Annotated in this window: 54 protein-coding genes and 2 pseudogenes (2 of these 56 running past the window's edge); 36 read left to right on the top strand and 20 right to left on the bottom strand. The window is 54.2% G+C overall.

The window, feature by feature from the left end:
* The 19 genes from argC to mgtE all read left to right on the top strand — a co-directional run.
* Positions 1-12, top strand: the final stretch of a protein-coding gene (argC, locus tag ACT3RQ_RS05375) for an N-acetyl-gamma-glutamyl-phosphate reductase (RefSeq protein ID WP_172118732.1). It extends 1023 nt beyond the left edge of the window; only the last 12 of its 1035 coding nucleotides appear in the window; its start codon lies beyond the left edge, outside the window; its stop codon occupies positions 10-12.
* A gap of 103 nt (positions 13-115) precedes the next feature.
* The gene (gene erpA / locus ACT3RQ_RS05380; RefSeq protein ID WP_172118731.1) at positions 116-469 is read left to right on the top strand and encodes an iron-sulfur cluster insertion protein ErpA; all 354 of its coding nucleotides are present in this window, start codon (positions 116-118) and stop codon (positions 467-469) included.
* A 154-nt stretch (positions 470-623) separates the two neighbouring features.
* Positions 624-1391, top strand: a complete 768-nt coding sequence (locus tag ACT3RQ_RS05385) for a transporter substrate-binding domain-containing protein (RefSeq protein ID WP_172118730.1) — start codon at positions 624-626, stop codon at positions 1389-1391.
* Between the two features lie 103 nt (positions 1392-1494).
* Positions 1495-2163 (top strand): amino acid ABC transporter permease, encoded by a 669-nt coding sequence (locus tag ACT3RQ_RS05390; protein WP_172118729.1) that lies wholly within the window; start codon positions 1495-1497, stop codon positions 2161-2163.
* Between the two features lie 14 nt (positions 2164-2177).
* Positions 2178-2948: an amino acid ABC transporter ATP-binding protein gene (locus tag ACT3RQ_RS05395; RefSeq protein ID WP_172118728.1), complete on the top strand. Its 771-nt coding sequence runs from the start codon at positions 2178-2180 to the stop codon at positions 2946-2948.
* A 595-nt stretch (positions 2949-3543) separates the two neighbouring features.
* Positions 3544-5448, top strand: a complete 1905-nt coding sequence (mnmG, locus tag ACT3RQ_RS05400; protein WP_444640218.1) for a tRNA uridine-5-carboxymethylaminomethyl(34) synthesis enzyme MnmG — start codon at positions 3544-3546, stop codon at positions 5446-5448.
* Entirely contained in the window at positions 5445-6125 is a 681-nt protein-coding gene (gene rsmG / locus ACT3RQ_RS05405) for a 16S rRNA (guanine(527)-N(7))-methyltransferase RsmG (protein ID WP_172118726.1), read from the top strand. The genes mnmG and rsmG overlap by 4 nt, the downstream gene beginning before the upstream one ends.
* On the top strand, positions 6126-6893 hold the full coding sequence (locus ACT3RQ_RS05410) for a ParA family protein (RefSeq protein ID WP_172118725.1): 768 nt from the start codon (positions 6126-6128) through the stop codon (positions 6891-6893). It abuts the gene before it with no gap.
* Positions 6894-6920: 27 nt separating this feature from the next.
* The gene (locus ACT3RQ_RS05415; RefSeq protein ID WP_444622523.1) at positions 6921-7850 is read left to right on the top strand and encodes a ParB/RepB/Spo0J family partition protein; all 930 of its coding nucleotides are present in this window, start codon (positions 6921-6923) and stop codon (positions 7848-7850) included.
* A gap of 207 nt (positions 7851-8057) precedes the next feature.
* A complete protein-coding gene (locus ACT3RQ_RS05420) occupies positions 8058-8456 on the top strand; it encodes an ATP synthase subunit I (RefSeq protein ID WP_444622524.1) in 399 nt (132 codons plus the stop codon).
* Positions 8457-8468: 12 nt separating this feature from the next.
* The gene (gene atpB / locus ACT3RQ_RS05425; protein WP_444622525.1) at positions 8469-9296 is read left to right on the top strand and encodes a F0F1 ATP synthase subunit A; all 828 of its coding nucleotides are present in this window, start codon (positions 8469-8471) and stop codon (positions 9294-9296) included.
* Between the two features lie 82 nt (positions 9297-9378).
* Entirely contained in the window at positions 9379-9606 is a 228-nt protein-coding gene (atpE, locus tag ACT3RQ_RS05430; RefSeq protein WP_444622526.1) for a F0F1 ATP synthase subunit C, read from the top strand.
* Positions 9607-9682: 76 nt separating this feature from the next.
* Positions 9683-10153 carry a F0F1 ATP synthase subunit B gene (locus ACT3RQ_RS05435; protein WP_444622527.1) on the top strand — a complete coding sequence of 157 codons (471 nt, stop codon included), beginning with the start codon at positions 9683-9685 and terminating at the stop codon, positions 10151-10153.
* A gap of 11 nt (positions 10154-10164) precedes the next feature.
* Entirely contained in the window at positions 10165-10701 is a 537-nt protein-coding gene (locus ACT3RQ_RS05440) for a F0F1 ATP synthase subunit delta (RefSeq protein WP_444622528.1), read from the top strand.
* A gap of 16 nt (positions 10702-10717) precedes the next feature.
* Positions 10718-12262, top strand: coding sequence for a F0F1 ATP synthase subunit alpha (gene atpA, locus ACT3RQ_RS05445; RefSeq protein ID WP_087107042.1), 1545 nt, complete (start codon positions 10718-10720; stop codon positions 12260-12262).
* A 65-nt stretch (positions 12263-12327) separates the two neighbouring features.
* Positions 12328-13215, top strand: coding sequence for a F0F1 ATP synthase subunit gamma (gene atpG / locus ACT3RQ_RS05450; protein WP_444622529.1), 888 nt, complete (start codon positions 12328-12330; stop codon positions 13213-13215).
* Positions 13216-13288: 73 nt separating this feature from the next.
* A complete protein-coding gene (gene atpD, locus ACT3RQ_RS05455; protein WP_444622530.1) occupies positions 13289-14668 on the top strand; it encodes a F0F1 ATP synthase subunit beta in 1380 nt (459 codons plus the stop codon).
* Positions 14669-14692: 24 nt separating this feature from the next.
* The gene (locus tag ACT3RQ_RS05460) at positions 14693-15121 is read left to right on the top strand and encodes a F0F1 ATP synthase subunit epsilon (RefSeq protein WP_444622531.1); all 429 of its coding nucleotides are present in this window, start codon (positions 14693-14695) and stop codon (positions 15119-15121) included.
* Between the two features lie 142 nt (positions 15122-15263).
* A complete protein-coding gene (mgtE, locus tag ACT3RQ_RS05465; RefSeq protein ID WP_444622532.1) occupies positions 15264-16646 on the top strand; it encodes a magnesium transporter in 1383 nt (460 codons plus the stop codon).
* A gap of 11 nt (positions 16647-16657) precedes the next feature.
* Here mgtE and ACT3RQ_RS05470 read toward each other — a convergent pair whose 3' ends face one another.
* Both ACT3RQ_RS05470 and ACT3RQ_RS05475 read right to left on the bottom strand, forming a co-directional pair.
* Positions 16658-17257, bottom strand: a complete 600-nt coding sequence (locus tag ACT3RQ_RS05470; RefSeq protein ID WP_444622533.1) for an undecaprenyl-diphosphatase — start codon at positions 17255-17257, stop codon at positions 16658-16660.
* Positions 17258-17315: 58 nt separating this feature from the next.
* Positions 17316-18509: a cation diffusion facilitator family transporter gene (locus tag ACT3RQ_RS05475; protein ID WP_444680095.1), complete on the bottom strand. Its 1194-nt coding sequence runs from the start codon at positions 18507-18509 to the stop codon at positions 17316-17318.
* 195 nt (positions 18510-18704) lie between these two features.
* On the opposite strand from ACT3RQ_RS05475, the gene ACT3RQ_RS05480 reads away from it, so the two are divergent.
* Genes ACT3RQ_RS05480 through glmS form a run of 4 tightly spaced genes read left to right on the top strand, consistent with a single transcriptional unit; the run spans position 18705 to position 23883 of the window.
* Positions 18705-19505: an undecaprenyl-diphosphate phosphatase gene (locus ACT3RQ_RS05480; protein WP_172118713.1), complete on the top strand. Its 801-nt coding sequence runs from the start codon at positions 18705-18707 to the stop codon at positions 19503-19505.
* Positions 19506-19514: 9 nt separating this feature from the next.
* Positions 19515-20633 (top strand): FAD:protein FMN transferase, encoded by a 1119-nt coding sequence (locus ACT3RQ_RS05485; RefSeq protein WP_444640221.1) that lies wholly within the window; start codon positions 19515-19517, stop codon positions 20631-20633.
* A gap of 5 nt (positions 20634-20638) precedes the next feature.
* Entirely contained in the window at positions 20639-22009 is a 1371-nt protein-coding gene (gene glmU / locus ACT3RQ_RS05490; protein WP_444640222.1) for a bifunctional UDP-N-acetylglucosamine diphosphorylase/glucosamine-1-phosphate N-acetyltransferase GlmU, read from the top strand.
* Between the two features lie 44 nt (positions 22010-22053).
* Positions 22054-23883, top strand: coding sequence for a glutamine--fructose-6-phosphate transaminase (isomerizing) (glmS, locus tag ACT3RQ_RS05495; RefSeq protein WP_444640223.1), 1830 nt, complete (start codon positions 22054-22056; stop codon positions 23881-23883).
* 155 nt (positions 23884-24038) lie between these two features.
* Here the strand turns inward: glmS and ACT3RQ_RS05500 are convergent, their stop codons facing one another.
* Positions 24039-25676 carry a CapA family protein gene (locus tag ACT3RQ_RS05500; RefSeq protein WP_444680096.1) on the bottom strand — a complete coding sequence of 546 codons (1638 nt, stop codon included), beginning with the start codon at positions 25674-25676 and terminating at the stop codon, positions 24039-24041.
* Between the two features lie 427 nt (positions 25677-26103).
* Between ACT3RQ_RS05500 and nhaD the strand changes: the two genes are divergently transcribed.
* On the top strand, positions 26104-27570 hold the full coding sequence (nhaD, locus tag ACT3RQ_RS05505; RefSeq protein ID WP_172118710.1) for a sodium:proton antiporter NhaD: 1467 nt from the start codon (positions 26104-26106) through the stop codon (positions 27568-27570).
* Positions 27571-27701: 131 nt separating this feature from the next.
* On the opposite strand, the gene ACT3RQ_RS05510 is transcribed toward nhaD, so the two are convergent.
* From ACT3RQ_RS05510 to ACT3RQ_RS05525, 4 genes and pseudogenes are all read right to left on the bottom strand, one after another.
* Positions 27702-28304 carry a CBS domain-containing protein gene (locus ACT3RQ_RS05510; protein WP_444622503.1) on the bottom strand — a complete coding sequence of 201 codons (603 nt, stop codon included), beginning with the start codon at positions 28302-28304 and terminating at the stop codon, positions 27702-27704.
* Between the two features lie 99 nt (positions 28305-28403).
* Complete coding sequence (locus tag ACT3RQ_RS05515) at positions 28404-28835, bottom strand: ATP-binding protein (protein ID WP_444622514.1); 432 nt, start codon at positions 28833-28835, stop codon at positions 28404-28406.
* 108 nt (positions 28836-28943) lie between these two features.
* Positions 28944-29699, bottom strand: a pseudogene (locus ACT3RQ_RS05520) (sensor histidine kinase N-terminal domain-containing protein); the annotation flags it as partial.
* Positions 29700-29755: 56 nt separating this feature from the next.
* On the bottom strand, positions 29756-30436 hold the full coding sequence (locus ACT3RQ_RS05525) for a response regulator (RefSeq protein ID WP_444627715.1): 681 nt from the start codon (positions 30434-30436) through the stop codon (positions 29756-29758).
* Positions 30437-30553: 117 nt separating this feature from the next.
* Here ACT3RQ_RS05525 and ACT3RQ_RS05530 point away from each other — a divergent pair, with 117 nt between their 5' ends.
* Positions 30554-31453 carry a GNAT family N-acetyltransferase gene (locus ACT3RQ_RS05530; protein WP_444680097.1) on the top strand — a complete coding sequence of 300 codons (900 nt, stop codon included), beginning with the start codon at positions 30554-30556 and terminating at the stop codon, positions 31451-31453.
* Between the two features lie 406 nt (positions 31454-31859).
* Positions 31860-32321: a c-type cytochrome gene (locus ACT3RQ_RS05535; RefSeq protein ID WP_444680098.1), complete on the top strand. Its 462-nt coding sequence runs from the start codon at positions 31860-31862 to the stop codon at positions 32319-32321.
* 52 nt (positions 32322-32373) lie between these two features.
* Here ACT3RQ_RS05535 and rep read toward each other — a convergent pair whose 3' ends face one another.
* Positions 32374-34443, bottom strand: a complete 2070-nt coding sequence (rep, locus tag ACT3RQ_RS05540; protein WP_444680099.1) for a DNA helicase Rep — start codon at positions 34441-34443, stop codon at positions 32374-32376.
* Between the two features lie 76 nt (positions 34444-34519).
* On the opposite strand from rep, the gene ACT3RQ_RS05545 reads away from it, so the two are divergent.
* On the top strand, positions 34520-34990 hold the full coding sequence (locus tag ACT3RQ_RS05545) for a tRNA (cytidine(34)-2'-O)-methyltransferase (RefSeq protein WP_444680159.1): 471 nt from the start codon (positions 34520-34522) through the stop codon (positions 34988-34990).
* Here the strand turns inward: ACT3RQ_RS05545 and pyrE are convergent, their stop codons facing one another.
* Positions 34991-35656: an orotate phosphoribosyltransferase gene (pyrE, locus tag ACT3RQ_RS05550; protein ID WP_444680100.1), complete on the bottom strand. Its 666-nt coding sequence runs from the start codon at positions 35654-35656 to the stop codon at positions 34991-34993.
* 141 nt (positions 35657-35797) lie between these two features.
* On the opposite strand from pyrE, the gene ACT3RQ_RS05555 reads away from it, so the two are divergent.
* Positions 35798-36565, top strand: a complete 768-nt coding sequence (locus ACT3RQ_RS05555; RefSeq protein WP_172118705.1) for an exodeoxyribonuclease III — start codon at positions 35798-35800, stop codon at positions 36563-36565.
* 71 nt (positions 36566-36636) lie between these two features.
* Here the strand turns inward: ACT3RQ_RS05555 and rph are convergent, their stop codons facing one another.
* Complete coding sequence (rph, locus tag ACT3RQ_RS05560; RefSeq protein ID WP_193056926.1) at positions 36637-37374, bottom strand: ribonuclease PH; 738 nt, start codon at positions 37372-37374, stop codon at positions 36637-36639.
* A gap of 129 nt (positions 37375-37503) precedes the next feature.
* Here rph and ACT3RQ_RS05565 point away from each other — a divergent pair, with 129 nt between their 5' ends.
* On the top strand, positions 37504-38382 hold the full coding sequence (locus ACT3RQ_RS05565; RefSeq protein WP_444680101.1) for a YicC/YloC family endoribonuclease: 879 nt from the start codon (positions 37504-37506) through the stop codon (positions 38380-38382).
* A gap of 133 nt (positions 38383-38515) precedes the next feature.
* Positions 38516-38785, top strand: a complete 270-nt coding sequence (locus ACT3RQ_RS05570; protein WP_444627706.1) for a JAB domain-containing protein — start codon at positions 38516-38518, stop codon at positions 38783-38785.
* Between the two features lie 22 nt (positions 38786-38807).
* On the opposite strand, the gene ACT3RQ_RS05575 is transcribed toward ACT3RQ_RS05570, so the two are convergent.
* A complete protein-coding gene (locus ACT3RQ_RS05575; protein WP_444627704.1) occupies positions 38808-39296 on the bottom strand; it encodes a hypothetical protein in 489 nt (162 codons plus the stop codon).
* A complete protein-coding gene (locus ACT3RQ_RS05580; protein WP_444627702.1) occupies positions 39271-40362 on the bottom strand; it encodes a helix-turn-helix domain-containing protein in 1092 nt (363 codons plus the stop codon). The genes ACT3RQ_RS05575 and ACT3RQ_RS05580 overlap by 26 nt, the downstream gene beginning before the upstream one ends.
* A gap of 359 nt (positions 40363-40721) precedes the next feature.
* Here ACT3RQ_RS05580 and ACT3RQ_RS05585 point away from each other — a divergent pair.
* Together ACT3RQ_RS05585 and ACT3RQ_RS05590 are read left to right on the top strand one after the other, a co-directional pair.
* Positions 40722-41222 (top strand): annotated as a pseudogene (locus ACT3RQ_RS05585) (DUF932 domain-containing protein).
* Positions 41223-41395: 173 nt separating this feature from the next.
* A complete protein-coding gene (locus ACT3RQ_RS05590; protein ID WP_444680102.1) occupies positions 41396-41767 on the top strand; it encodes a hypothetical protein in 372 nt (123 codons plus the stop codon).
* A 1084-nt stretch (positions 41768-42851) separates the two neighbouring features.
* Here ACT3RQ_RS05590 and ACT3RQ_RS05595 read toward each other — a convergent pair.
* From ACT3RQ_RS05595 to ACT3RQ_RS05610, 4 genes are all read right to left on the bottom strand, one after another.
* Positions 42852-43310: a very short patch repair endonuclease gene (locus ACT3RQ_RS05595; RefSeq protein ID WP_444627313.1), complete on the bottom strand. Its 459-nt coding sequence runs from the start codon at positions 43308-43310 to the stop codon at positions 42852-42854.
* Positions 43294-44517 (bottom strand): type II restriction endonuclease, encoded by a 1224-nt coding sequence (locus tag ACT3RQ_RS05600; RefSeq protein WP_444680103.1) that lies wholly within the window; start codon positions 44515-44517, stop codon positions 43294-43296. The genes ACT3RQ_RS05595 and ACT3RQ_RS05600 overlap by 17 nt, the downstream gene beginning before the upstream one ends.
* Positions 44518-44565: 48 nt before the next feature.
* The gene (gene dcm / locus ACT3RQ_RS05605; RefSeq protein WP_444680104.1) at positions 44566-46026 is read right to left on the bottom strand and encodes a DNA (cytosine-5-)-methyltransferase; all 1461 of its coding nucleotides are present in this window, start codon (positions 46024-46026) and stop codon (positions 44566-44568) included.
* 70 nt (positions 46027-46096) lie between these two features.
* Complete coding sequence (locus ACT3RQ_RS05610) at positions 46097-47218, bottom strand: hypothetical protein (protein WP_444680105.1); 1122 nt, start codon at positions 47216-47218, stop codon at positions 46097-46099.
* A 406-nt stretch (positions 47219-47624) separates the two neighbouring features.
* Here ACT3RQ_RS05610 and ACT3RQ_RS05615 point away from each other — a divergent pair, with 406 nt between their 5' ends.
* From ACT3RQ_RS05615 to ACT3RQ_RS05625, 3 genes are all read left to right on the top strand, one after another.
* Complete coding sequence (locus tag ACT3RQ_RS05615; protein WP_441677627.1) at positions 47625-48764, top strand: tyramine oxidase subunit B; 1140 nt, start codon at positions 47625-47627, stop codon at positions 48762-48764.
* Positions 48765-48841: 77 nt separating this feature from the next.
* Positions 48842-49267 carry a Rid family hydrolase gene (locus ACT3RQ_RS05620; protein WP_444680106.1) on the top strand — a complete coding sequence of 142 codons (426 nt, stop codon included), beginning with the start codon at positions 48842-48844 and terminating at the stop codon, positions 49265-49267.
* A gap of 92 nt (positions 49268-49359) precedes the next feature.
* Positions 49360-50649, top strand: a complete 1290-nt coding sequence (locus tag ACT3RQ_RS05625) for an NAD(P)/FAD-dependent oxidoreductase (RefSeq protein WP_444680107.1) — start codon at positions 49360-49362, stop codon at positions 50647-50649.
* 7 nt (positions 50650-50656) lie between these two features.
* Here the strand turns inward: ACT3RQ_RS05625 and ACT3RQ_RS05630 are convergent, their stop codons facing one another.
* Positions 50657-51586, bottom strand: coding sequence for a helix-turn-helix domain-containing protein (locus ACT3RQ_RS05630; RefSeq protein ID WP_441677633.1), 930 nt, complete (start codon positions 51584-51586; stop codon positions 50657-50659).
* 185 nt (positions 51587-51771) lie between these two features.
* Here ACT3RQ_RS05630 and feaR point away from each other — a divergent pair, with 185 nt between their 5' ends.
* A complete protein-coding gene (feaR, locus tag ACT3RQ_RS05635) occupies positions 51772-52716 on the top strand; it encodes a transcriptional regulator FeaR (protein WP_444680108.1) in 945 nt (314 codons plus the stop codon).
* 89 nt (positions 52717-52805) lie between these two features.
* Here the strand turns inward: feaR and ACT3RQ_RS05640 are convergent, their stop codons facing one another.
* The 3 genes from ACT3RQ_RS05640 to ACT3RQ_RS05650 all read right to left on the bottom strand — a co-directional run.
* A complete protein-coding gene (locus ACT3RQ_RS05640) occupies positions 52806-54290 on the bottom strand; it encodes an aldehyde dehydrogenase family protein (RefSeq protein WP_444680109.1) in 1485 nt (494 codons plus the stop codon).
* 147 nt (positions 54291-54437) lie between these two features.
* Complete coding sequence (locus ACT3RQ_RS05645) at positions 54438-55781, bottom strand: hypothetical protein (RefSeq protein WP_444680110.1); 1344 nt, start codon at positions 55779-55781, stop codon at positions 54438-54440.
* Between the two features lie 235 nt (positions 55782-56016).
* A protein-coding gene (locus tag ACT3RQ_RS05650; RefSeq protein WP_444680111.1) for a TRAP transporter large permease crosses the window boundary here: on the bottom strand, positions 56017-56919 show its 3' portion. The gene runs 414 nt beyond the window's last position; 903 of the gene's 1317 nt are visible here — the last part of the coding sequence; its start codon lies off the right edge, out of view; it ends in the stop codon at positions 56017-56019.

Raw genomic sequence — 56919 nt, forward strand, 5'->3', positions numbered from 1 at the left:
TTGATGCCATAAGCCACGTACAAAATCCCGGCAATAGTTGACCCTTTTGCTGGGAATTATCCATAATCATCTTCCAATGCTGATTATTCGTTCTTAAAGCTCGCGGGAGGTACCCATGAGCGGTGCAGAAGCTTTTGTTCCAACCCCTTTAATGCTGTCCGATAGCGCACGTAAACGTATCCGTGCCCTAATGGATGAAGAAAATAACCCTGCGCTAAAACTGCGCGTCTATGTCACCGGCGGTGGCTGTTCAGGTTTTCAGTACGGCTTCGATTTTGCCGATACGGTCGCCGAAGACGATACGCTCATTGAATTTGGCACGGCGACCCTGGTGGTCGACCCTCTCTCCTACCAGTATCTGGTTGGCTCGACGGTGGATTACGAAGAAGGCCTCGCTGGCGCACGCTTTCGCATTCAAAACCCCAATGCCACCACCACCTGCGGCTGCGGCGCCTCTTTTATGGTGTAGGCGCTTATACGCTAGCAAAGCGTTGGTACCCATGACTTGACGCCTTGGTGGTTTCTCGCCAAGGTTAAAAGGTCAACAATTGCTCTAACGCGGTGTGAAGAGAACGTCGTCTCTTCTTTTCACCGCTTCAGCGCTATAAAACATGGGGAAACCAATGAAAACCATACTAACGACAACTGCTATCGCTTCCTCCATCGCTCTGGGTTTAAGCGGCGCCTCTGTCGCCATGGCCCAAACGCCTTCTGTTAATGTCGCAACCGACCCAAGCTTTGTTCCTTTTGAAATGATGGATTCAGAAACCGGCGAGATGATCGGTTTCGATATGGATATTATCAATGCCGTTGCCGAGCGTGCCGGTTTTGAGGTCAATCTCACCACCATGGAATTTTCGGGCATTATTCCCGCCGTGCAAACCGGCAGTCAGGAAATTGCCATCGCAGGCACGACCATCACCGAAGAGCGTGCGCAGGTCGTTGACTTCTCTGACCCCTACTACGATTCCGGTCTACAGATTATCGTTCGTGCCAACAACGAAGACATCTCTTCATTGGAAGACCTCCAGGGCTTGACCATCGGTACCAAGATCGGCTCGACAAGCTACGACTTCCTCCAGCAAGAGCTGGGGGAAGGCGCTGACATCACGCCCTATCCAGGCACCGCCGACATGTACATGGCTCTGCTGGGCCGCAACGTAGACGCCGTGCTGTATGACGCTCCTAACGTTGCTTACTTCTCCCAAACCCGTGGCGAAGGACGTACCAAAGTGGTGGGGCCGCTTTATGAAGGTCAGCAGTATGGCATCGTGTTCCATAAGGGCAGCGAATGGGTAGAACCCACCAATGAAGCCCTGGCCGCCATGCGTGAAGACGGCACTTACGACGAAATCTACAAAAAATGGTTCGGTGAAGCCACCAGCGAGTAACCCAGCGGCGCTATAGAGTTAACAGCTAATTTATCACAGGGCCGGGCGGCTACCCTCCCGGCCCTGTGACGTTATACGTCGCGTGTTTTTTTGGAGATAAGACGTGGATTTCGACTTTCATTTCGACTGGGCAGCCGCGTTTGCGTCGATCCCTTACCTGCTACCGGGTATTCCCTGGACGCTGCTGATTTCATTTGGCGGTCTGGCGATCGGCTTTTTTATTGGTATTTTCTTTGGCCTGTTGCGCATTAGTCCGATCCGCTGGCTACGCTGGGTGGCCCTTTGCTACATAGAAGTGTTTCGTGGTACGCCTATCCTCGTGCAGGTATTGTTTATTTTCTACGGCCTGCCCCAGCTACTGGGCAGTCCTATCAATGCGCTGGTCGCAGGCATTGCCGCTATTGCGGTTAACTCGGGTGCGTATATTTCTGAAATCGTGCGAGGCGGTGTGCAGTCCATTGAGCGCGGCCAGCGTGAAGCATCCCTCTCGTTAGGGCTTTCGCGCGCTCAGGCCTTTCGCTATGTGATTTGGCCCCAGGCGCTGCGTCGTATGATTCCTCCGCTTGGCAATCAGGCCATTATCAGCATTAAAGATACCTCACTATTTTCAGTCATTGGGGTCAGCGAGCTGGTACGCCAGGGGCAAATCTATATCGCGACAACCTTCACCGCCCTGGAGGTCTACTTTATGGTTGCGGTGATGTATTTAGCGATTACCTGGACCCTCTCTATTCTTCTGCGCCTGCTGGAGCGTAGAGGCATCGCAGGCTGATAAGGAAACGTACAATGACCGATACCGTGTCACCCACAACGCCCTCCATTGTGCGTATGCAAAAGCTGAATAAACATTTTGGCAACCTGCACGTACTCAATGAGATCGACCTTGAAATTATCCCCGGTGAAGTCGTCGTCATTATTGGCGCAAGCGGGTCAGGTAAATCCACGCTGATTCGCTGCATCAATGGGCTGGAAGAGTTTCAGTCGGGCATGCTGGAAGTAGATGGCAATACGCTAACGCCTAACGGCAAGAGCAGCAAGGCACTACAAACCATCCGTACGGAAGTCGGTATGGTGTTTCAGCAGTTCAATCTATTTCCCCACCTTAGCGTGATCGATAACATCACCCTGGCACCCATGAAGGTGCGTGGCTGGAACCGCGACGATGCAGTGGCAACCGCAAAACGCCTGCTGGATAGGGTCGGAATTGCCGACCAGGCCGATAAGTACCCCAGTCAGCTCTCAGGTGGTCAACAGCAGCGTGTTGCCCTCGCCCGTGCCTTGGCCATGGAGCCTCGGCTTATGCTGTTTGATGAGCCTACCTCAGCGCTTGATCCCGAAATGATTGGTGAAGTGCTGGACGCCATGCGTGAGCTGGCGAAAGAGGGCATGACCATGGTGATTGTCACGCATGAAATGGGCTTTGCCCGTGAAGTAGCCGATCGCGTGATTTTTATCCATAAAGGGGTTATTGCTGAGCAAGGAGCGCCACAACAGCTCTTCGATTCGCCTCAGCATGAACGCACTCAATCGTTTCTTGCCCGGGTGCTTAAACACTAATCTTTAGCACTCACCTTAAGCACGAATACCGGCAAAAAATACCCGCTTTAACGCATTTTTTATGGCCTGTCCTTGCGACAGGCCATTTTTTTTCCCTGTGGATAGTTTTTTTATTTTAAAACGCTACAACATGCCACAGCGCCCATGAGGAGCGCCTTTAAGGTGGACATGCAATGCTTTTTAGATGTGTTCACAGCTGCGGTAACAACGTCGGTATGAGTAGGTGGATAAGCCGTGTTTTTATGGCGCTGTGGGTAAGTAGCGGTTCCATCCACAGGGCCTACACCGTTTCTACGCAGCTAATACGCTGCTTAACCACGTAAAGGTCAACATTTTAAGCATTTGAATTTTATAAACTTAATAGAGTTATACACAGAAACTGTCCACACTAATAATTACAGCATTAACAGAACTTCTCTTATTTTATTTATATATTGTTATTAATAGAGAGTAACTGAGCAGACGAGGTGTGGAAAAACCTGACGGTTACCCACAGGAGGTTTATACTGGCGGGCTTGTTTAACTACGCCGACACGTCTGAAACTGACGAAACGGCCACATCATTCGTGCCAATTGGCGCAAGACGAGGTGTCTCTTGAATTACCCCGACCGCTTTGACGTGATTGTCATCGGCGGTGGCCATGCGGGAACTGAAGCCGCACTGGCCTCTGCTCGTATGGGCTGTCAGACCCTACTGCTCACGCATAACATCGAGACCTTGGGTCAGATGTCGTGCAACCCCGCTATTGGCGGCATTGGCAAAAGCCATCTGGTGAAAGAGATCGATGCGCTAGGCGGGGCGATGGGGCTTGCCACGGATTTAGGCGGCATTCAGTTCCGGGTGTTAAACGCTCGAAAAGGGCCGGCAGTACGTGCCACACGTGCTCAAGCAGACCGCGTTCGCTACAAAGCAGCGATCCGCGGCATGTTGGAAAACCAGCCAAATTTAACGATTTTCCAGCAGGCAGCTGGTGATCTGATTGTGGATAACGAGACGGTTCGTGGCGTTGTAACGGAGACTGGTATTCGTTTTTATGCCGAGTCCGTTGTGCTGTCGACGGGTACGTTTTTAGGTGGTGTGATTCACATCGGCCTGGATCAAAGTCGCGGCGGTCGAGCAGGTGATCCACCCTCGAATGCCTTGGCTGAGCGTCTGCGTGCCCTGCCATTTCGGGTTGACCGGCTCAAAACCGGCACGCCACCGCGCATTGATGCTAAAAGCGTGGATTTCTCACAGCTTGAAGAACAGCCTGGCGATACGCCAACACCGGTCATGTCCTACCTTGGTTCGCGGGATATGCACCCTCAGCAAGTCAGCTGTCATATTGCGCACACCAATGAGCGCACGCATGAGCTGATTCTGGCGAATCTTGATCGCTCACCGATGTACTCCGGCGTGATCGAAGGCGTGGGTCCGCGGTACTGCCCATCAATTGAAGACAAGGTTCATCGCTTTGCCGATAAATCGAGCCATCAGGTCTTTATTGAACCTGAAGGCCTGGATACTCACGAACTGTATCCCAACGGTATCTCTACCTCGCTGCCCTTTGATGTGCAACTGCAGGTAGTGCGCTCGATTAAAGGGCTGGAGAACGCGCATATCACGCGGCCAGGCTATGCCATTGAGTATGATTTCTTCGATCCGCGGGATTTAAAACACTCACTGGAAACCAAATTTATCCACAACTTGTTTTTTGCCGGGCAGATCAATGGCACAACAGGTTACGAGGAAGCCGGGGCGCAAGGCCTGCTGGCCGGGCTCAACGCCGCGCGGCGTGCCATGCAGCAGGATGCCTGGTACCCACGTCGTGATGAGGCCTATCTTGGCGTGCTGGTGGACGACCTGATCACGATGGGCACCAAAGAGCCTTACCGTATGTTTACCTCCAGGGCGGAATACCGGTTATTGCTGCGTGAAGATAACGCCGACTTGCGACTGACTGAAAAAGGCCGTGAGTTATGCTTGGTGAATGACCAGCGCTGGGAAGCATTTAGTAAAAAGCGCGAAGCCATTGCGCTGGAGACCGCGCGTTTAGCCAGTGTTTGGATTCAGCCAAGCAGCCCGGCTGCGGCAAAAATTGCTGAAAAAACCGGCAAACCGCTCTCCCGCGAGTATCGGTTGAGCGATCTGCTCAAGCGCCCGGAGCTAAATTATGCGGACCTTACTGAACTGCCGGGGCTGGAAAGCGGCGTTATCAATGATGAAGCCGTTGCCGAACAGGTACAGATTCAGTCGAAGTACGAAGGCTATATCGAACGTCAACAGTATGAAATTGATAAGCTTAAGCGCCATGAAGCGATGCCACTTCCCGCCGACCTGGATTACCAGCGGGTGGAAGGGCTCTCCAATGAGATTCGCCAGAAGCTGACCAACGTACGGCCTGAAACACTGGCCCAAGCGGCGCGTATTTCAGGCGTAACACCGGCCGCAGTGTCTATTTTGCTGGTGCATCTTAAAAAGCGTCGTCTGATCGCCTCGCCCGAGGTGGCTAACGGATGAGCGGTTTAACTGTATTGGTGAGTAGCTTGCCTGTGAGTGTCGCTGCACGACTGGATAATGGATTAGCGCAGCTCGGTTTAACGGTAACGGTAAGCCAGCGTGAACAGTTGCTTGGGTTTGTCGCCCTATTGCACAAGTGGAACAAGGCTTATAACCTCACGGCAGTTCGCGATATTGATGATATGGTGGCACGTCACATACTGGATAGTGCGGCTGTCGCGCCTTATGTGCATGGCCCTAGATTGCTGGATGTGGGTGCGGGGCCAGGTCTGCCGGGTATCGTGCTGGCCATCCTTGATCCGGCGCTGTCCGTTACGCTTTTGGATAGTAATGGTAAAAAAGTCCGTTTTCAGCGCCAGGCTATCATGGAGCTTGGGCTAAAAAACGTGACTGCAAGCCAGGCGCGGGTGGAGACGTTTAGTGACCAGCCGTTTGATCAGGTAATTTCACGCGCGTTCGCAAGCCTGGTGGACTTTGTCACCCTAACGCGTGAACTACCCACGGCGAACGGACAGTGGTTGGCCATGAAAGGTCCTGGCGCTGACGATGAGTTGCGTGAACTGCCCAGCGGTATTCGACTGCAAACACGTCACCTGCTAAACGTGCCCTTCGATACGGCCAAGCGACAGCTATTGATTCTGAACGTTGATTCTGAACCCCAGGAAGGAGTTGAGTAAGTGAGCCAGATCATTGCCCTGACCAATCAAAAAGGCGGCGTGGGCAAGACCACCTCAGCCGTTAACCTGGCGGCTAGCCTTGCTGCTCTTGATCGTCGAGTGCTGCTGGTGGACCTTGATCCTCAAGGGCACGCCAGCATGGGCAGTGGTATTGATAAACACGAACTCGATAAAAGCGTCCTGGATGTACTGCTCGGCGATGCCACCGCCGCCGATACCATCGTGCGCGACCTGCCGGTCAACTATGATGTTCTCCCCGGTAACGGTGACTTGACCGCTGCGGAAGTCGAATTGCTGGATCTTGATAAGCGCGAAAGCTGCCTGACCACGGCGCTTGGCTCGGTTGCTGAGAAGTACGATGTGGTGCTGATTGACTGCCCACCGTCGCTCAATATGCTGACCGTTAATGCGCTGACGGCAGCGGATAGCGTGCTTATTCCGCTGCAGTGCGAGTTTTACGCGCTGGAAGGACTGTCGGCGCTGTTGGATACTGTTGAACAGATTAAGCAAAGCGTTAATCCTGATTTGGCGATTGCGGGTATTCTGCGCACCATGTACGACAAGCGCACCAGCCTAACGCGGGAAGTGGACAAGCAGCTGCGAGACTTCTTTGGCGATGCGCTGATCAAGACGACGATCCCGCGCAACGTCAAAGTGGCTGAAGCGCCAAGCCACGGAATACCCGTGACGCAATATGCCCGCTTCTCACGCGGCAGCCAGGCGTACCGCGTACTGGCAAAAGAGATGATTCGTCGGTTATCGCTATAACGTATTGATTAGTACGAGGGAAAGCGAATGACGCGTAAACGCGCGCTAGGACGTGGCCTGGATGCCCTAATTGGTGCGGGCGCTCGTCGCCGTGACAGCCTGGAACTTACTGGTAGCTCTCCATTGGAAGCTCATGATGAGGCGTCATCCGTGATGGTGGCCTCGGATGCGGCTTCTGAGCGTTTGGAGCGCCTTCCGCTTGGTCAGTTAACCCGTGGCAAGTATCAGCCGCGGCGTGATATTCAGCCAGAAGCGCTTGAAGAACTTGCCGATTCTATTCGTACCCAGGGCGTAATGCAGCCTATTGTGGTACGCCCTATTGGCGAAGATCGCTATGAAATTATTGCTGGTGAGCGGCGCTGGCGTGCAGCGCAGCTGGCCGAGCTTGACGTTATCCCCGCGGTTATTCGTGAGGTAAGTGACGAAGTTGCCTTGGCACTGGCGCTGATTGAAAATATTCAGCGTGAAAACCTCAATGCCATCGAAGAAGCGATGGCGCTTAAACGGCTGGGTGATGAGTTTGAATTAACCCAGCAGCAGATTGCTGACGCGGTCGGTAAATCCCGCACTCAGGTCGCCAACTTACTGCGCTTGCTGGCACTGGATCCTGAAGTCCAAACGCTGCTAGAGCGAGGAGACCTGGATATGGGCCATGCGCGTGCGTTGCTATCACTTAACAGCGTTCAGCAGCGCCAAGTGGCTCATGAAGTGGTGAATAACGATCTCACCGTGCGGTCCACCGAAGCGTTGGTCAAAAAGGTACAGGCCAGCCAAAGCGTTGAAAAAACGCCAAGCCGGCCAAATAAAACGGCGGATGTCTCGCGTCTGGAGACGCAGTTAGGCGAACTGCTTGGCGCCCCCGTCTCAATTGACCATGGTAATCGAGGGAAAGGCAAAGTGACCATCCGCTATACAAGCCTTGATGAACTCGACGGAATACTGGCGCATATTAAATAGGCTGCTTATTAATTAAATAGCAGGCTTATTAAGAAAACGTTAAAAAGTAGCTAATTTTCACCCTTTGGTCGCAAGTTGTCTCCTAAACACGTTAAATACGAGCAACTTTGGTTGAAGGTGTGATAGCGCTTCCCTATAATCGCGCAAGATTTGTGCAGGTTGCTTATCAACAGCCTAAGCAACCATTCGATGGCAGGGTGCTGGGCAATGGTAGAACGTGTTGAAACCCAGCGCAGGAAGGCGTATGTCATCCGGCTTTTTACCGCACAGCTAATCGTGACGGCAGTCGGTATGTTGATGGTCTACCCTGTAGCGCGCATGCCGGGCGTTTCCTCCGTGGTAACAGGTGCGCTGGTGGCCTTGCTACCCCATGCTTTTTTTATACAGCGAATGGGTATATTGCACAGTAAGCGAACATCGCGTAGCGCTGTTCATTTGTTTCGTGCCGAAGCAGGCAAGTTTGGTTTGACGGTGGCACTGTTTAGCGCAGTGTTCGTAGTAGTGCCCCCCTCAAACCCCGCTTTCTTTTTTAGTGCTTATGTGGTGATTGTTCTGATGCATGGGCTAACGCCGTTGTTTATGCGCAGACATCGCACACTTTATTGAGGTGATATCTCTATGGCCGCAGGAAACGAAGTCTCGACGACTTATTATATCCAGCACCACTTGCAGAACCTGACCTTTGGGCATCACCCGGTGAATGGTTGGTCGCTGGCGCATTCCGCTCAAGAAGCGAGCGAAATGGGCTTCTGGGCGATCCATTTGGATACCATGGGTTGGTCAATCGCTATGGGGGTACTGTTCATCTGGCTGTTTCGCAAAGCTGGAAAAATGGCTACAACCGGTGTGCCAGGCGGCCTGCAAAATGCCGTTGAGATGGTGTTCGAGTTTATAGAAAGCATGGTTCGAGGCGCATTCAAAGGGCATAACCCGTTGATTGCTCCACTGGCGTTGACGCTGTTCGTGTGGATTTTATTCATGAACACGCTAAAAATTATTCCGGTCGACTACTTTCCCGTGCTGTTTAGCAAGCTCGGTGTGGATTACATGAAAATTGTACCGACAACCGATGTAAACGCTACGCTGGGTTTGGCATTGGGTGTTTTCGGTCTGATTCTTTATTACAGCATCAAAGTAAAAGGTATCGGTGGCTTCGCTAAAGAGCTTTCACTGACACCGTTTAATCATTGGGCGCTGATTCCTTTTAACCTGTTACTGGAAATCGTTGCGTTGCTGGTTAAGCCGTTTAGCCTGGCGATGCGTCTGTTTGGAAACATGTTTGCGGGTGAAGTTATTTTTATCCTCATCGCGATGCTACCATTCTGGGCAATCTGGGTGCTGGATGTACCGTGGGCGATTTTCCATATTCTGATTGTTACGCTGCAAGCGTTCATTTTTACCGTACTGACGATCGTGTACCTGAGTTCAGCACACGAACATCACTAAGCGGCTTACTGATAGCAAGAAATAAACCTTTAACATCAACCCTTAACCTTAACCTTAACCTTGAAAAACCAGGAGCACTACCATGGAACTTATCTACATTGCTGCCTCTATCATGATCGGTATGGGCGCCTTGGGTACTGGCATCGGCTTTGCCATTTTGGGCGGCAAACTGATTGAATCCACCGCGCGTCAGCCGGAACTGGGCGACCAGCTGCAAACCAAAACCTTCCTGATGGCAGGTCTGTTGGATGCTGTGCCGATGATCGGTGTTGGTATTGCGATGTACCTGATCTTCGTTGTTGCCGGTTAATGCAGCTTAACCGGGCGATCAAACGCTCGGTTTTGTTTCACTCCGGTCGCCACGAACTTGTCAGAGGTACATCCCTGTGAATATCAACATGACGCTTATCGGGCAGACGATCGCCTTCGCGATCTTTGTCTGGTTTTGCATAAAGTACGTGTGGCCTCCGATCAGCAACGCGCTTAACGAGCGTCAGAAAAAAATTGCTGATGGCTTGGATGCAGCCAGCCGTGCTACCCGTGATCTTGATCTAGCACAAGAGCGGGCAGAACAGACGCTGCGTGAGAGCAAGGAACAAGCTTCTCAAATCATTGAGCAGGCCAACAAGCGCTCTGCTCAGATGATCGAAGAAGCCCGCGAGCAGGCCCGCGCGGAAGGTGAACGTCTCATAGCGGGCGCACGTTCTGAAATCGAACTTGAAGTAAATCGCGCGAAAGAAGAGTTACGTGCCCAGGTGTCTCATCTGGCCATCATCGGCGCTGAGCGTGTTTTGGAAGCTTCTGTCGATGAAAATGCGCATCGTGAGCTGCTTGATAAGCTGGCTGCCGAACTGTAAGGAGGTGAATTATGGCGGAACTACTTACCGTCGCTCGTCCTTACGCTAAGGCGGCGTTTGAACACGCGCGTGATAATGATGTGCTTGATAGCTGGTCACAGGCGCTGGGTTTTTTAGGCACTGTTGTGACCGATAGCGACGCTCGACGTCTGCTGGGTAGCCCCAAAATCGAGAATGCAAAGAAAGTTGCCCTTCTGGTTGAAATGCTTCCAGAACCGCAGGGTGATGCACTGTCTCGCTTTTTGGAGGCTGTGGCTGACCAGGACCGTTTAATGGTTCTGCCTTTTATCGCTGAACAGTTTGAGCGCCTGCGCGCTGAACACGAGCAGCGTGTAGAGGTAATGGTAACGTCAGCGTATAAACTGACAGCCGCACAAAAGACCAAGCTATCTAACGCGCTCAAGAAACGTCTGAATCGCGAAATCTCCATTACTACTCAGGTAGATAAGTCGCTCATCGGTGGTGTCATCCTGCGTGCTGGCGATACCGTCATTGACGGGTCGGTACGTGGTCGACTGAACCGCCTTTCCGAAGCGCTAACCGCTTGAGTCTGAGGGACATGGCATGCAGCAATTGAATCCTTCCGAGATCAGCGACATCATCAAGCAGCGAATTGAGAAGCTTGACGTCGCATCTGAAGCTCGTAATCAGGGCACCATCGTAGGTGTTTCCGACGGTATCGTGAAAATTCACGGCCTCGAAGACGCCATGTTTGGTGAAATGATTGAATTTCCTAACAGCGTTTTTGGCATGGTACTTAACCTGGAGCGTGACTCCGTAGGTGCTGTTGTCCTGGGCGACTACCTGCTGCTTGAAGAAGGCATGACCGCGAAATGCACCGGTCGTATTCTTGAAGTACCGGTTGGTCCTGAGCTGATTGGCCGTGTTGTTGATGCGTTGGGTAACCCCATCGACGGCAAAGGCGATATCAACGCTAAAATGACCGACGCGGTAGAAAAAGTAGCGCCTGGCGTTATTACCCGTCAGTCGGTTGATGAGCCGATTCAAACCGGCTTGAAATCCATCGACGCCATGGTGCCGATCGGTCGTGGCCAGCGTGAGCTGATTATCGGCGACCGTCAGATCGGTAAAACTGCCATTGCCATTGATGCGATCATCAACCAGAAAGGCAAAGGCGTTACCTGTGTCTACGTTGCCATTGGTCAGAAACAGTCGACCATTGCCAACGTTGTGCGCAAGCTCGAAGAGCATGGCGCGATGGAACACACCATCGTCGTTGCTGCGGGCGCTGCCGATCCGGCTCCGATGCAGTTTCTCTCCGCGTATTCCGGTTGCACCATGGGTGAGTACTTCCGTGACCGTGGCGAAGACGCGATGATCGTGTATGACGATCTTTCCAAGCAGGCAGTGGCATACCGTCAAGTATCCCTGCTGCTGCGTCGTCCGCCAGGCCGTGAAGCCTATCCCGGTGACGTGTTCTATCTCCACTCGCGTCTGCTTGAGCGTGCGGCACGTGTCAACGTCGACTACGTTGAGAAGTTCACCAACGGTGAAGTGAAGGGCAAAACCGGTTCCTTGACCGCGCTGCCGATCATCGAAACCCAGGGTGGCGACGTTTCTGCGTTCGTTCCGACCAACGTGATCTCGATCACCGACGGTCAGATATTCCTGGAAACCAGCCTGTTTAACTCCGGTATTCGTCCGTCGATTAACGCAGGTTTGTCCGTATCGCGCGTGGGCGGTGCTGCCCAGACCAAGATCATCAAAAAGTTAGGTGGTGGTGTTCGTCTGGCCTTGGCTCAGTACCGTGAACTGGCTGCGTTCTCGCAGTTTGCTTCTGACCTTGACGAAGCGACCCGTAAACAGCTTGAGCACGGTCAGCGCGTCACCGAACTGATGAAGCAGAAACAGTATTCGCCGATGTCGGTTGCAGAAATGGCGCTGTCTCTCTACGCCGCTAACGAAGGTCACATGGATGATGTGAGCGTCGATAAAGTGTTGGACTTCGAACGTGCCCTGCACGATTACATGAAGTCTGAGCACGGCGACCTGCTCGACAAAATCAACCAGACCGGCGACTACAACGGCGAGATTCAAGATGGCTTGAAGTCGGGTCTCGAGAAGTTCAAGGCGACTCAGAGCTGGTAATGTCCGGCCCGCCTGTGGGCGGGCTTGCCTACTTTCTGAGAGTCACGAACGAAAGGTAGATCGCTATGGCAGCTGCAAAAGAGATACGCACCCAGATCGGGAGCATCAAAAATACGCAGAAGATCACCAGTGCCATGGAAATGGTGGCTGCATCGAAAATGCGTAAAGCACAAGATCTGATGAAGGCTGGCCAGCCGTATGCCAAGCAGATTCGCAACGTCGTAGGCCACATTGCTGACGCTAACCCCGAATATCGCCACGATTACATGATCGAGCGTAACGAGGTGAATCGCGTAGGCTACATTGTGGTGTCTACCGACCGCGGTTTGTGCGGCGGCTTAAACGTCAACCTGTTCAAGGCCGTGGTGAAAGATGCCCGTGTCTGGAGCCAGGAAGGCGCTGAGCTGGACTTCTGTGCCCTTGGCGCGAAAGGCAGTGCTTTCTTCCGTAACTATGGCGGCAACCTGATTGCGGCCAAGAGCGGATTAGGTGAAGCACCTACGGTCGAGGGTCTGATCGGTAGTATCAAGGTCATGCTCGAAGCGTACGATGAAGGACGTCTTGACCGCTTGTACGTGGTGTATAACGAATTTGTTAATACCATGACGCAACGCCCGGTTGTACGTCAGCTTCTTCCGCTGTCGCCTGATATGGGCGCAGACGCTAAACATGACGAAGAAAACGCCCGTCCCGGAAGCTGGGACTACCTGTATGAACCGGATGCCAAGGCGTTGCTAGACAGCCTGTTGGTTCGATTCATCGAATCGCAGGTGTATCAGGCGGTAGTCGAAAACGGTGCGTGCGAACAGGCCGCCCGAATGATCGCTATGAAGAGTGCCACTGATAACGCGGGCAACCTGATCGACGATCTGGAGATGGTTTACAACAAGGCCCGTCAGGCTGCCATCACCCAGGAAATTTCTGAGATCGTCGGCGGCGCTTCAGCCGTATAACGCCTAGGGAGCTGCCCAATAAAGCGGCTCCCGGCAGACAGGTTTCATTTGCAGGTTTTTGAGAGGAACCAAGATGAGCGGACGTATCGTACAAATCATCGGCGCGGTGATTGACGTAGAGTTTCCGCGGGACTCTGTGCCCAAGGTCTACGACGCGCTGAAAGTCTCTGAAAAAGAGACTGTCCTCGAAGTCCAGCAGCAGTTGGGCGACGGCGTGGTACGCACCATTGCCATGGGCTCCACTGAGGGCTTAAAGCGTGGCTTGGACGTAGCCAACACAGGTGCCGCGATTTCCGTACCGGTAGGTAAGGAAACGCTGGGTCGTATCATGAACGTACTCGGCGAGCCGATTGATGAAGCGGGTGAGATCGGTGAGCAAGAGCGTATGCCGATCCACCGTAAAGCACCCAGCTATGCCGACCAGGCAGCCTCTAACGAGCTGCTGGAAACCGGTATCAAGGTTATCGACCTGGTCTGCCCGTTTGCCAAGGGTGGCAAGGTTGGCTTGTTCGGCGGTGCGGGTGTTGGTAAAACCGTTAACATGATGGAGCTTATCCGCAACATCGCCACCGAGCACAGCGGCTATTCCGTATTTGCCGGTGTAGGTGAGCGTACGCGTGAGGGTAACGACTTCTATCATGAAATGACCGAATCCAACGTTATCGATAAGGTATCGCTGGTTTACGGTCAGATGAACGAGCCGCCCGGTAACCGTCTGCGCGTTGCGCTGACCGGTCTGACCATCGCTGAAAAATTCCGTGATGAAGGCCGCGACGTTCTACTGTTCGTCGATAACATTTACCGTTACACCCTGGCCGGTACAGAAGTATCTGCACTGCTTGGCCGTATGCCGTCTGCGGTGGGTTATCAGCCGACGCTAGCCGAAGAGATGGGCGTTCTGCAGGAACGTATCACCTCGACGAAATCAGGCTCAATCACCTCCGTACAAGCGGTATACGTACCGGCGGATGACTTGACCGATCCATCTCCGGCAACCACCTTCTCGCACCTGGACGCGACCGTTGTACTGGCCCGTTCCATTGCTGAGCTAGGTATCTACCCGGCCATCGACCCGCTGGACTCAACGTCTCGTCAGTTGGATCCGTTGGTGGTGGGTGATGAGCATTATGCGGTTGCTCGTGGCGTACAGAACGTACTGCAGCGTTACAAGGAACTGAAGGATATTATCGCCATTCTGGGTATGGACGAGCTGTCTGATGAAGACAAGCTAGCCGTTTCCAGGGCGCGTAAAATCCAGCGCTTCTTGTCGCAGCCGTTCTTCGTGGCTGAAGTATTCACTGGCTCACCCGGCAAGTATGTTTCTTTGAAAGATACTATTCGTGGTTTCCAGGGTATCCTGGACGGTGAATACGACGATATGCCCGAACAGGCCTTCTACATGGTTGGCTCCATCGACGAAGCGGTCGAAAAAGCCAATCAGATGAAGAAGTAATCCCGTTTATTAGGGGGATTCGCTATGGCGAATAGCTTCACTTGCAATATCGTCAGCGCTGAAGAGTCTATCTTCTCGGGCAGTATCGAGATGGTGGTAGCTGCCGGGATGATGGGTGACTTGGGCATTTTGCCGGGTCACGCCCCGCTGCTGACCGAGCTTCAGCCGGGCCCTGTACGGGTGATCCACGATGGTGGCAAGGAGGAACACTTCTTTGTCTCCGGCGGCTTTATGGAAGTTCAGTCGGATGTCGTGACGATCCTTGCTGACGCCGCGACGCGGGCCAGCGACCTCAATGAGGCCGCTGCCGAAGAAGCGCGTCAGGAAGCGCTGAAAGCCTTTAATGAGAAGTCATCGGAGCTGGATTATACCCGTGCCTCCGCTGAACTTGCCGAAGCCGTTGCACAGCTGCGTACGATCCAGCAGCTGCGCAAAAAGGCAGGTAAAGGCTAACACTACGCGGTAAGCGTGAATAAAACGCCCCTTGAACCCGTTAGGGTTTAAGGGGCGTTTTTTTTGTCTGGTACACTTGTTATAAGCATTTAGTAGCATAATGCTTGTCAGCACTGACTCGTCTGCAGAGAAGGAGAACGCGATGTCATTGAACGATGAAATCTTGCAGGAATTAAAAACCGAGCTGCTGGACGAGCTGGTCAAAGAGGAACCGAAAAAAGAGCTATTATCCGAACGATTGGCCGAAATTCGTTCGGCAGATATTGGTGAGGTGCTTGAAGAGCTTATCGAGGAGGACGAAGAGCTGTCCGCAGCGCTTTCAGTGCTCGATATACTTTCTACAGAACGCGCCGCTAATGTGCTTGGCTACTTGCCAGGTGAAAGCCAGCTGGAAGTCGTGGGTGAGCTAAAGGACACCCAGGTACTTAAGCTGTTGGAAGAGATGGGCTCTGACGAACGGGTGGACCTGTTCAATCTTCTGGATGAGGATCGCCGAGAAGCGCTGTTACGGCGCATGGCACATCAGGAGCGGGAAGACCTCAAGCGGCTGGCAGGCTACGAGGAAGGTACTGCAGGCGCCATTATGACCTCTGACTATGTGGCGATAGCCAGTGGCATGACGGTGTCTCAGGCAATGATGCGCGTACGCCAGACCGCTCCGGATGCAGAGACGGTCTATCAGCTCTATATCCTGGACAACGATGGCAGGCTGATTGGCACGATGTCCCTGCGTCAGCTGATGATTGCCAGGCCCGGCGCGTTGGTTGACGACATCATGATCAAGGATGTGATCAGCACCGCTGTGGACGAAGCGCAGGAAGAAGTAGCTCGTATCGTGGCTCGTTATGATCTTCTGGCACTGCCGGTGATTGATGCCGAAAACCGTATGGTGGGTATCGTTACTCACGATGATGCGATGGACGTGGCGGAGTCGGAAGCCACCGAAGATATCCACAAGGGGATGTCGATTGGCCAGTTGGAAGATGGCGTTAGCCGTGTATCGCTGTGGAGCCTGTACCGTAAACGGGTGACGTGGCTGGTAGTACTGGTTTTTGCCAACTTGTTTTCTGGCGCGGGTATTGCTCACTTTGAAGATATTATTGCCGCCCAAGTGGCGCTGGTATTCTTTCTGCCCTTGTTGATTGGTAGTGGCGGTAACGCAGGCGCTCAGGCGGCAACGCTGATGGTTCGCGGTATGGCAACCGGTGATGTAGGCGTTAAGGACTGGAGCAAAATGCTCGGCCGTGAGCTGTTGGTAGCTGGCTCCCTGGGGCTGACCATGGCCATCGCCGTTGCCCCTATCGGGATACTGCGAGCAGGCAACGAAGTCGCTATTATTGTCTCCCTCAGTATGGTCACTATCGTACTGTTTGGCAGTCTGTTAGGCATGTGCCTGCCGTTTGTACTGGAGCGCTTCAAGGTCGACCCGGCAGCTGCCTCAGCGCCGCTGGTCACCACCTTGATTGATGCCACCGGGGTATTGATTTACTTCTCTATTGCAACAGTAATTCTTACTAGCTTATAGCGAACAGCCGGTTAGCGCTTCACCCAGCCACGGCGGATAAGCGGCGCGAACAGCCAGTGATAAAGGCGCTTGGCGACGTGCTCATAAACCGGTAGCACTAGCCAGGCGCGATTGAAACCCACCAGCACAGCCATAACGGCTGACAAAAGGGCAGCGCCTGCCATGTCCTGGGGAAAGTGGACGCCCAAAAAAATTCTTGCCCAGCCGACGGGAATGGCCAAGAGCAGAAGAAGGCTGCCGATACGTCGGGTGTAGCGGTGCAGCATCAAGCTAAAGGCCATGGTTAGAATGATCGTTAGATGATTACTGGGAAAGGCTGGGGTTGGCGCATGGGCCATTAACGTAGTGCCTACCGGTACCGCAAAGGGCCGGGGCATCGGCCACAGCATCCCGATGATGCCACTTATCGCTAAGGCCAGCAGCGTCGCTATCAGTGCCTCCAGCAGTGGCTGCTTGAGCTGTTCACCGCCGCGCAGCCAACCGACTACCAGCAGCGCAGGTAGTAGCCACATCAATTCAACGGCGCATCCATGAGCAAACATGACCAGCCAGGCAGGGGTGTCAGCGGCGGCGTTGAGCCTTTCAAACAAGGTAAGGTTAAGCGCATTCATTACGTACTGAAACCATAAGGCCCGTCAGGTGGTTGAGTATTTGGCGTTTAGCGAACGGCTAGCGCATCGCGCTACTGGCCGCTCGGGTGATAAACATGACTTCCACATGACCGAGCCACTCGATATCACTGGCGAGCGCTTTGAGCTGGCTAGCCAAACATTGCGGGGGCTGATGTACCGCATCGCCGATAATCAGCGATACGGACACTTTGTCATCCAGATAGTGCAGTTGAAGCTCGTTTAACGTGCGCCACACCGGATGCGCGTACCAGCGTTGGTCAAGCGCGGCCTCAACTTCCGGGCGTAGTGGCAGGCCAGGCATTCGGCTGGGGTCCCCTTCTCCAGCGTCATCTTCAGGGTCAACATGGAAAATAACGTCGGTGAGTAGCGGAAACTCATGGCGTAAACGGCGGCTGACCTCATTACCTATCTCATGGGCTTCTGAAACGGTGATTTTAGGCCCGACCACGACATGCAAATCCACCATTACCCAGCCTGCCGACTGGCGAGTACGAAGGTCATGCACGCTATCCACGCCCGGTACGCTACAGGCTACGTCGTGCATTTGGCGCTGGGTGTCTTCAGGCAGTGCGGTATCGACTAATTCCCGCGCAGACTCCCAGAGTAAATCCCAGCCAACCTTGCCTATCAGCAGGCCAACCACAATGGCGGCAACGGCATCCAGCCAGCCCAAGCCAAACTGAGCACCAATCAGTGCGACCAGCACCACCGCAGTAGAAAGGGCATCGCTACGGGAGTGCCAGGCGTTAGCCTCCAGCAGTTTGGATTTTACCCGCTTGGCGACGCGCATGGTGTAGCGAAAAATCCACTCTTTACTGATCAGCGCAATAAACGTAATCACAATCGCCACGATGCCAGGCGCGGTGACTTCTGTGCCGCTAAACAAGCGCTCCAGGCTTGACCAGGCAATACCGCCTGCCACAAAGATCAGTACGCTACCCAACAGCAGCGTGGTGAGTGTTTCGATGCGCCCGTGACCATAGTGATGGTCGTTGTCGGGCTCCTGACGCCCGTAATGAATGGCGGCCAGTACAAAACCATCGGTGATTAAGTCGGAGAGCGAGTGGATGCCATCGGCAATCAGTGCGGCAGAACCCACCCAAAAACCGACCACCACTTTGACAATACTAAGCACACCATCCAACCAGGCACCGATATAGGTGACGCGCTTGGCTTCCTGATTATCTAGCTCGTGGTTGGGAACCACTGGCGTTTCAACGGTCTGAGTCATGGAATACCTGACAAGGGAGCGCTTTCAATAAAGCATTATTGTAGCGCACTGCAATATGATCTCTTAAGCCCTTTGTTCTAAGCAGGCTAATACGCAATACAAAACGATGGCAGCCATGGCGGACAATCCCCTAATGGAGGTGTATCCTTATGCGCCATTGTCATTCAACCACCCTTTTGATGTATAGGATGACCCATGGAGTGGCTCCAAATAGTGGTACTTGCCGCTGTGCAAGGGATAACGGAATTTTTACCTGTCTCAAGCTCGGCGCACTTGATTTTAGTACCCGTATTAACCTCTTGGGAGGACCAAGGGCTTGCTTTTGATGTCGCGCTCCACTTGGGCAGTTTAAGCGCGGTAGTGGTCTATTTCCGGCATGAAATTTGGCAAATGATAGCGAGCAGCCTGGCAGCGCTGCGTGGCCGGGGGATCAATAAAGATGCCAGGCTCGCGATCTGGGTCACGCTTGCCACGCTGCCTGTGTGTATCATCGGTTTTCTGCTTCGTGATGTTATCTCGGTGTATATGCGCTCCACGGTTATCATCGCGCTCAGCCTGATTGGCTTTGGCCTGTTACTGGGGTACGCCGACTGGAAAAAACGCGGTACCCGCAGTGAATACCAAATGCAGCTAAAAGATGTGCTGATCATTGGCGGCGCCCAAGCGTTGGCGCTCATTCCGGGCACATCACGGTCAGGGATTACCATCACCGCCGCCCTTCTGGTAGGTATGAGTCGTGAAGGGGCTGCGCGGTTCTCCTTTTTACTTTCCATCCCGGTAATCGTACTAGCCGGTGGGTTAGAAGCCGTTGAACTTTTACATCAGCCCCAGTCAGTCGATTGGCTATCCATGGCGGCCGGAACGCTATTGTCCGGTGTTATTGCGTACCTGTGTATTCACTATTTCCTCGTTATTATTAAAAAAATGGGGATGCAGCCTTTTGTTGTTTATCGCGTACTGTTTGGTGCGTGGCTCCTCTGGTTTTTTTACATGTAGAGTAAGCTCATGACCCTATTTATGCCTGAATCAATACGGTTAACAGTAAAAGCGGTATGCATTATGTCGCTGTTACTGTTGGTTGGCTGTTCGGAAAAAGATCGTCCTTTGGAGTCGCCTGTCCGTTTAGAGGGCGGCATCTTTGGCACGTTTTATCAGGTAACCATTAGTGACCCGCTAACCCAGGAGCAAGCCAGCCATCTGGAAGCCGGTTTTTTGGAAGAGCTTGAACGTGTTGATGTGTCCATGTCGACGTATAAAGATGACTCTGAACTAAGCCTGTTTAACCAGGCGCCGCTTAATGAGTGGCAGCCACTTTCCAACGAGCTAATTGAAGTACTGGCGATAAGCCGCTCGGTGTCTGAACAAAGTAACGGCGCGTTTGATATGACCGTTGGTGGTCTGGTCAATTTATGGAGTTTTGGTCCTGAGGCTCGCCCGCAAGAAGCCCCTTCGGAGCACCAGTTGGCCGAGCGCTTGGCCGAAGTGGGCTTTGATGCTGTAGCGATCGATACTCAGGCCATGCAGGCGCGCCGTGAGCGTGATGTTTATGTGGATCTTTCCGGTGTCGCCAAGGGGCATGCAACCGACCGCGTGGCAGCGTACCTAAATCAGCAAGGGATAGAGGGTTATTTAATCAACCTGGGGGGAGATATGCTGGCGCACGGCTATCGTGATGATCGAGAGACGCCTTGGCGCGTAGGCATTGAAACACCGCAAAGTAGCGTGCCACAAGCACAGCATATTGTGCCTCTTCACGATATGTCGGTAGCGACCTCAGGGGATTACCGCAATTACTTTGAGGCTGATGGGCAGCGCTTTTCACATACCATTGATCCACGTACCGGGCGGCCTGTCTCGCATAATCTTGCATCGGTATCGGTTTTCCATCCATCCAACGCCTGGGCCGATGCCTGGGCCACCGCGTTATTGGTAGAAGGTAGCGATACCGGTATGGAAGTGGCCGTTGCGCAGAATCTGAGTGTATTAATGCTGATCCGCGATGGCGACCAGTGGCAGAGTATTGCAAGCCCTGCTTTTGTTGATGAGTTTGGCGAAGAACTCATCAATGAAAGCGGTATTGGTCAGTGGGCGTCTCCTAACGTGCATCATACAGAAGAAGGGTAATGAGAATGCAAAAAGTGCTAGATGTAGTGATTCTCGCAGCGGGTAAAGGCACGCGGATGCGCTCACACATGCCGAAGGTGCTTCACTCCTTGGCGGGCAAACCCATGGTGTCGCACGTGTTGGAAACCGCGGCGAGCCTAAGCCCTGCACGTACGCAGGTCGTCATTGGTCACGGCGCAGAGCAGCTGCGTCACGCATTGGCGGATGAAAACGTCACGTTTGCCGTGCAAGAAGAGCAGAAAGGCACGGGGCATGCCGCTGCTCAAGCATTGAATGAACTGGGTGACGGCATTGTTTTGATACTGTATGGCGATGTACCGCTCATTCAAAGTGAAACGCTGACAGCGCTGTTGGCCCATGTGAACGAACAACAGATGGGGCTGCTGACGGTTACGCTGGACGATCCAACGGGGTACGGCCGTATTGTGCGCAATGCGGCGGGCGATGCGGTGGCGATTGTAGAGCAAAAAGATGCCAATGACGCCGAGCGTGCGATCACCGAGTGCAACACCGGCATCATGGCGATGACCAGTGCCCAACTGGCGCGTTGGTTGCCTAAGCTTTCCGCTGACAATGCTCAGGGTGAATACTACCTGACCGATGTGATCGAAATGGCGGCTAAAGAGGGGATTAAAGTTTGCACCGAGCAGCCAGCTCACGCCGTTGAAGTAGAAGGGGTTAATAATCGTGCCCAAATGGCGCGGTTAGAACGCGTTTACCAGGCGCGCCAAGCGGACCTGTTAATGGAGCAGGGCGTGGCACTGGCTGATCCTGCAAGGATCGACGTGCGCGGAAGCCTCACCTGTGGTCACGACGTGTTTATTGACGTGGGCTGCATTTTTGAAGGTGACGTGACGCTGGGTGATGGCGTTAGTGTAGGGCCTTACTGCGTGATCAAAAACAGTGCCATCGGTGCTGAAAGTAGCATTGATAGCCACACTGTTATTGATCAAACGAAGATGGCTGGCCATAACCAAGTGGGGCCTTATGCGCGCCTGCGCCCCGGTACGCGCATGGCGGTTAATGCCAAGGTGGGCAATTTTGTAGAAACCAAAAACGCTGAGGTAGGCGAGGGCAGCAAAATTAACCACTTAAGCTATGTTGGCGATGCCCGCTTGGGGCGTGACGTTAATATTGGTGCGGGCACAATTACGTGCAACTATGACGGCGCTAATAAGCATCACACTGAGATCGGCGATTATGCCTTTATTGGCTCTAACAGCGCACTGGTAGCCCCGGTTAGTGTGGGGATAGGTGCAACCATAGGCGCTGGATCCACCATAGCAAAAGATGTCCGTGAGCATGCCTTGGCGGTGACGCGAGGCAAGCAGCTGGAAAAGGCCGATTGGGTGCGTCCTGTTAAAGCTGGCAAGTAAACGCGCGGTACATCGCTACTTTAATTTTCCTGGGAGAACGGTTTATGTGTGGCATCGTCGCTGCTGTAGCGCAACGTAACGTGCAAGACATACTGTTGGAAGGGCTTAAGCGCCTGGAGTATCGCGGTTACGACTCAGCGGGCATGACGGTGTTGAACGATCATAACCAGCTTACTCGTCATCGCGCAGTGGGTAAGGTCGCAGCCCTTGAGAACGAGCTGAATAGTGCACCGCTGCCGGGAGCGTCAGGGATTGCTCACACGCGCTGGGCAACTCACGGAAAGCCTTCAAAAGCCAATGCCCACCCGCACCATAGCGGTGACAGCGTCAGCGTGGTGCATAACGGCATTATTGAAAACTACGAATATATAAAAGAGACGCTGCAGGCAAGTGGCTATACGTTTAGCTCGGAAACCGACACCGAAGTCATTACGCATTTGCTAGCGGACAAGTTGCAGAGTGGCCTCAGCTTGTTTGAGGCAACCCAGCAAATTGTGAATGGTCTGGGTGGGGCGTATGCGCTGGGCGTTATGAGTGTCAAGGAGCCGGGCATAGTAGTAGGTGCACGTCAGGGAAGCCCGCTGGTGGTAGGTGTGGGTATGGGGGAAGCGTTTTTAGCCTCAGACCCGCTTGCCTTGCTACAAGTAACGGATCGCTTTATTTATCTGGAAGAAGGCGATGTGGTCGAGTTAAGTGAAAAGGGTTCTATCCGGATTGTCGATAAAGATGGCAGCTCAGTAACACGGTCGGTACACGTTTTTGAGCATGGTGATGGTGTTGCCAGCAAAGGCAATTATCGCCACTACATGCTTAAAGAAATCTTCGAGCAGCCCACCGTGATTGAGGCGGCCCTGGAAGGGCGTTTGAGCGCGGACAGTGTGTTGGTCGAGAGCTTTGGTCCTGATGCTCAAGCGCTTTTCCAGAAAACCCGCCAGGTCCATATCATTGCCTGTGGTACCAGCTATCACGCAGCCATGGTGGCCCGCTACTGGCTTGAACGTTATGCAGGCGTGCCGGTACAGGTTGAGGTGGCCTCCGAGTATCGTTACCGCCACCCGGTCGTACCTTCCGATACGCTGTTCGTAACGCTCTCCCAGTCGGGTGAAACCGCTGACACGCTGGCGGCACTACGTTTTGCCAAGACCTTGAACTATGTCGGTTCGCTAGCTATTTGCAACGTGCCGGGAAGCTCCCTGGTGCGTGAATCAGATATGACCCTGATGACCCGCGCAGGCCCGGAAATTGGCGTTGCCTCCACAAAAGCGTTTACCACTCAGTTGGTAGCACTATTGCTTCTGACGCTGGCGATAAGCAAAGCGAAGGGGCAGGAAGAGCATGCAGGTATTGTGAAGGCGCTGCATTCGCTTGCTGATATTTGCCAACAAGTACTGGCCCTGGACAGCCAGATTGAGCAGCTCTCCCAGGCGTTTGCTGAAAAGCACCATGCGCTGTTCTTGGGCCGTGGTGCGCACTACCCGATTGCACTGGAAGGCGCGCTTAAGCTTAAGGAAATCTCCTATATACACGCAGAAGCGTACCCAGCCGGTGAGCTTAAGCACGGCCCGCTGGCGCTGGTAGATAGCGAGATGCCGGTGATTTCCGTCGCACCCAATGACGACCTGTTGGAAAAGCTAAAATCCAACCTGCAGGAAGTCCGTGCCAGGGGCGGCCAGCTATTTGTATTTGCCGATGAGAACGTGGGTATCAAGCCGCATGACAATATCCGAGTCATTGAGCTGCCGCATATTCACGAAGCCTTGGCACCACTTTTATATACGCTTCCTCTCCAGCTTTTGAGCTACCACGTCGCAGTGCTTAAAGGCACCGATGTCGATCAGCCGCGTAACCTGGCGAAAAGCGTGACTGTGGAGTAGACCACTGCTGTCTGGTATCAAGCGGTTCGTTGAATGCTCTTACGGCAATACCCTAAAGGTTGGATGAAGTATCCAACCTTTAGGGGCGAGAATGGTTTGCTGGTTAGCATAATGTTCAGTGTGATCCGCCTATTACTCTACGTTTTCGTTCGCTTCTAACGTGTACCGAGCCTCGCAAGTGGCGAGAGTACCGCGTGCCACACTTTTTCTTCCAAATGCGGCAGCTGGCTTTTCTCCAGCTCGGTTAGGCCGTACTCATCCGGGTTTTTCAAAACGTCATAAAATTTGACGATACGGCAGTCGTAGCGATCACCACCAAGCTTCTCATTGACAATATAAATGGGTAGGGCCTGAAGGTTAGCCAATTCTATAGCATCGTAGACCTTCACGATGTCGAATTTAACAATATAGGCAAGCTTTGAATTGCGGCTTTCCGGGTGATAGCTGACGAAGTCACCGAACGCGTAAACCACCAGTGCATCTTGCTTGCCTTCGCGCGGGATAAGTTCCGCTGACTGGCTGACATGGGCGTGATTGCCAAGAATGGTGTCAACACCGCAGTCAATCACCTTGTGGGCGGCTTCTCTGATATTCACATGCGGGTACATCTCAAACTCCCACCCCCAGTGGCAGTAGGCGATAATCCAGTCCGCGCCCTTCGCTTTCGCTGCCACCACCTGCTTCTCAATCAGTGAGTAATCAGGGGCTGGATTAGCATCATTGAACCGAACGATATTAATCAGATAGGGCATATCGGCGGGAATATCTTTTTCGTAACCATTGAGGTCGAAGGTGTATGCCAGCAAGGCAACTTTGATGCCGTTTTTATTAATCACGACGACATCATCCTGTTCAGCCTGGCTTGCGGCAGTGCCAGAATAGTAGGCGCCTGATTTTTTGAGCACATCGAGGGTGGCAAGTACACCCTGTTCGCCCCAGTCCATGGCATGGTTGGTCGCCGTGCTGAAATAGTTGATTTTTGCTTCGTTGCGAAACTTCTGGAACATTGTCTCAGTGGTATTCATACGCGCCGGTTGTCCCGATGCTTGGGTGCGCCCCACGAGACTGTTCTTGTCAACGGTGGATTCCAGGTTAGCGCTGACAATATCGGTGGTGCTGTAGAAATCGGTGATTTCATCAAACAGATGAGGTGTGTTGTCTGGTGTTAGAACATCGACGGCAAGCAGATCCCCCGCGCATGAAATAGAAGTTTTCGAAACAGGATAATTATTAGGGTGATCGACAATTCGGAAATCCAGTACCCGTGACGCAAATAAGCCCTCTAGTCCTGACCCTTTTTCAGCCACTTCAAGTTGATTGAACCAGTAGCGGTAGAGCCACTTGAGCTTTTGGAAGGAGTTTTCTGAAATATCATAAACGCTGGTTTCAGGCTGTGGGTAGTGGAGATCGTCGTAGAAAATATAGCTTACCAGGAGGAGTGCTTGTCGGATTAAGTCTCGCCTATTTGTTTTAATTGTGCCGATAATATCTTTAGGTGGCAGTCCTTTAGGCATTACGCTTTCAATATCATTAAGCGTAATGCCTCTACTTAAAAGGTTAGGATCAGCCAATAGTGGCTGAAGCATCGCCAGGATCTGTGTTGGCCTCTTTGCGACCATCCAGCCGCAAAGCGCCCGAAAGAGCTCCTCTTCCTTGGGAGTGATGGTTTCGGGCATGTCTAAGTCACCACGTGCTACGCTCTGCAGCGTTGCGATCACTTCATCTTCATTCCCCTCAAGGTAATCCTTAAGCTTTTGCAAGATGTCATGGATATTGTCTAGATATGCATCCATCAGCGGACTCCTTTTTTGTTTGATGGTCTTTTACAGGAGGATATTTGCTCTTTGAGTACATGGGGGACTTATCCAGCGTACTATCGCGTTAGTGAGAGCGTGCTTATTAACGATGCTAACGATTGATACATACGGTGGCGTTACACACACTGGCATCCTGTCTTAAGTAATACCAGCGTTGTTATAGCGGCTGAACGACGATCTGATTTTTTAACAGCCATTATTTCTGTGATCTGCTGTCCTGAAAAAAGAAGCGTATGGCCCATTGAATGAGCAAACGTAATAAGTTGTTCGGACACTATAAAACAGCGTTACAAGGTGCGACAATTAGGCGCACCTTGCGAGTCAGCGCTGCGTTGCAGCAGTTTATTAGCGTGCTTATCATGGTGGCACGCTCTCCCCCCACATCTGTCAGGATCACGCTGTCATGAAACCACAAAACGTCCTTGCACCTCGGCTCTCAGCTCGCCGGGTCGCTTGGTTGTTGATTGCTCTCTGTGCTGTTGTCTTTCCTTCCCTCTCTTATGCCGCTGCTGGCCCACTGAATTTAACGCTCTCTCTTGCCGGTATTACGTGTGTGGGTATCTTTGTACTTGCCTATGCTCTGGTAATGTCTGAAGAGCTTCTCCACATGCGTAAATCCAAGCCAGTTCTGGTAGCGGCGGGGCTTATTTGGGCCATTGTGGCATGGGTGTATGTGCAGGCCGGTATGCCTGAAGAGGCTGAAATCGCCTTTCGGGAAACGTTGCTCGAATACACCGAACTATTGCTGTTTTTGCTGGTGGCGATGACCTATATCAACGCCATGGAAGAGCGGCGTATATTTGACGCATTGCGTGCCTGGTTGGTGCGTAAAGGGTTTAGCTACCGCAGCCTTTTTTGGATTACCGGTTTTCTCGCATTTGGTATTTCTGCGATAGCCAATAACATGACCACGGCTATGCTGATGTGCGCGGTAATCCTGAAAGTGGCTGAAGGTGATAACAAGTTTATTAGCCTGTGCTGCGTTAACGTGGTGGTGGCCTCCAATGCTGGCGGCGCATTTAGCCCCTTTGGGGATATCACGACGCTGATGGTTTGGCAGGCAGGACAAGTGCCGTTTAGCGGCTTCTTTGTACTGTTATTACCCGCTATCGTTAACTTTATGGTGCCTGCGGTCATCATGAACTTCTTTATTGTTAACCGCCAACCGGCAGCGCTTACTGAAAACGTCTGGCTCAAGCGGGGCGCACGCCGGATCATTGCGCTGTTTTTGCTGACCGTTGCCATCTCCGTACTCTGCCACTCGGTTCTGCACCTGCCGCCTGCAATGGGCATGATGTTTGGTTTAGGACTACTGCAGTTCTTTGGATACTACCTGCGGCGCAGCCTGCCGCGCTCGCTAGAGCGTAAGCGGGTACGTTATTCACGCCGCGGCGACTGGAAAAAGCTGGAGCAGTTAGGCAGCGTGGTGCCGTTTGATATCTTTAGCCGTATCGCACGTTCTGAGTGGGATACGCTGCTGTTCTTCTACGGCGTCGTACTGTGTGTGGGCGGGCTTGGCTTTATGGGGTATTTAAGCCTGCTGTCTGAAACGCTCTACGGCAGTTGGAATCCCATCTGGGCTAACGTTGTGTTAGGGCTGATTTCAGCCGTGGTGGATAACATTCCGGTAATGTTTGCCGTGCTTTCCATGGCGCCCGATATGTCTGAAGGCAACTGGCTACTGATTACGCTTACCGCTGGTGTTGGGGGAAGCCTGCTCGCCATGGGGTCAGCGGCTGGCGTTGCCTTGATGGGCCAGGCACGAGGTATTTATACCTTTATGGTTCACTTGCGTTGGGTGCCGGCTATTTTTCTGGGTTATGCCGCAAGTGTAGCGACACACTTATTTATCAACGCCTCCATGTTCTAGCGGTTGGGTGTTAATCTTTAGGGATTAACACGGTATTGATAGAACACTAAAAAACGCCTCTTACCGTTTTTGGTAAGGGGCGTTTTAGATGATAAATGCTGTTTAACAACAGCTAACGGATACTTTTAAACTTACAGGTCGTGACCGGTAATCACTTGGCAAATATCGGCAAAGCTGCTCGCGACGGGAACCACCGTACTAACTTGCTTACCCACGGTGTTTTGAATATCGGTGGCTGATATTAAGCCACGAATGGTCAGTGCGTTATGGTCGTCGTACTGAGTGATCAACAGGTGCTGTTCAGTTACGTCTTCCATGACCAAGACAAGGTCTTCAATCGTCAGCGCCGAGAGCTGTTCCAGCGTCATTGCACTGAGTTTATCCCAGGAGGTCATGATCATATCCGCGGTTATTTCGTCGCGGTCAAGATTGCGCTGCTGCATGGCCAGGTTAATACGGCGTGTGCCGATCAACTCTTTGGCGGTAAGAATACCGATGCAGTGCTCATTTTTGTCGGTTACAAACAGAAGCCGCACACCGCTATAACGCATTTTGAGATGCGCCTCGTCAACAGACGTATCAGCGGCGACTGAATGAGGTTTCAGCGTTTGAAAGTCGGTAAGTACATCCAGCGCTGAACTTTCAGTCGTTAACTGCTTGGCACTCGGCGACTTAAGGCGGGGAGCGGCGCTGAATTTAATTAACGTTTTAGGTGCAAAAGCCACTTGATTCATCAGGGAACCTCCATTTTATTTGGCCAACTGCTTACTGCCAATCAGCCTGGTACCCTCAGAGTCACAGTTAATTCTTATCGGAACCTTAAGGCTTGAAAACTAGCCTTGGCCGCTGTGGCGATTAAGCGTGACCTGTACGCGCAAACCACCCCCTGGTGCATCATCAAATACCAGGCTGCCCGCATGCTGCGCCACTATCCGTTCCACAATGGATAATCCCAACCCTGACCCAGCGCCGGGGCCTGCGCGGTGAAAGCGCTCTGTAACGGCCTTGCGGGCTGATAAAGGAATCCCCGGGCCCTGGTCATCCACCACTAAAATAATGGCGCTCAATTCCGCCTTAAGCTGAACGTGGATAGTTCCTTGAGGGGGAGAGTGCTGAATGGCGTTGCCCACCAGGTTTTGCACGAGTGCTCCCAAGGTGCCAGGGACTTCGTTTAACGCCCACTGGCCTTGTTCATCGGCCTCTAGCTGCAGCGTTTGCTGCTGTTGCTGGGCGAGGGGAAGTAGCTTGGCCAGTGCGTCACGCACCTCAAACAGCGCATCAACAGGGCGTAATGGCAGGCTTGTTTCATCCGGGTCAAGCCTTGCCAGCGTTAACAGCTGGCTGACCAAATGCGTCGAACGGGCAACGCCTTGGCGCAAATAATGAAGCGACTCCTCACGGTCCTGTGGGTTTTCTGCGGCCAAGGCGTTTTGGGCATGAAGGTCGAGTACGGCAAGCGGCGTGCGCAGTTCATGGGCGGCATCGGCGATAAAACGTTTTTCGCGCTCGCGTAAACGCTGGATGCGCATCAACAAGCGATTGAGTGCACCGGAAATAGTCGCCAGCTCATACGGCAGAGGCGCAAGCTTAAGGGGTTGAAGATTATGTGGGTCTCGGTTGCGGATTTGCTCTGCCATTCTCGACAGCGGTGAAAGCCCCCAGCCGATGCTCCACCACAATAAAGACGTTAAGACGATTAACCCAATAAATTCGGGCAGCAGCGTACGCAGCGCTACCCGCCTGACCAAACGTAAGCGGATATCGTCACGCTCACCCACAATGACCCTGCGCCCCTCGGCAAGCGGAAGCGTATAGGTTTGCCACGTTTGCCCCTGGTACTGTTGCCGGGTGTAGCCACTTTGCGATACGGCAAGCGGCGCTAATGGTGCATCGGTTGAGCGCAGCAGTAGTTCATCGCCTTCCCACAGTTGAAAGACGAGCGCTTCAGGATTGCGCTGCTTGGTTTGCAGCGTATTTTCTACGCTTTGCAGAAGTGCCTGCTGATACGCGGGCGGAATAGGCGCCTGCATGAGCTCACCCAAAAGATGCGCGTGACGGGCAAGGCTTGCATCGTGCAACTGCTGAATTTCGTGCGTGGCGTAACGGTAGCTAACCACGCTAATGACCATAATACTGAGCAGAAACAGCAGCAGTGTGAGCCCTAAGGTTCGCCGGCGGATAGAGTTCACTGTTCGCCTCCCGGCGGTGCTTTATCCATCACATAGCCAATGCCGCGTACAGTACGAATCACTTCAGGGAACAGCTTGCGCCGTAAATGATGAATATGAACTTCAATGGCGTTGCTTTCTACATCCTCATCCCAGCCATAAATCAGGCTGGTCAGTGTATCGCGGGTAAAGACCCGCCCCGGGTGGCCCATAAATTCCTGTAACAGGGTAAATTCGCGCCGTGAAAGGGTAATGACGTTATCCTGATAGCTGACGCTTAGGGTAAGCGGTTCCAGGCGGATGCCGCGACACTCCAGGTAATTATCCAATTGCCCCTGGCTACGCCTTAGTAGAGCCCGTAAACGGGCCTTGAGCTCTTCCACTTCAAAGGGCTTGACCAGGTAATCATCGGCCCCAGCATCCAGCCCCGCTATGCGGTCATTGATACCGTCGCGGGCGGTGAGTACCAATATCGGAATTTGGCTACCTTGGCGGCGTACCGCCTTGATAATGTGGAGGCCATCCAAACCTGGCAAGCCCAAATCGAGAATGACAGCATCAAACGGCTCAGCCTCTTTTAGTGCCATAAGGGCGCTATTGCCGTTATCCAGGTGATCAACCGTATAGTGTTCCGGCTTGAGCGCCAGGCGAATGCCCGAAGACAAGCTGGCGTCGTCCTCAACCAGCAGTATGCGCATGGTGTTAGTCACTCCTGTAGCAACGGCCCGGTAAGAAGTAACAAAAGGTAGCATCGTTAGGGGGAGTCAGTCAGGATTAACATTAACGAAAGCAACACAGTGGCGCCCTGATTACTAATGAAGCCGACGGTCGATAGTGCAGTTGTGAGTATTTGCCCTTCAACGCAGCATAGGGAAGCCTTGCTTCACTTGGCGGCGGTGCATGAGCCGTCCTTGCAATCGACGCTGCACACCGCCTTAACATCAGCCTCGCAGGCAGCCTGGGACGGGCTATGGGTTTATCAGCAGCACGGCCGTATTAGCGGTGCGCTGTGGGTGCAGCCGCTCGCTCACGCCACCGCACAGCTATGGCTTCCTTGCCAGGATGATCCAGCAAGCCAAGCCTTACTAAGCGCTGCTCATGATCGGGTAACCGCGCAGGAAATAACGCTTTGCCACGTGGTCTTGCCGCCCAGCCACTATGCGTGGGAGGCAACGCTGCTTGCGCATAATATGGTGCGCTTGGCTGAGCTACACTATTTGTCCATTACGCTGGCGGGCACGGAGGCGGTACCTTCAACGGATTCGCCAATTCGATTGGCACCTTTTAGTGAGCTAAGCACCGCCGCGCAAACCGCCCTGATCGGTTCCATTAGTCAAGGCTCGCTGGACTGCCCAGCACTGCGAGAATCGCTTTCCAGCGAAGCGCTGCTGGCCGGTTTTTATGACCAGGCACCTACGGCGCCGAACCATTGGTACAGCGTTAACCTGGGCGATGAGCGGGTGGGCGTGTTGCTGTTAGCGCCACGGTCGGCTCACTGCTGGGAGCTTTTATTAATGGGCGTCACGGCGCAATGGCGCGGTAAGGGCATCGGTCGAAACGTGTTAACCGAGGCTTTTAACCTGGCAATTAACCAAGGGGCAAACGAGATGATATTGACCGTCGATACTCGCAATACGCCCGCTTGGCGCCTTTATCAACAGGCGGGGTTCATCGGTTATGCCGAGCAGCGCCTGCTTGCCTGGAAAAATGCCTAGCTTACCGCTTCAAGCCCATAATGAAGCACGAGAATTTCTCTATTCAAAAGGTAATATTAAGCCTGCTTTTTAATTTTTCTTCTATACTGTGAGCGCGGTATTGAGGAATGCTTCTTTTATTCATGGAGGAAACGTTATGAAAATTTTGCTGTGGATTATTATCTTTATTTTTGCCGTAGGCCTTCTTACCCTTACGGGCGTCTTTAAGCTGATCTTCTAAACGTAGGCCTTTAAATCACTGTTTAGACCCTTTTGTTATTATGTCACTCGATAGGTGGCTCTCACCTATCGCCCTCTGGCTATCTGTGAAAAAAAAGATATTATCTCCCGGTATATTTTCCTGGAACACGGTTATCGATACAGGATTAAACGCCGCTATTATGGCGATAAACGCCAAGGGGGCAGGGTGAATTTCAAATGTATGCTGGGCGGGATAGTTGCGTTAGGAGTGCTATCGAGCGCCGCACTTGCTGATGCAGAGGCCGAGGATGCAGCGCTTGCCGAGCGCCTTGCGCCAGTTGGCAAGCTCTGCCTGCAAGGGCAAACATGCCAACGTGCGGTGGCCCAGCCTGAACCTGATGCTTCCTTGCCAGAGGAGCCTGAATCGGAAAATATTGCCGCCCAATATGATGGTGAAGCGCTGTATGCCAGTGCAGGCTGTGGCGCTTGCCATACGGCAGGCATTGCGGGCGCTCCGGCAACGGGCGATAACGCCGCCTGGACCGCACGGCTCGCTCAAGGCACTGACACGCTTTACGCCAACGCCATTAAGGGGATTGGCGCGATGCCGCCCAAGGGCGGCCGGTTTAATTTCAGCGATGATGAGATCAGGGCAGCGGTCGATTACATGATCGAAGAGGTCGAATAACCTGTCCACAAGCGGTTCTGGTGATCCACCTGTGGATAGTTTGGTCTGATCGTTACCCCAACAGAGAGCGCAGCCCGGCAATTGCATCCTTGCCGCGCGCCTGCTTCTTGTCCGGGTCCTCTTTATCCGCTCGACCTTCCCACTCCAGGTCTTCCCCAGGCAGTTCATCCAGAAAACGGCTGGGCTGGCAATCCATCAGCTCACCGTAGGCTTTGCGCTGGCGGGCAAGCGTGAGCGTGAGCGTGCGCCGCGCCCGGGTAATACCCACGTAGGCCAGGCGGCGCTCCTCTTCCACCGTGCCCATTTCAATAGCATTGCGGTGGGGCAGCAGATCCTCTTCAAGGCCCAGCAGGTAGACATGCGGGAACTCAAGCCCTTTTGAAGCGTGCATGGTGAGCAGCTGTACGCGGTCCGAGTCATCCTCTTCGGCCTGCTGCTCCAGGATATCGCGCAGCACCAGCCGGGAAATTGCCGCCTCCACGCTATCGGTTTCAGTCGTCTCTGAGGCGGTATCCTCTTCCGGGTCACGGTTTAGCGACTTTTCCAACTGGTCGATCAATATCCACACGTTGGCCATACGCCGTTCAGCAATAGTGGGCGCACTGGCGTTCTGATAAAGCCACGCTTCGTAATCCATATCACGCAACATGTCGCGGATAGCGGCAATTGCATCGCCCTGATCCATGCGTTTGCGCACACCGTCGATAAAGTGGGTGAACCGGCTTAACCGCTCGACAGCGCGGGTGGGCAGAGTCTGCTCCAGGCCCATTTCATGACACGCTGCAAACAGGGAAATCGTCCGCTCGGTGGCATAGTTAGCCAGTTTCTCAAGCGTGCCTGGGCCAATCTCACGGCGCGGTACGTTTACTATCCGCAAAAAGGCGTTATCGTCGGCAGGATTGATGAGTAGACGCAGGTAGGCCATGGCGTCCTTGATCTCATTACGCGAGAAAAACGACGTGCCGCCGGACAGCTTGTAGGGAATTTGGTAATGCTGAAGCTTGAGCTCTAAAAGCCGTGCCTGAAAGTTGCCGCGATAAAGGACGGCAAAGTCGCGCCATTCAGCCTTTTCCTTGATACGCCGGGTCAACATTTCGCTGGCTACGCGTTCAGACTCCGCTTCTTCATGGCGATTCACAATCACCCGAATCGGTGCACCGTCGCCCATATCCGACCACAAGGTTTTATCGTAGACGTGCGGATTATTGGCAATCAGCGTGTTGGCCGCGCGCAGAATCGTCCCGGTCGAACGGTAGTTCTGCTCCAGCTTGATCACCTTTAGGCGCGGAAAGTCCTCGCCCAGCGTGATCAGGTTCTCGGGACGTGCACCGCGCCAAGCGTAGATTGACTGATCATCGTCGCCCACCACGGTAAAGGTCGAGCGCTCGGCCATCAAAAGCTTCACCAGCAAATACTGGGACACGTTGGTGTCCTGGTACTCATCCACCAACATGTAGTGAATCTTGCGCCGCCACCGCGCCAGTGCCTCGGCATCGTTTTTCAAGAGCACGACGGGCAGCAGGATCAGGTCATCAAAATCTACCGCGTTGTAGGCTTTTAGATGACGGTTATAGGCTTCATAGACCCGAGCAGCAAAGTGTTCATCGTCATCGGCGGCAAAGGAAAGTGCGTCGCTGGGCAGCACCAGGTCGTTTTTCCAGGTGGATATTTTGCTCTGCACAGCATTGATCTGCTCGGCGTCGACCTGGGCGTCCTTGTTCATCAGGTCACGCAGCAGCGCCTTGGCATCTTCCGGGTCGAACAGTGAAAACCCCGGCTTGTACCCCAGCGTCTTCAGCTCGCCACGAATAATATTAAGCCCCAGGGTGTGAAAGGTGGAGACGGTAAGGCCATGACCCTCCTTGCCTTTCAACATTTGCCCTACGCGCTCTTTCATCTCGCGGGCGGCTTTGTTGGTGAACGTGACCGCCGCAATCCGGCGCGCACTCATTCCGCACTCCTGAACCAGATACGCAATCTTGGTGGTGATAACGCTGGTTTTGCCGGAACCCGCGCCCGCTAAGACCAGGCAGGGGCCATCAATGTAGCGCACGGCTTCCTGCTGGCGCGGGTTAAGGCCTTTAATGCGGGTAAGAATGGATTGCGGGGGCGAGGGCGTCATTAGGCACGTTATCCTTGGCGGTTTTTCATCTACAATCAGGCGTTTCTACGCGCATAACATGGATAGGCAGGTGGTGATGTTTGAAGTAGCGCTGTTTGAGCCGCGTATGGCACCCAATACGGGTAATATCATGCGCCTGGTAGCCAACAATGGCTGTCGTTTACATTTAATCGAGCCGCTGGGCTTTGATCTTGAAGAAAAAAAGCTGCGCCGTGCTGGGCTTGATTACCGCGACCTGGCGAATGTGACGCGTCATGCTGATTTTGCTGCGTTTCAAAACGCCCTGCCGGGGCGACGTATCTGGGCGATTACCACCAAGGGTACAAGGCCCCACAGCGAGGCAGATTTTGCGGCTGGCGATGTACTGCTGTTTGGTTCTGAAACGGCTGGTCTCTCTGCCGAGGTGCATCAGGCGCTGCCAGACGCCCAAAAGCTACGCATTCCCATGCAGCCCAATAATCGCAGCCTAAACCTTTCCAACGCGGTGGCTATTGTGAGCTATGAAGCGTGGCGCCAGCAAGGTTTTGCTGGCGCACTTGCTACTTAGCTAGGCGGCAATACCATAGCGGTCACGATAAGCGCGCACGGCTTCTGCATAGGCGAGCATTTCGCTACCAGCATGCTCTTCAAGGTAAGTAAGTACTTGCTCAAGCGTGACGATGCTCACCACCGGCATGCCATACTCGGCCTGGACTTCCTGAATGGCGCTCTGCTCGCCCTGGCCGCGCTCCTGGCGGTCCAGGGCAATGATTACGCCGCCTGCCCGGGAACCGCTTTGCTCAATCAGGCTCATGACTTCGCGGATGGCCGTACCGGCGGTAATCACATCATCAATGATCAGGATATCGCCCGCCAGTGGCGCACCCACAATGTTGCCGCCTTCGCCGTGGGTTTTGGCTTCCTTACGATTAAACGCGTAGGGCATGTCCTGGTCATGATGATCCGCCAGTGCCGCAGCGGTCACTGCCGCCAGTGGAATGCCTTTGTACGCTGGGCCAAACAGCACATCGGCTTTCAAACCGCTGTCGACAATGGCCTGGGCATAAAAACGGCCTAACTTGGCCAGCGCGCGGCCGGTCTGGAATAGCCCAGCGTTAAAAAAGTAAGGGCTTACTCGCCCAGATTTAAGCGTAAACTCACCAAACTTGAGAACGCCCTGCTCAATGGCAAAGGCGATGAATTCGCGCTGATAGGGTTGTAGAGTGGTAGCCACGGCGTTCCTCATTAGGCGGTGGGTGCATGTCAGCCTGAAGGCAACAATAAAACGCAGGTAAATAGCAAGAAATGGTTGGTCTCTTTACCCAAACGTCTAAACGTCGGGTATCATACAGCAGCGACGCAAAAGGGACGATTTATGAAAATTGCCAGCATCAATGTTAATGGTATACGTGATGCCGTCGACCGTGGCTTCCTGGACTGGCTGGCTCAGCAGGACGCCGATGTGGTCTGCGTGCAGAACATCAAGGCAAAAAGTTTTGAATTAGGTGACCATATTCTTTATCCGGAAGGCTATGAAGGCTATTTCCTGGATGCAGAAGAAGATGGGTTCTCCGGTGTTGGGCTTTACTGCCGCAAAATTCCCAAGGCGATCATGTATGGCCTGGGTTTTCCGCAGTGCGATCATGAAGGGCGCTTTCTGCAGGCGGATTATGACCGCTTCAGCATTGCTACCTTTTTGATGCCTGATGGCAGCGACCAGAAAGCCAAACAGGCGTTTATGGAGCAGTACCAGGAGTACCTGACGAAGATGTCGCGCAAACGTCGCGAATACATCATCTGTGGTACCTGGAATGTGGCCCATAAAACGGTCGATTTGGCCAATTGGTCGGATAACCAGCTCACCTCTGGTTTCCGCCCCGAAGAGCGCGCCTGGATGGATCAGGTGCTCGGCCCAACAGGGTTTATCGACACCTTCCGCGAAATCAATCGCGATGCTGGCGAATACACCTGGTGGCCGAAGCTTGACCAGGAGGTGCCACGTAGCCGTCAAGAAGGCTGGCGGATCGATTATCAGTTAGTCGGCCCCAACTTCCGTCGTCACGTGGTCGACGCATGGATCGATAAAGAGGCAACTTTCTCCGAGTACGCCCCGCTAATTGTCGAGTACGATCTCGCCCTTTAAGCATCTTTCCCGCGTCGTCGTTAACCAATGAGCCGACCATGGTCGGCTCATTGCGTTGGCGATTAAACGGTCTAACCGCGAATACCCAGCGCCTCACTCTGATGCTCAATTAGCTCAGAGCCCGCCTTTTCGGCCAGGTCCAGCATGGCGTTTAGCTCCGTGCGGTTAAACGCGCCTGCCTCGGCCGTGCCCTGTACTTCAATCAGCTCGCCGCTTTCGGTCATCACCACGTTCAAATCGGTATCAGCCTTGCTGTCCTCGGGGTAGTCAAGGTCCAGCACCGGCGTGCCTTTATAGATACCCACTGAAATCGCGCTGACCAACTGTTTGAAAGGATCGCTTTTAATCTTCTTCTCACGCTGCAGATAACGAATGGCATCCACCAGCGCGACACAGCCACCCGTAATTGACGCCGTACGCGTGCCGCCATCTGCCTGAATGACATCGCAGTCCACGGTGATCGTGAATTCGCCCATCTTTTTCAGGTCGACCGCTGCCCGCAGGCTCCGGCCAATCAAGCGCTGAATTTCCAGCGTGCGGCCACCCTGTTTGCCACGTGTCGCCTCACGCCCACTGCGTGAGTGGGTCGCACGGGGCAGCATGCCGTATTCCGCGGTGATCCAGCCCTGGTTTTTGCCGCGCAACCAGCGCGGTACGCCCATTTCTACGCTGGCATTACACAGCACTTTGGTATCGCCAAACTCAACCAGTACAGAGCCTTCCGCATGACGGGTATAGTCGCGGGTCAGGCGGATCTCACGCAACTGGTTGGCCTCGCGACCACTGGGGCGAACAACTTCAGGACGCATAGCACCTCACAAAAAGCACTTCACAATAAGCGCGTAACTAGGAAAAGCCTCCTATTGTACACGTCTTCACGTTCAAGCCTGCCCTTATCGGGTAGACTGAGGAAAACGCGTTCTCAAAGGATAATCATCATGGCCACTTTACGTCGCGTACACAGCATGACCGCTTTTGCCCGTATTGAGGAGGCTGCTTCCTGGGGCACGCTGCACGTCGAAATTCGCTCGGTGAACCAGCGTTACCTGGAGCCGCATTTTCGCCTACACGAAAGCCTGCGCGATCTCGAGCCGATACTCCGTGAAACCCTGCGAACCCGCCTGGCACGAGGCAAAGTAGAGTGCAGCATACGCTTTGAAAGCTCAGAAGCCGTACAGGCCCCTACGGTAAATACCGCACGCCTGGCCGCAATTTCTGATGCGCTTACGACGATCCATCAGCACGTGCCCAGCGCCGTACCGCCCACCACGCTTGAGCTTTTAAACCAGCCTGGCGTGATGGAAACCCAACACCTGGATCAGTCTGCCATCAAAGCCGCTGCCAAAACGTTGTTTGAGAAAGCGCTGGAAGAACTCATCGATGCCCGAGCCCGTGAAGGCGACAAACTCGCCGAAATGATCAGCACACGCCTTACCGCGGTAAGCGAACAGGTCGCAACCGTTAAACGCCTGCTACCCCAGCTACTAGAACGCCAGCGTGCCCAACTGCTGGAGCGTCTGGAGATAGCCAAAACGGAACTCGACCCCCTGCGCCTGGAGGCCGAGCTGGTACTGGTGGCCCAAAAAGCCGACGTGGATGAAGAACTCGATCGTCTCACGGCCCATGTCGAAGAAGTCAGCCGCCAGCTTACTCAAACAGGCCCTAAAGGCCGCCGCCTTGATTTTCTGATGCAGGAGCTAAATCGCGAAGCCAACACGCTTTCATCCAAATCCATCGTGGCCGAAAGCACTCGCTGCGCGGTAGAACTTAAAGTGCTGATTGAGCAGATGCGTGAGCAGATTCAGAATATTGAGTGATGTCTACGGCTGTCTACCATGGTCCAGCCTAAGCTTCCGCTAGGTGGGTATTAAACCCGCATTGACGCCGCGAGCGCCTATCCGCGAGAAGTGCTGAAAGCCGCGCTGGCCTACAACGCGTCTGCCGTGATACTTGATACACAACCACCTCAGTGGTGGCCCAGAACCAAGTGGCTCAGATAGGCAAGTCAATGAGCGTCTAAAGGAAGCTCCGGGGCTGATGGATATTAAGGTGATTGATCATGTAGTGGTGGGAAGTGATGGGGTAAGTCATTTGCGAAGATGGGATATTTGTAATTGGTTAACTCTAAATGTGGCGCCGCTCCTGGGGGCGATCCCATCTGTTGAGCTGTTTGTTTTGTCTAATATTCATAGCCGACAAGAAGCCTTTTGCCTGCTCTGAGACGTCATCTTGAGCGCCGTATTTACCGCCATCGGCTTAGGCGTTGATGGCACTCGTTTTCCGGTAGCCTGGCACCCGCTTTTAGCATCGATTCCAAAGAGTCGGCCAGTTGGCTTGGCGAAAGAAGGGCATGAGCTTCCAGCTCATCTAATATCCAAAGTACACCACGAACCTCTAGTTTGCTTTGTTGCCCTGATTTCCTGAGCGCGCCGTCATTGGTCAGCAGCGTCCAGCCTCTTTCCTTGGCTAGGAAGTAGCACGACACATCCGCTAGTGAGGAATTACCCAATGTGTGGCGTAGCGTAAAAAGCGTTGCAACTTCCTCACCATTGAATGCCTCAACCACAAGGCCTAATCCCGTTAACTCTTGGCCAGGGGGCTTTTTCAATTCCCGCCACACAAAATCGGTGGTGACGAACTGGTGAGGTAGGGCAAACACGGTTTCAAGCAGGCAACTGCGGTGAAGATCTATCCAGATATTGGTATCAGAGACAAGAATTTTCGCTGACATGTTCACTGTCACCTGCCTGTCCGTTTGCCATGATTTCCTCAATCTCGCCGAGGCTTACACTGAGTAACTCCGCTGCTCTTGAAGGAGTAACCAGTCCTTCAGCCAGCGCCCTGTAAACCAATTGCTTCAGGCGATAGGATTTTTCAGGCTCTTGTCGACCAGGTTCACTTTTTCGAAAACCCTTCATCGACCACAGGCGAAAAGTGCTCTGATAAAAGCTCGAACTAACGATATCTAGGTCATATAACCGGCGCAAAGTAGCTTGAATAGAAATACCCCACTCCTCCTTGGCCAAAAGAAACTCCTGGAACAGCACCCGTTTGCGGTGCTCACCAAAGGTGACGCGCACTTGATTTGCAGGGAAGAGAAACGCCCCAGCAAAGCGGTGGCACCAGTTTTCTTCATCCCGAGTACCATGAAGCTCCTCAGGCAATGACATAACCAAATGTCCTAGCTCATGGGCGAGATTAAAACGCTGACGTTCACCAGGACGCTCAGTATTACTGACAATAACGGCATCCGCGCCATCGTTGACGAGGGCGCAAAGCCCATCAAATTTTTCGTGAGCCTGAAGACTGACGACTTTAATGCCATTTTCTTCCAGGGTTTCAGTCAGATTGGCGATGGGGTTTAGCCCAAGCTGCCATTCTTCGCGCAGTTTATTAGCTGCCTGTTCAACCTCATCGATATTGGATACGGAAAAACGCTGATGCCATTTGGAAAATTCATCAGGTGATTGGCCGGTTTGGAACAGGCTCTCTGCCGCTAAATAGCGCTCAAGGTGCTCACAAACTTGCTCCTTGACGGCTTCTTGCTGGCGCTTTCCGAAGGCAGAGTGCTTACGGAAATCTACTTTTCCCAGCTTTACTGAGTCTGAACGGAAAAAATACTCAGGGTTAACCCCAAGTGCGTCCGCTAGTTGGATCAAGCGAGTCGAATTGGGCGCGTCCTTGCCCTGTTCATATTTCGACAGAGCTTGCTTGGTTATGCCCCCCAGCAGATCGGCTAATTGCTGCAAGGTCATATTCTTAAGGACACGCGCACGATGTATACGATCATGCAGCATGATTTTCTACCTTGTTTTAAGGTGGGTTAAGTTGACAATATGGTGATTGGTCTGGCTCCTGTCAACCTGGTATGTAGGTTTAAACATAGAGACACTACATATAGTGGTTTCCTTACTAGAAAACTACTGCGAGAGAGACAAGGAAGATGAAATGAATAAAGGGTTCCCAGCCAAGGTTGCCGCCTTGGTCGGGAGGATTACCACCTCACCGAATACGCGGGGTATGAGCTAGAAACCGCTGGCGTACTGAAAGGTGGTCGTAAGTTTTGGACCTTGGCACGCAGTGGGTTAAGCACCTCGCTTAAGGCCAGGATGAAGTAAACCACTATTTACTACTGGCGGCCTCGTGTGATGGCACCTTGGCGACGATGGCCACACCTACAACGGTGCGCGTGGTGTGCAATAACACGTTGCAAATCGCGGTAGACGGCACCTCGCAAGCGGTTAAGGTGCCGCATCGCTCGGAGTTCGATCCGCGTGCGGTGAAGAGCCAACTGGGGATTTCCGTCTCGCAGTGGAACGACTTCATGTACCACATGAAAGCCTTGGCAAAACGCAAGGTTGGTCACCATGAAGCGCAGCACTATTTCCAGTCGGTGATTTGCGGGGCCGAGAAACCGATAGACGATCCCTCTAAGCTACCCAACTACCGTGCTCTGAATAAAGTACAGAAGCTTTACCATCATGGCGAAGGCCGGGGTTCTCAGTTGGTGACTGCCTAAGACACAGCCTGGGGCTTGCTCAATGCCGTGACCGAGCATGTCGATCACGATAAACGGGCACGCAGCAACGGTACCCGCATGGATTCAGCCTGGTTCGGCCAAGGCGCGCAACTCAAGCAAGAGGCATTGGATGCCTAAAATTTAACCTAAAAGCAGGCATAATAGATAGCTCACTGAAATATTTCACCTTATATTCGATCCTAAAGATTTAGCCATTCAGGCCGATAAAGTAAACATTGGCGAAAACGCGCTTGAATTGTCAATAATTATGCAATATTGAAACTAATTAAAATGAGCCAAAGGGAGGCGACATGGACATTTCTGAAAAACCACAGCCAGAACAAGAAAGCGATAGCGTACTGGAACAAATGCTACCCGCGTTAATTGGCTGGAGTGTTGCTGCGCTAGTAGTCTCAATCTTAATGGTGACCTTCAACACCGCCCCTGAAGTTCTCGGCGCCGGATTTTTCGCCAAATTATTCGCAGTGGTGGTTGGCACGTTATTAGGAGCTTTGGGAGCACATATAGGCGACTTTCTTCGCCGCTTTGCAATGCCAACAGCTACATTTACTCAAGGAGGATTTTTTAGCCTAATTTTCATTCGTTTGTTTTGGATGATGGGCCCCCAACTGGTTGGACTAGTAGGCGGAAGCTTGATAGGCATCACGCTGGTACTGATGTAGATGACCTTCCAAGCGATGAGACCACTTGTTCTCCTTCTCTTGTTCACCAGCCTATTCATATTGGCTGGCTGTGCGGATAAAAATTCAAAAATTCGTGGTGAATTTTTATCCGGATGCCTTCAGGGTGGTACATCTAAATCTGTATGCAAGTGTGTATTCGGCAAACTTAAAGAGACTTACACCGATGAAGAATTTACCCAACTGGCAAGTACTTACCGTCCAGACAAAAGGTTTCTAAATACTGTCAAGCTCTTTGGAGAGCAGTGCCGAATTGATTAAATATATCCCCAATTAGCTCAATAGTTAGTCTACCTGTGCCTATACATACGCCCAGCCCCTCAAAAGGCTGGGCGTTTTGCTGTAGGGCTTATGCCGCGAGGTAACACAATGACGTTTATTTCCCATGCCATTGAAGTGGCTTTAACACGTCTGACTGAAGAGCTGATTAGCTAACCATACCCACCGCGCTGACACCGTGGTTTGCGCTCAAGGCACGTTTTATCGAGCTAGGACCTATTAAAGCCAATGAGCTAGCCCTGCATTTAGCGGAGCAATGCCGCGATCACTTCATAACGATGCCTAGCAACACGGCATCATCACCATTCCTTGTTTTAATGGAGATGCCCCATGGCATGATCCTCTAATGTGGTAAATTCTTCCTCCCGCCCGGTAAGTTCCCCCAACTAAAGCCAACGCCGCTGTCGCCGTCACGGCTGTCCCGTTGAGTCGCCCTCTACAGCAGAAAGCACCGCGATCATCCAGGTAATTGAACGAGCTGCCCTCAATCCTGATGTCGATATCGAAAAAATGGGGCGCTTACTGCAGATGTAGGAACGCGTTATGGATCGTCAGGCCATGATGGCCTATAGCGCTGCCATGGCGGCCAGTGTTCAGATTCAGAATATTGAGTGAGCGAGTTTTCATCATTAATCACTCAAGACCGCCGTAGTCAGGGACTTTGGCAGTATTAAGCGCTTTCTCAAATGGACGTTACTCGCCTCTTTTACGCGTTAGTAATGCAAAACATTGTTTGGAAGGGGCGGTGAAAGTAGACGTAACCCTCCTGTATCGAGAAAAGTCATTTTTAGTCCCTGACGCGTGGCGGCTTTTCGGGCCACTCTGAAAGGGCGATTTCGCCCTCGATAGCATCTATCACTACCTCAAATTCCTGCGGGCAGTGTTTCACGCCACACTCCCATACAACGATGACGCGCCATCCTTGAGCCTCTAGTTCGGCCTGTTTGCGTGCGTCTCTGCGTACGGTCTCGGCGAGCTTGTTCTGCCAGAACTCCTTTTGGCTGGCGGGCGTTGTCGCATAGAAGCAGCCTTCATGACGGTGCCAGAAACAGCCATTTACAAAAAGAGCGACCTGATAAACAGGAATCACAAGATCTGGCTTGCCTGGCAGGTATTTCGCATGGGCGTCAAAAGAAATATGTCGTTTCTCTAGCTCCGCCTGAACGAACCGCTCCGGGACAGTATTTTTGCCCTTGATAGAAGCCATCATTTTTGACCGGGTAGAACGATCAACAATGTCCGCCATGGTGATGCCCGCGAATAAATTCGATGAAGCTGGATAGCGTCTCGACGCTGCCTTGAGCGTAAAACGGCTGCAGCGGCGATGGAATTACCAACTGAACGCCAGCATCCCCCATTTCCGTAAGCTGATGCTCTGATATGCCGGGTTGAAGGGTCAGCAAGTGCTTTAAAGGAATACGCTGTGCTTCATTCAGAACCTGCCGCCAGCGGTCCTTGCAGGTGGTTTTGACGCCCAGCATATGAAGTTTTGAAGAAGGAAAGTCATCGTGTTGATACGCTTCACTGCCTGGAAACAGGAAGTCCGGCTTTGAGCGTTTCTCGGTTCTGGCACCGCGCTCAAACGGTAACCCGTGCTTGCCAAATATCCACTCCAAGTGGTTCTCCAAGGCGTGCCCGGCTCTGGATTTTCTTCGGTTCTGAACACTGAGAGAGAAGCTGATAAAAGCATCTACATCGTTAGACCAGCCGTTGGCATGCTCTACCAGGTGTGCACTGACAATGTGGCGCTCCAACTGCTTAAAGAGTATTTCTTCGCGCTCGATCAATGCCATCAACGTAGCGTCAGGCGCGGAGACTGGATCAATATCATGTTGCAGCGTTTCAAGCGCCAGATCTGACAGTTTTCGAGTGGTGGGAAATTTTAGGTCGAATCTTTCAAGCAGTAGATCTAGCCAACTATCCTCATCAGCACCTGCTCTTGGGACGGCTATCCCAACTTCGTCAGCAATATAGTTAAACAGTGAAACCGGAACCTCGATGCGGGTTGGGTCGACGATTTCAAGCGTCGTACCAGGCTCCTCATGCACACCAAACAGCCACAGAAGCGCTGTTCGAAGCTCACTTTCCTGGGGAGCGATAACCAGCAGCAGAGAACCATCAGGCCGGTGAGCATAAATCAGGGTGTCGCCCGCCGCCGCAGACTTCAGGGGCTCATTGCTGCTTTTATAGTACAAACGAAACTCTGCACTACGCGCCGGGTCATTCTCGCGTGCATCGTACCAGGTTAACGTCCCATTCTGAGAGAGCCTGTCGGTGTCATCATCACCCATATAGAGACATGTGCTCTCAATATAGAGCCGCTCACTTCCGAGAATTTGCCGGAGCTTCTGAACCCCTTGAAGCTCATGCTGGTTGGACTTTTTGGGGTTAACCTCAACCTCACTCAGCAGCTTTACGCCAACGCCCGTAAAGTGATTGGACAGCTTTTCCATACGTCTATGGCCCCTGATATCCTGGCGTTCAAAATCCTGGCAAACCCGTTACTGCGCGAGGGGAATCTCTATCTGTTTTTGGTCTTCTTTCGCCTTGATAGATTCAATTTTTCGGGCAGCAAGAATTCGCGATTTCATTAGCTTTGCCACTGCTTCAAACACCGGAACAACCACCGAGTTACCAAACTGCCGGTAGGCTTGGGTATCGGATACCGGGATGACGAAGTTGCTCTCACCCAGCTTATCAAAGCCCATTAATCGGGCGCACTCTTGGGGCGTCAGCCTTCTTGGCCGGTGCGTGAGGTTGTGTTCACTGTAGAAATCCAAGGCGTCATCGAATCCACGGTCTACCAAAATCTCCGAGCCATCCTTGTGATAACGGGCTGACAAGGTGCGGGCCACGTCGTGGGAGCGGGTCAAGCCAAAGCCGAATCCGTTACCCTTTTCGCGGTGCTTCTGCGCGTACTTGTAAAGGTACTCCCACAGTTTAGGCGTCAGGATGTACTTGTCATCGACGTCTTTATCCAGGAGTTCGCCAAAAGAGGGGCGCTGCTTCGGATACATATTGACGATGTCTTTTAGAGTGAAGCCGTCATGAACATCAAGGTCGCGACGAAAGCCCACAAGCACAATCCGCTCGCGATGCTGAGGAAGGAAGTGTTTGGCATCGATAACCTTAGGATCACGGCCTTTGGGAGCGTTAACATCCGCCACTTCATAACCCAGCTCATCCAGCGTCTCACAGATCACTCGGAAGGTTTTACCCTTGTCGTGGCTCTTGAGGTTTTTGACGTTTTCAAGCAGGAAAGCCGCCGGCCGCTTGGCGGCCAGAATCCGTGCAACGTCAAAAAACAGTGTTCCCTGGGCATCGCACTCAAACCCGTGTTTGAGGCCAAGAGAGTTCTTCTTTGAAACGCCTGCCAGAGAAAACGGCTGGCACGGAAAGCCTGCCAGTAATACGTCATGATCAGGAATCTGCTGATCAATGTGTTTATAGGCGGTATCTTCGTCAATCTCGAGGTTCGAGCTCAGCGTGACTTCGCGGATATCTTCGTTGAAGCGATGCGTCAGCGGATCGCAGAAATGATTCGCTTTATAAGTGCGTACGGCGTACTTGTTCCACTCAGACGTAAACACACATTCACCGCCAATGGCTTCAAACCCCTTTCTTATTCCCCCGATACCGGCGAACAGGTCAATGAACCGAAAAGACGGCTTGAGATCATTGGATTTCGGCGTTGGCAGCATGGACACCATGCGCTGGTAGGCGGCACGGGTAACTTTGGGTTCAGCCTTTCCTTTGGCCCAGCGATTAATGGTTTCTCGGCACCAGCTCCCCTTATCAACCTCGGCAAGTGCTTCAGCGATGGCTCTTTGATCGTAAATTTCCAACAGCTTGTTCAACAGAGCTCTGTCATCAAGCCTCTCATAGGGCGATAGAGAAGTACCTGCTGGTTGAGGAGCCGCGTCTGAGTCAGCAGCGTTATCAATCTCGAAAAGGAGGGTCATGAGGTTCTCTGGGTCAAATGTGTGACGATCTGCCACGATTGTAGACCCGTCGTTCGGTATTAGCGAGATCTTACTGCTGAATACGGCTGTTCTTTAACATCTGATCACTGGCCGGGCGATCCACATGGCCAGTGGCAGCAAGATGAATGTTTTTGGCAATTTCTTCGACAGGATCATCAAGCGTTCCCAGAAACTGAAACTCGGAAGGGATAACGTAGCGCGCTTTTTGCTCATCCTTTCCGGTGAAGGATTGTTCCGCCCCCGTTGCCGATGAGCGTCTTTTCATTATCTCGCGCAAGGTCGTTTCATCCAATAACTTTGCCAATAGTACGATGTTCTTGCGATCCCCGATTCGGTTGAGCAGGTAGCCCGTGCCCAGGTTTTTGTTCCAGATCGGCTTCACCATAATCATGTGCAGCGTCTTGATACCTCTTTGGGCCAGTGCCAGCATGACCATTAGTTGGCCGTTATTAATCCCAAAAGAGAGATTCTCATCAGGGCCAGTAACACGCGGGAACTTGTGCTTAACTTCCAGCTGTATGAAGGTGTTATCCGGCTGCCGTGCAAGGCTGTCGATATCCCACACGCCATCGAAAAAAGGCTGTATTGCACAGTTTTTGAATAAGCGATGGAGCACGACCCGCTTGAAAAGATCATCGCTATATTGGCTGGAAATGCCCGCCCAGAAGGCTTGTTGGGAGCGGTGTTCATCAATGACCGACGCCGCAGGAATCCTGAATTGAGGCACTGTTTGTCGGCGGTTCTTCAGCATAAAGGACTGAATGGGAATATGCGTTTCGCCGTTCCACTCCTTGATAAAGAAGTCTTTGGCCGACTCGTTGTAATAGCAATCAAACAGAAAACCGTCATGACTTCCTTTGGGCGCAAGAAGCCTGCGCAGCGCTGCTGCTGACGTACACGCTTCTGAGTGGTCCCACACCCACCAGGCATTCACAAACGTTTTCCGCGTCGAATGGCGCTGGGCTTTCACCGTCAGTGTGCGAACCAGCGAGATCGGCAATACGTCAATCCCTTGCCCGGTAAGCTTGCTGAGATACTCGTTAAACACTGACTCAATGACCAGACCTTCCAGCATCCGACTTTTGTCGGAACGGACGAGAATTTCCTTTAGCTGCTCGATGTTATCAAGTGGAATATCCTGAAGGGGCCCAAACGGGGTCAGCAAGCTCATTGCCTATTATCCTACACTACGCGTGGAGGTTTGATACTGGATGGGCAAGGGATAATTAGCAAGTGTTGACGTTGGGACGAAGATGACTTGGCAGTAGGGGGCAAGCTCGCAGGATCACGGGTGGCGAGGCCCACGCCAGCGAGCCTATTCGTGAGCAGGTTGAGGCACAGGGCATGATGTCCTTGGCCTGCTGCTTGTTATGGCTGCCCATGTGAAAGGCCAACAGGCCCAAGTAAAGTAGAACCCAAGGATCAGCCGGGATCTTACAGTAATGAGGGGGTATTTAAATTTGAAGAGAACTCACCGGCAGTCGTAATTGGCTTGCCGATCTGTGCTAACGCTCGTACTCAAGGCTAGGCATCATAAATGCATTGCGTTCAGTCAAACACTCGTTGGGAGCAAAGCAATGCATAACAATACTAAAATCGATTTTATCTACCTTTCCGAGCAGGACATGATCCGCGCTGGCGTCACCGACATGGCCGCCTGCGTGGATTCCATGGAAGAGGTCTTCCATCTGCTTCACATCGGCGATTATCGCATGGCCGGGCCTAATAATGACTCGCATGGCGCGATGGTGATGTTCCCAGAAGAGTCGCCCTTTCCCACCATGCCCAAGCCCACCGCGGATCGGCGCATGATGGCGATGCCGGCCTATCTGGGCGGTAGCTTCTGTACCTCGGGGGTGAAGTGGTACGGCTCCAACATCGCCAACAAGGAGAAGGGCCTGCCCCGCTCCATTTTGATGTTCACGCTCACCGACCCGGACACCGCCGCACCGCTGGCCTACATGTCGGCTAACCTTTTGTCGGCCTACCGTACCGGCGCAGTGCCGGGTGTTGGCGCGCGCCATCTGGCGCGCAAGGACTCCCGCGTCATCGGCCTTCTGGGGCCGGGCGTGATGGGCCGCACAAGCGTTGCGGCCTTCATGGCCGTCTGTCCGCAGATCGACACGCTCAAGGTCAAGGGGCGCAGCGGCGAAAACCTCAGTACCTTTTTGAATTGGGTGAAAGAGCACTACCCACAGATCGTCAACATTGAGGTGGTGGACAGCGCAGAAGACGTGGTGCGCGATTCGGACATCGTGACCTACTGCGCCTCCGGTGAAGTCGGCGACCCCTCCCAGTACCCGCTGGTCAAGCGTGAGTGGGTTAAGCCCGGCGCCTTTCTGGCCATGCCCGCACCATGCAACTTTGATGAAGGCATGGAAGCGCCCGACGTTCGCAAAGTACTCGACGACACCGGCCTGTATGAAGCCTGGTACGAGGAAGTGCCCAAGCCGGCCCACAACGTTATTCCGCTGGTTGGCGTCAAGTTCATGGACATGATTCACGCCGGCACGCTCAAGGCCGATGACCTTGAGGACCTGGGCGCGATCGTCTCCGGCGACAGCCCGGGACGTCAGAACGACGACGAGATCATCATGATGTCGGTCGGCGGCATGCCGGTCGAGGACGTCGCCTGGGCCACGGTCGTCTACCGCCGGGCCGTGGAAGAGGGTATCGGCGTCAAGCTCAACCTGTGGGATGAGCCCGTACTGCGATAACGAATCAGCGCCTTCTCCGGCGGGGGCTCTTCACGGCGCGCCCGCCCTTTCATCGACTTCAAAGCGAGCGTTTAACCATGAGCATGATTACCAAGGTCAAGACCGGTTCCAAATTCGAGGAACATGCCAGCTACTCCCGCGTGGTAGCCGTCGATAACTGGATCCTTGTCTCCAACACGGCCGGTCGCAACCCGGAAACCAAGGAGATTCCGAAGGACGTCAGCGAGCAGCTCAAGCAGGTGTTTGCCAACATCGAGCGCGGTCTTGCCGCCGTCGACAGCAGCCTGGCGGACGTGGTGTCCGCGAAGATCTTCATCCAGAACCCGGCCGACACCGAGACCGTCATGACGCTGTTTGGCGAGACGATGCGTGGTATCGATCCGGTCATCACCGTGACCTGCCCGCCGCTGGGCTCGGAGGTCTACAAGGTCGAGCTGGAAGTGACCGCTTACCGCGGCGCTGGCAGCGCCGCGGTCCAGAAAATCGATACATCCACTCAGTAAGGCCGCGCCCGGGTTGTTACTCGAGCGTCCAACAGGCGACCGGCATCGACCGGTCGCCTCTGGTTTACTGGCCCACCGATCAGGACACTTTCATGGCACCGACCATCGCATCCGTTGACACCTCCAGAGACTTTCCCGCCTCGACCACCGTGGTTATCATCGGGGGCGGCATCATCGGCCTGACTGCCGCACTGACCCTTGCCGAACGCGGCGTGCCGGTCGTCGTGCTGGAAAAGGGTTGCCTGGCCGGGGAGCAGTCCTCCCGCAATCTGGGCTGGATTCGCAAGACCAGCCGCCACGGCGAGGATGTGCCACTGGCGCTGGCCGCCGACCGGCTGTGGGCCAACATGGCCGAGCGGACCGGCAGCGAGGTTGGCTATCGCCCCTCCGGCATCATGTTTTTATCGCGTACGCCCGAACAGCTCGCCGTGCACGAGGGCTGGCTCAAGTCGGTATCAGACCTATCGCTGGACTCGAAACTCATGAGTACTCGCGATATTGATAACTATGCCCCCGGCGGCCGCGGCCAGTGGGCCGGCGGTATTCTCACCTCCTCGGATGGCTATGCCGAGCCGACGCTGGCCTCCAGCGCCATCGCCCGGGCTGCCATCGCCCGCGGCGCGGTAATCGTTGAGCACTGCGCGGTGCGCAACATCGTTCGCACCGGCGGCCGGGCCAGCGGCGTGGTGACCGAGCGCGGAGAGATCAGCTGTGATCAGGTGCTGCTGGCCGGCGGTTTGTGGTCACGCCGTTTTCTGGGCAACATCGGCATTTCGCTTCCGACGTTACCGTTGGTCCTGTCGGTGCTTCGCACCGGCCCCATGGAAGGCCCGACCGACAGCGCCGTGGGCGGACCGGACTTCTCCTTTCGAAAGCACAGGGATGGCGGCTTCATCGTGACCCAGCGCGGTGCGCTCGATGCCCCGCTGACGTTCGATCACCTGCTGGTCGGCTCGAAATACCTGAGTTCGCTGCGCTCGCAGTGGGGGCTTTTGAAGATGTCGCTGGGCAAGCACTTCTGGCGGGATCTTGCGCTCTCCAGGCGCTGGGCGCAGGGCCGCTCGCCCTTCGAGCGCGTGCGTACCATGGACCCGCCGGTCAACGAGCAATTCAACAGAGACGCCCTGCGCAACCTGGCCGCTGCCTGGCCAGCGTTTGAAAACGCCACTGTAGAGCAGTCCTGGGCGGGAATGTTCGATGTCACGCCGGACTCCAACCCGGTGATCGATGCCGTGCCCGGCGTGCCGGGGCTGACGCTGGCGACCGGCTTCTCGGGACACGGCTTTGGAACCTCGCCGGCAGCCGGCCAACTGGCGGCTGATCTGGTCATGAACGAGACGCCGATCATCAGGCCGACACCCTATCGATTCGGCCGGTTCTAAACCGCGCTTACACTACTGATAGGGGCGGGGTCTTCAGGGCGCGAGCGCGAGTGGCGGAGGGCAGTTCTTGGAACAGGCGGCGGTATTCGCGACAAAAGTAGCTCTGATGAAAAAAGCCCTGGCTAGCGGCGGCATCGGCTAGTTGCTGCGAAGGGTTTTGCCACAGGCTGCGGCGTACGGCGTTGAGGCGCAGGGCGCGTAAGTAGGTTACGGGTGACTGACCGATCTCGGCTTGAAAGCTGTACTGAAGCGTGCGCCGTGAAATCCTTAACTGATGGCACAGCGTCATCAGCGAGGGCGGATTCTCGGGCTGGCCACGCATCAGCTCATGGCAGCGGTCAACAATATAGCGTCGGGTTCGGTAGTTGCTTGCATCGGCGTTACAAGCCAGCTCGACATCGTCAAGCAGTAGCTCGACACTCTCTTCGATCTGGCGCAGGAGAGATCGCTGTAACGCGGCGGGCATCGGCTCCTGGTGAGAGCGTTGACGCAGGTAGTCGGTCATTCGCTGCCAGAGTTTACGCGCCTGCGCGACCCGTTCGGGGGCTACATCGAGCCGCCGCAGTCGGTGGTCGTCGCGGCCGAGCCACTCATGATGGCGCCGGTCGATGGAGATCACCAGCAGGTCGTAGTTGGAAGGCGTAATGCTCCAGAACTGTTCGCAGCGCGGAAGGGCCGTTATGGTGTCGGGCTTGTAGAGAGTCTCGCTTGGCCATCGTATCGGTGTGACCAGGTGCCATTGTGAGTCGGGAAAATGCATTCGCTGCGAAAGTCCCAGGTTGGCGCTTTCACGAAAAAGCCGTACTTCCTCGCTTGCGATATCCACGATATCGCCCGAAAAAATGCCCGATACGATCTGGCTGGATTCCTGCTGCCAGCCCTGCAGGCGCTGAGCGTGCTCGGCGGCATCCAGGCAGTGATGCGTTGTAATTGTCATGAAGAGACTCCTCGGAGCGTGTCCATGCGCTTTTGGTAGGCAACGTGTGATTAGTTATCTGTTGCCGTACGAGCGGCAGCGGCTGTCTCATCCGGCGGCATACAGGACCAAAGGATGGTGGTGCCAGGACGTGTTTTTATCTAGAGTGAGTTAAACCATTAAAATATTAATGAAATGGTGACCCAATGCTATCCACGAATGCAAGCGCAACGTTCATGCCGTTCGATGTCTGGCTTGGTGCTCTGCGACAGACCTGCGGAAATTTCGACTCCACCCCTCGGGATCGGCGTACTTTTCAAGGCTACATATCGACTCGCACCAACGGCGGTATCGACATTGCCAATATCGTTACGGATGCCGAGAAAGTGACCAGTCGTCGCGCCCAGCGATGCGATGAAGAGCGCCACTGCTTCTTGGTCGTACAAAAACGCGGGCGCGCCACGCTGGTGCAAAACGATACGTCCATCACCCTGCGCCCGGGCGAGATGGCGCTGATGGACTCTTCAAAGGCCTGCGATGTCATCCCCCATGGTTTGATCGAACACGATTCGCTTCATTTGCCGCGCAGCGAGGTGGCAAGCCGCTTCGGCGATATTTCGCTGCCTTTCATGAAAATCATGTCGGACAGCGCCAGCGGTCAGATCCTGCAACTGGTGGTTAACCGCATGATCACCGAGCCCTTGGCTTCGGTAGAAGGAGAAGGGCAAGGGGTGGCTGATTCGCTGGTGGCGCTGCTGCCAGCGATTTACCAGCATCAGGCGCTGTCGCCCGTTTTCATGGAGCAGGCCGATGGTACGCTGTTCAACAGCGTACAGCAGTTCATTGACCAGCATTTACATGAGGAGGATATTGGTCCGGAGCGTCTGTCGGCGACCTTTCATATCTCGGTTCGCCAGCTCTATCGTTTGTTCGAGCAGCACGAGGAAACGGTGTGTCGCTACGTTCAGCGTCGGCGGCTGGCCCGTTGCGCCGAGGAGTTGGCAAGCCCCATGCAGGTCAAGCGCTCGATCACTCAAATTGCCTACAAGTGGGGCTTTACCGATTCGGCGCACTTCAGTCGTTCTTTCAAACGTGAGTTTGCCCGTTCGCCGCGAGAGTACCGCCGTGAATGCCTCGACCCCGTCTGCTGACGTCAGAAAACGAGAGGCGAGGCCACCACCTTTTTGGCAGAAATAACGGCCACCCTACACGGGTGGCCGTTAGGCGTGAAGCGGCTGCGCTAGTAAGCGATGCACACCGACTTGAGCTCGGTGTAGGCATTGACCGCTTCCGGACCGAACTCCTTGCCAAGCCCGGACATCTTGAGGCCGCCAAACGGCATGGCTGGATCAAGCGTCACGTGGGTATTGACCCACACGGTGCCGGCCTCAATGCGCGGTGTCAGGGCCATAGCCTTGGACAGGTTGTTGGTCCAGAGGCTGGCCGCCAGCCCCAAATCACTGTCGTTGACCATCCGCAGCGCTTCTTCCTCGTCATCAAACGGAATCACGGTCAGCACGGGCCCAAAGACCTCTTCGCGCGCGACTTCCATGTCGTGATCGGCGCCGCTGATGATGGCCGGCGACACGTAGAAGCCTTCCGTGGGCACGTCGTTGCCCACATGGATATTGGCACCTTGCTCGCGCGCCCGATCAAGATAGCCGCGCACGCTGTCCTGCTGGCGCTTGGAGACCAACGGATTGACCTGCGCCTGCGGGTCCATGCCGGGGCCTGCCTGCATGGTGTCAACGGCCTGGGTCAGCCGCTCGCAGAAGGCGTCGTGAATGCTGCGATGCACATAGAAGCGCGAGGCCGCCGCGCACACCTGGCCCTGGTTGAATAGCCCTCCCATCAGCGCGCCGTTGACCGCCTTGTCGACATCGGCATCTTCAAGCACCAGCATCGGATTCTTACCGCCCAGCTCCAGCGAGAAGTGCGCCATGTGCTCCACGGCGGCGTGGCCGACCTGCTTGCCGACCGCGGTACTGCCGGTGAAGGTGACCTTTTTAACGTCCGGATGCTCGGCCAGACGCGTGCCGACCACCGAGCCCGAGCCCAGCACCACGTTGAACACGCCCTGCGGCAGGCCGGCCTCCAGCGCCAGCTCCGCCAGGCGCAGCACGCTCAAAGGCGTTTCCGAGGCGGGTTTCAATACCACAGTGCAGCCTGCGGCCAGCGCCGGCACCAGCTTCCACAGCGCAATCATCATCGGGAAGTTCCACGGCACGATGGCCGCCACCACGCCTAGCGGCTGGCGCAGGGTGTAGGCATTGAACTTCGCGCCTTCCGGCATGCCGATGGAGACGTCGCGGGTATTGCCCTCGAGCTTGGTGGTCCAGCCGGCCATGTAGCGGATGAAATCGATCGAAAAGCCCACGTCAACGCCGCGGGAGAGATTGATCGACTTGCCCTGGTTGAGGGTCTCGAGCTGGGCCAGCTCCTCGGCGTGCGCCTCGACCAGGTCGGCAAAGCGCAGCAGGATGCGCTCGCGCGCGGCCGGCGACAGTCCGGACCAGCGGCCATCCTCGAGGCTCTCCTTCGTCAGCGCGATCGCCCGGTCGGCCAGAGCGCGATCGCCCTCGCGCAGTGTGGTCAGCGCCTGACCACTGGAAGGGTCAAGCACGTCAAAGTGAGGGCCTTCATCGACGAAGGCGCCGTCGATGAACGAGCCCGTCGCACGTTCGAGAAAGCCCTGTACGGCTTGTGATGCGGTGTCCTGGCTCATGAACGATCTCCTGCGCGTGTGAGGTATCAAATGATAGTAGCTTTGACACGTTGCTTTATACGAAACGGGTGCCTTTGGCTCAGCCTAATACGCTATTCGCCCCGCGGCTTGCCTATCTCTGCCGCTGGTATGACGCTCTCTGCCGGGCTAGAAATCGAACCCGACCAGCAGTTGGGTGTAGTAGTTGGCTCCGTTGCCACCGAGCTGCGTACCTCCCCGCGAGGCGGAGGTGTCCGGATCGTAACGGCCCACCAGCGGCATGACCCACCAGTGATCATTGATCGCCCAGGTAGCGTAAATGTCGATCTCATTGCCGTCGAGGTTCGGCCCCTGACCGGCATCGAGCGTATCGAAGCGATACATCATCAGTCCAAGGCTAAGCTGTTCGGTGGGCTCAGCCGACAATGCAACCTGGTGAATGCGGGCATTCGTCGAGAAGGGACCAGCGTAGTTGGCGGCCACTTCTCCCTGAAACCAGGTGCCGAGTGCGCGACCGTTACCGTAGAACAGCGGATCGTAACCGTCGGAGAAACGGCTGAAACGGTAGCTTGCGTAGGGCGTGCCGGGTAACTGGTCGAAGGTCCAGCCCGCCTCGAGGTACCAGGCATTTTCACTATCGTCGTTGCCTTTCTTCTGAAAAGCGTATTGCCCGGAGAGAAACAGGTTCTCCACGCCCGCGTTGCCGTTGCCGTAGAACGTGTAGACTCGCGTACCGTCCCGGTCGGGGTACAGGAAGGCGTAGTCATCGTCGGTATCGAGTACCTTGAGGTAGGTCGCGCCGAGCGTGGCGACATCGGTGATGTGCTCCAGATTGGCCACCGCCAGCTCGGGTTTAGCTTGGGCCGCATTGTCTGAAGCGAGCCACATTAGATCCCCCCGCAGGCCCTGCTCGCCGCCGAGGCGCAGCACGGCGCTTTTGGCGAACGACTGGCGCGGCGCCAAGTAGTAGCCGCCACCGCGATTCAGCTCGCCATCGAGTACGCCAGTACCGAAATTCAGCGCGTCTCCCGAGATCAGAAAGCCATCCCCGACCTGGATATATTGACGGCCCACAGAGATATCGATGCCGTCGTAGCCGAGTGTCGGCACCAGGTCACCGGATTTCCAGCCCGCCGAGAGGCTTTCGAGATGCGTGCGCCGCTCGTCGCCGGTGGTGAACCCCGCTGCATCGCCCTGCCCCCAGGTGCCGCCGGAAGTCCAGGCCACATTGGCATAGAGCGAGCCAGCCGTGGGGGATAACGCATGGCTGGCATCGAGACCATACTTGATAAACCCTTCTTGCCAATCTCTGCCTTCTGCCTCGGCCGTTTCCGATTGGGCGTAGCCCTTCTGGCTATGAAACGCGCCAGCCACGCCCGTGACGTTCAGGTTGAGCGTGGTCTGATCAGTGCTATGAAGCTCAAGCGCCGAAGCGCTGGTGCATATTGAAAGTGTGATGACCGAGCCAAAAGCAAGTCTGGGCAGCATGGAGTTGTCGCGTGAGGTAGTCATAAGTCAGTGATCCTATTCGTGCGATGCTTGTTGTTATGAGGACGCAGCGCCAGGTGCGGGGCCGCTGATTGACAGGCTAACGAGTGGGGGATTGCCGTTCTTGTCTGCCGCTGACGAAAATCTGCCCTGCGCTGCCGCCCGTGCACGTTTTTAAGATCAACCAGCAACGCCGGTCCAAAAACGAAAAAGACCGGCACGCAGGCCGGTCTACTTGATTGAGCACTAACGTGTCGCACTAGCCAAGCCACACCAGTGACAGTGCTGGTACGAAGACTATGATGGCGATGCGCACTATGTCAGCACCGAGAAACGGCATGATGCCGCGACTAACGGTGGCAAGCGACGTGTTGTGGCTGTATTTCTGCACGATGAACAGGTTCATTCCCATCGGCGGCGTGATCAGGCCGATTTCTACCACCATCAGTGCGACGATACCGAACCAGATCGCCTTTTCTGGTCCCGCCAGGTTGAACAGCTCAAGCTGCATGATGATGGGGAAAAAGATCGGAATGGTTAGCAGGATCATCGACAGCGAGTCCATCATGCAGCCGAGCACCAGATAGATCGCCAGAATCACCATCAGTATTGCTAATGGCGCCAGCCCGCTGCCCAGCACCCACTCGGCCAGCGCCGAGGGCATTTGCCCAAGCGCCAATCCGCTATTGAGGAGGTCGGCACCGATGACGACCAGATAAATCATCGCACTCGCTTCCGCCGTGCCCACTAGGCTTTTAAAGAGTCCTGGCCAACGCATGCCCCGCCATACGGCGTAGATTCCACACGCGGCGGCTCCGAGCGAAGCCGCTTCGGTCAGATTCGCCCAGCCGCCGTAAAGGCCGAATATCACCACGATAAAGATCACTAACACCGGCGTGATTTCACGCAGGCTCGCCAATCGCTCGGCCCAGCTGTAGCGCGGTGAGGCCTCGACGCCACCCATGGCGCGCACTGCCATCAGTCGAATCACCAGGAAATAACCCGCCACGGCCAGAAGCGCCGGTAAAACGGCCGCAATAAAAAGCGTGGTGATCGACGTATTCGTTAGCACGGCGTAGACGATTAGCGGCACCGATGGTGGAATCAGAATGCCCAGTGTGCCTGCCGCCGCGATGGTGCCCGTGGCAAGCCGCTTGGTGTA

The sequence above is a fragment of the Halomonas sp. AOP43-D1-4 genome (assembly GCF_052446175.1).
Lineage (GTDB): Bacteria > Pseudomonadota > Gammaproteobacteria > Pseudomonadales > Halomonadaceae > Vreelandella > Vreelandella citrativorans.

Excerpts from the sequence above, each read along its gene's own strand:
- erpA (WP_172118731.1), top strand. The coding sequence starts at position 116 with ATGAGCGGTGCAGAAGCTTTTGTTCCAACCCCTTTAATGCTGTCCGAT.
- ACT3RQ_RS05385 (WP_172118730.1), top strand. The coding sequence starts at position 624 with ATGAAAACCATACTAACGACAACTGCTATCGCTTCCTCCATCGCTCTG.
- ACT3RQ_RS05395 (WP_172118728.1), top strand. The coding sequence starts at position 2,178 with ATGACCGATACCGTGTCACCCACAACGCCCTCCATTGTGCGTATGCAA.
- rsmG (WP_172118726.1), top strand. The coding sequence starts at position 5,445 with ATGAGCGGTTTAACTGTATTGGTGAGTAGCTTGCCTGTGAGTGTCGCT.
- ACT3RQ_RS05415 (WP_444622523.1), top strand. The coding sequence starts at position 6,921 with ATGACGCGTAAACGCGCGCTAGGACGTGGCCTGGATGCCCTAATTGGT.
- ACT3RQ_RS05420 (WP_444622524.1), top strand. The coding sequence starts at position 8,058 with ATGGTAGAACGTGTTGAAACCCAGCGCAGGAAGGCGTATGTCATCCGG.
- atpB (WP_444622525.1), top strand. The coding sequence starts at position 8,469 with ATGGCCGCAGGAAACGAAGTCTCGACGACTTATTATATCCAGCACCAC.
- atpE (WP_444622526.1), top strand. The coding sequence starts at position 9,379 with ATGGAACTTATCTACATTGCTGCCTCTATCATGATCGGTATGGGCGCC.
- ACT3RQ_RS05440 (WP_444622528.1), top strand. The coding sequence starts at position 10,165 with ATGGCGGAACTACTTACCGTCGCTCGTCCTTACGCTAAGGCGGCGTTT.
- atpA (WP_087107042.1), top strand. The coding sequence starts at position 10,718 with ATGCAGCAATTGAATCCTTCCGAGATCAGCGACATCATCAAGCAGCGA.
- atpG (WP_444622529.1), top strand. The coding sequence starts at position 12,328 with ATGGCAGCTGCAAAAGAGATACGCACCCAGATCGGGAGCATCAAAAAT.
- atpD (WP_444622530.1), top strand. The coding sequence starts at position 13,289 with ATGAGCGGACGTATCGTACAAATCATCGGCGCGGTGATTGACGTAGAG.
- ACT3RQ_RS05460 (WP_444622531.1), top strand. The coding sequence starts at position 14,693 with ATGGCGAATAGCTTCACTTGCAATATCGTCAGCGCTGAAGAGTCTATC.
- mgtE (WP_444622532.1), top strand. The coding sequence starts at position 15,264 with ATGTCATTGAACGATGAAATCTTGCAGGAATTAAAAACCGAGCTGCTG.
- ACT3RQ_RS05470 (WP_444622533.1), bottom strand. The coding sequence starts at position 17,257 with ATGAATGCGCTTAACCTTACCTTGTTTGAAAGGCTCAACGCCGCCGCT.
- ACT3RQ_RS05475 (WP_444680095.1), bottom strand. The coding sequence starts at position 18,509 with ATGACTCAGACCGTTGAAACGCCAGTGGTTCCCAACCACGAGCTAGAT.
- ACT3RQ_RS05480 (WP_172118713.1), top strand. The coding sequence starts at position 18,705 with ATGGAGTGGCTCCAAATAGTGGTACTTGCCGCTGTGCAAGGGATAACG.
- ACT3RQ_RS05485 (WP_444640221.1), top strand. The coding sequence starts at position 19,515 with ATGACCCTATTTATGCCTGAATCAATACGGTTAACAGTAAAAGCGGTA.
- glmU (WP_444640222.1), top strand. The coding sequence starts at position 20,639 with ATGCAAAAAGTGCTAGATGTAGTGATTCTCGCAGCGGGTAAAGGCACG.
- glmS (WP_444640223.1), top strand. The coding sequence starts at position 22,054 with ATGTGTGGCATCGTCGCTGCTGTAGCGCAACGTAACGTGCAAGACATA.
- ACT3RQ_RS05500 (WP_444680096.1), bottom strand. The coding sequence starts at position 25,676 with ATGGATGCATATCTAGACAATATCCATGACATCTTGCAAAAGCTTAAG.
- nhaD (WP_172118710.1), top strand. The coding sequence starts at position 26,104 with ATGAAACCACAAAACGTCCTTGCACCTCGGCTCTCAGCTCGCCGGGTC.
- ACT3RQ_RS05510 (WP_444622503.1), bottom strand. The coding sequence starts at position 28,304 with ATGAATCAAGTGGCTTTTGCACCTAAAACGTTAATTAAATTCAGCGCC.
- ACT3RQ_RS05525 (WP_444627715.1), bottom strand. The coding sequence starts at position 30,436 with ATGCGCATACTGCTGGTTGAGGACGACGCCAGCTTGTCTTCGGGCATT.
- ACT3RQ_RS05530 (WP_444680097.1), top strand. The coding sequence starts at position 30,554 with ATGAAGCCGACGGTCGATAGTGCAGTTGTGAGTATTTGCCCTTCAACG.
- rep (WP_444680099.1), bottom strand. The coding sequence starts at position 34,443 with ATGACGCCCTCGCCCCCGCAATCCATTCTTACCCGCATTAAAGGCCTT.
- ACT3RQ_RS05545 (WP_444680159.1), top strand. The coding sequence starts at position 34,520 with ATGTTTGAAGTAGCGCTGTTTGAGCCGCGTATGGCACCCAATACGGGT.
- ACT3RQ_RS05555 (WP_172118705.1), top strand. The coding sequence starts at position 35,798 with ATGAAAATTGCCAGCATCAATGTTAATGGTATACGTGATGCCGTCGAC.
- rph (WP_193056926.1), bottom strand. The coding sequence starts at position 37,374 with ATGCGTCCTGAAGTTGTTCGCCCCAGTGGTCGCGAGGCCAACCAGTTG.
- ACT3RQ_RS05565 (WP_444680101.1), top strand. The coding sequence starts at position 37,504 with ATGGCCACTTTACGTCGCGTACACAGCATGACCGCTTTTGCCCGTATT.
- ACT3RQ_RS05575 (WP_444627704.1), bottom strand. The coding sequence starts at position 39,296 with ATGTCAGCGAAAATTCTTGTCTCTGATACCAATATCTGGATAGATCTT.
- ACT3RQ_RS05580 (WP_444627702.1), bottom strand. The coding sequence starts at position 40,362 with ATGCTGCATGATCGTATACATCGTGCGCGTGTCCTTAAGAATATGACC.
- ACT3RQ_RS05590 (WP_444680102.1), top strand. The coding sequence starts at position 41,396 with ATGGACATTTCTGAAAAACCACAGCCAGAACAAGAAAGCGATAGCGTA.
- ACT3RQ_RS05595 (WP_444627313.1), bottom strand. The coding sequence starts at position 43,310 with ATGGCGGACATTGTTGATCGTTCTACCCGGTCAAAAATGATGGCTTCT.
- ACT3RQ_RS05600 (WP_444680103.1), bottom strand. The coding sequence starts at position 44,517 with ATGGAAAAGCTGTCCAATCACTTTACGGGCGTTGGCGTAAAGCTGCTG.
- dcm (WP_444680104.1), bottom strand. The coding sequence starts at position 46,026 with ATGACCCTCCTTTTCGAGATTGATAACGCTGCTGACTCAGACGCGGCT.
- ACT3RQ_RS05610 (WP_444680105.1), bottom strand. The coding sequence starts at position 47,218 with ATGAGCTTGCTGACCCCGTTTGGGCCCCTTCAGGATATTCCACTTGAT.
- ACT3RQ_RS05615 (WP_441677627.1), top strand. The coding sequence starts at position 47,625 with ATGCATAACAATACTAAAATCGATTTTATCTACCTTTCCGAGCAGGAC.
- ACT3RQ_RS05620 (WP_444680106.1), top strand. The coding sequence starts at position 48,842 with ATGAGCATGATTACCAAGGTCAAGACCGGTTCCAAATTCGAGGAACAT.
- ACT3RQ_RS05625 (WP_444680107.1), top strand. The coding sequence starts at position 49,360 with ATGGCACCGACCATCGCATCCGTTGACACCTCCAGAGACTTTCCCGCC.
- ACT3RQ_RS05630 (WP_441677633.1), bottom strand. The coding sequence starts at position 51,586 with ATGACAATTACAACGCATCACTGCCTGGATGCCGCCGAGCACGCTCAG.
- feaR (WP_444680108.1), top strand. The coding sequence starts at position 51,772 with ATGCTATCCACGAATGCAAGCGCAACGTTCATGCCGTTCGATGTCTGG.
- ACT3RQ_RS05640 (WP_444680109.1), bottom strand. The coding sequence starts at position 54,290 with ATGAGCCAGGACACCGCATCACAAGCCGTACAGGGCTTTCTCGAACGT.
- ACT3RQ_RS05645 (WP_444680110.1), bottom strand. The coding sequence starts at position 55,781 with ATGACTACCTCACGCGACAACTCCATGCTGCCCAGACTTGCTTTTGGC.